Consider the following 42,891-nt stretch of genomic DNA (forward strand, 5'->3'; position numbering starts at 1 on the left):
AGTTCTGGGTAATAAAGCATTACTGTTTCTACTATACCAAGTCATTGAATATGACTATTCTTACTTTTTTGCTACAGGCCCAAAAAGTAAGTAAAAAACCCCGCCGCTGTGTATCTTTTCGGCTAAAATTTATGGCCTCCCGCACACAGGCAAACTCCTTAGTTTTTGGTTTAAATATTTGCCTTGCTTTTTTATTGATTACTTAACCAAAAACTTCGTCATACAGTGCCTGTGCCCTTGCTAATCCCTGCTTAAATTTCTTAACGCCGAAAAGCTACAAGGCGGAAAATATTTTACAAATTGTATTGAACCCTAATCAGTTATATTTAAAATACGTCATTCCGAGACTTTGCAGGGTATTTGCGTCGAGGAAGTCGAAGGAATCTCCAAGGTAATGAGATTGCCACACCCTTTACCTACGCGAAACCTCCCCAAAAAAGGGTTCGCAATGACGGCACTCCAATTTATAACGTTGCCGTTATAAATTGGAGTGCTATGGCCGGGCCACAACTACGAAGCGGTGTTGGACCTAGTGATAGAAGTTTTCTTTAGCTAGATTTTCACCCCATCACAGATCACTTCATCACCCCATCACCCCATCACCAACTCAGATCAAGGCGCATAATAATAATTAAATCGTCCAAGTGGGGCAACATCGCCATGTAACAGAAAGTCCATTATTTCCCCACCTGCCTGCATATTATCTGACCATTTGAATTCAATGTTCACAGTCTCTTTTAATTTCAATACAGCTTTTGGTACTTCTATTTCCATTTTGTTGCCTGACATCTTCCAATTCAACTCGCCTGCTTTTTCCCAGTTCCATCCTCCTGTATTCTTCTCAATGGTAGCTTTATCTCCGGGGATTGATCGGTTTATTATAAAATCATAACCTTCCCAACCCGTTTCTCTAATTCGATCTGTGTCAATAAATAACCTCATCCAGGCTGGATTATCTGCCGAGCTCAGCGGATTTGCAGTTTCTACATAGAAATAGAGATTCTCATGGTCACTAGTAACTTTGCTTGCCACTATATCATTTCTACCTGAGGTATTTTTATACACCAAATCTCCCCAGCCAGGACTATTTCTTTCAAGGGTATTTCCCTTATGGGATTTGAATTCCGGCGATACATCTTCCCAATCTCCAAACTGACCATCAATGCTGATGCTTTGATTTTTGGTAAACTTAGGCGGCTTGGCTACCCCTTTAAACTTTCGAATATTGGCTACCATCTGGTAATAATAGTTGTCACCATGTCCGCCCTTCATGGGTTCAATGTCCCGGCTATTCTCCTGATTGTATTGGTCCGGAAAAGCGTTGTGCTGCTGTTGCCATTCTTCAAATCTACCAGCAATCCACTCATTCCATCCTGTAATAAAAACAAACTCCGGATCAAGCTCAAAAGCCCTTTCCCATTGCTCCTGAAAATTCAATCCGTAATTGACTGCTTTTGAATCCTTCGAATGACCATTTGCATCCGTATAACTTCTGCCAAAAGATCCCGGGGCATTCATGGCTGTAAGGCCCCTATCTTTGGACCAATTCTGGGAGACTCCCACCGTTACCTGCTCAAATCCCCCCTTATTGTCTGGGACAAAACCATGTTGAGGAGCTATTTCTAACCAACCCCAATGATCTTCTCGCATAGGCCCTTTATGGTATACCGGCTGTCCAGGTCTAAATGTAAAAAACGCTCTGATTTCCTCATGCAATTTACTGGTTTCAGGATCTCCTTCAATAGCTGTAAAACGATCAGGGTATCCCATTATTAATGGTTTCCCTTTCCAATAAAACCATAGGTCCTGGTACAATCCCGGTGCATAAAGCTCTTCGTACAATTCCTTGATCGCCTCGAGGCTACCATCTGTAGGCCAAAAGGCCATCATGAAAGCAATCTGAGGGGTTTTAATGCCATTTTTCCGTGCCTCCGTGAAAACTTCAGCAAGTGCCATATAAGATTCCTTCCAGGTGAAGGAGCCATTGGTACAATCAAACATGACCATGTCAACACCTGCGTCAGCCAACATCTCAGCATGTTTGTACAATACCCACCTGTCTGTATCCAAGTAGTATCCATAGAGTGGCTCCGACCAAAAGAAAGCGCCTGCTTCTTTTTGAGTTGGCCATATCGGGTCATTGTAATCGTTGATCGCTTCAGGCTTTTTTGCCAGAATCTCACTGGCATTAAATGCTTTGACACTATTGTTGGATTGTTGGGTATGCCAAGTCCAATAGAATATACCCACAAATTTATCCTTTTTAAGGGGGCCCACTTCTTCATAACCCGGAAGTGAACGACCTAAATTATCTGTAGCAGGAAGGTGCGAACTATAATTCATCAATTCATGCTGTGCTTCAACCTTGGTAAAAAAACCGATATTAAAAGCAAGTAACCCAATGATGGTGAATAATTCAGATGTTTTCATTTTATTTTCTTTGTATGTCTTACCTCATCCCAAGATGAAATTCCAATTATATTTTTTGCAAAGCTTATTGATTCAAGCTCACGATCTGTTCCCAGATCTCTGTATACATACCACACTGGTTTCTTACCTGCAGGATCCTCTTTATCGTCTGGGAATTTTCTAAGGCCTATTCTTAAACCACCTTCAGACCTGTTGTCCAACCAATTGTGAAACTGGAAAGCGTCAATCCCATCCAAAACTTCCATCTTTTTCCACAAATAAGCAATACTGGCTGCCTGTTCATTCAAATGTTTGGGCGTATAATCTCTGGAATTAGGCCCCTGTTCTGAGAGAAAAACGGTGCGCTTGGTTCTATTCTTAAATTTGACATAGGGCTGTTTTACCCATGCATCCAAAACTTCAATATTTTTGAAGGTAATCAAAGGTGTATCAAAACTGAAGGTTGCTTTTTCGTCCAACCAACTTTTGGGTTCAAAAAGAGATTCCGGGTAAGGGTGGTGGGCAATCCCCCAATCAAAGTCTCCTTCAAGATCACTGTATTTGATAAGAATTTCCAGCAAGTCCCTGGACAAATAAAAATGTTTATCCACCGTCCAGTTCCAATAGTGAGTAAGGGTAATAAAAGCTTTAGAATGTGCATTGTACTGCTTGCCTATATTATTGATTAGTCGAAGAGATTTATGATAGGTATCCATAAATGTAAGGCTATCGGTCTCACCCATATTGGTCCAAACCCATCCTGCATCCACTTCGTTATGCACAATCCAATGGTGTACCCTGCCATGATCTCCCTTGGGATTGCTGTACCTTTTGGCTAAGAAATCCATTGCAGCGGCATATAGATGTACTGACTCCGGATTGGTAAGATTGGCCATGCTATAGATGCCCGAGGGATCACAATCCGGATGTTCCAGAATGTCTCCTATTTTATTATCAGGGGTATTCACCGCTTTATCTATCAAAATTATAGCAGAAGTGATTACACCTCTTTTACTAGCTTCTTTTAATGCTTTGTCATGCTTTTCTACCCACTTCCTATCAGCAAAATATTCCTTCCCATTGTACTTAAAGGTCATGGTTTCAACAGAAGGGGTAGTTCTTAACATTTTGGAAATCCACATATTGGTGGTGATACTACCTACACCCAGTGAATCCAAATCAGTCACAAAATCATTGCTATGGAAGTTACCTAGACCTTTTTTATTTTTCAGCACTGCTTCCTCTAAGTCAAAAACCGGCTCAATTTTATCCATATAGCGAAGATGGGATTGGAGCTCAAAACGATCGTTTTCCTTCTTTAAAATCACCCACCCTGACAATAAGCCATCTTGCTTGAAATCACCCTGGTTTGAATACCTTGGAACATGAACTTCATACTCACCCTGTGATTTTGAAATTGGATACATCAGTTCAAATTCCTTGGCCTTTGTCACCTGTACATGCATTGGAACTTCTGCTATATAATAATTGGGGCTCATTTTAGAAAGGAAGCCACTGATAACTATTACAGAATCCAAGACATTGATTTCTGTAATTGAATTAGGGAAGTTAGTATTCAAATAAGACAGCAATTCAGTCTTGTATGCCTCTTTTTCCTTCAATAAAGCCTCCTTGTCTTGAGCCTTTCGAATTTCACTTGCATTGGGTTCCCTAAAACTAAAATTTCTAAACTGTCCGGTATATCCGGCCCCTCCTCCAAAATCCAAGCGCAATACATCCCCTGGCTTCCCCCAACCTTTCGGTATAGCTTCCCGAACATCTATTGAGTGACTGCTCCACCCTTCTCGTATTCCTAAAGATGAATACAAGCTGTAGTTTTCCTCCACGGGAGGCCCAAAGAAAACCTGAAAATTATTCAGGTATTCTGTGGAAAAATACTCAAATGTGAATATGGTCTCCTCTTCCGAAATTTCAAAGGTCAATGGGACCGTAAATAAATAAGGATCAGGACCTATCGCTGTTATGCTATAACTCCCCTGCTTATCATTTTTAATCTCAATATTGTTTTGGTTTTCATAGGAAATTAGGATTTCACCTTGTTGCCCGAAGGAATTTGATACAGCTAATAAAAAGAATAAAATGGTTTTTAAGCTGTTCATTTTAGCCTGTTATAATATAGTTCAACCTTCCACCTGGGGCAACATCTCCATTGATGTACCAATCCAGTGGGTCTTCTTCGTCCTGCATGTTATCCGACCACTTAAACTCCAGGTTTAACTTCCCTTTTAATCCTTCATCATTAGACCTTGGCAGGGTTATCATCATTTCATTGCCAGAAACCACATGGTCTACTTGTCTTATGGTCTCCCAATTTCCATCCTCATACTTTTGAAGTTTATTCCCTAGAACTATTCGATAGTCATACCCCTTCCAGCCTGTTTCAAAATCCCTGTCGATATCGAGATAAAGCCGCATCCAATTTTCGCTATTGTTTGGAGATATGGGCTTGCTAGTTTGGGCATAAAAAAAGATGGATTGTTTATCTCTAGCTACCTTTAAAGTCTGAAAATCATTTCTACCGGTCAAATTGGTATAAGTAACTTTTGGATCAGATTGGGCGCCTAAATGATTTCTTGGGTCTGTTTCACCAGTATAATCTGTAAATTCTACTTTGACATTTACCCAATCTTCTAATCCTTTGATTGTCTTTTCTTTACCAAAAGTCATAGGTGCTACTCCTCCTTTGTAGCGCCGAACATTTCCAATAAGCTGCATGTAATAATGGTCTTTCAAACCGCCAGTACGGGTAGGTTCAATGTCCCTGCTGTATTCTGGACTGGCCTGATCACAAAACCAAGCGTGTTCAGGATTGTCATCATGGCTTTCAAATTTCGTGGCAATCCATTCATTCCAACCTGTTACGAAAACAATGGGAGGATCTACCTTTAAAACATTGTCCCATTGCTCCTGAAAATTATACCCCATTATAATGTCTTCAACTGGGTTTCCTTTTTTCCCATTTCTAAAGCTTCTGCCCCAGTTGTCCTGGTTTCCATAAAATGCCGATCCTCCCATTCCTGCTGTAGGATTAGGATGCTGGGCCACTGAGACGTTCATGATCTCTACTTCACCTTTATGGTTTTTGTGTAATTTTTGTTGTCTCTGGAACTCAATCCATGGCCAGCTATTCTCTTTATAGGGTTCATTTGGCCATTGGGATTCTCTGATGGTAAAAAAATCACCAGCTTCTTTTCCTTGTAACTCGGAGGAGTGACCAAGGATCATAGGCTTTCCATCGAGATAATACCAAGATTCGGGATGGTAGAATTTTGCCCCTTTCTTATAGAAAGTGTTATATACATCCTCCATGGTTTCTCCAGATTTAGTGTTGGTGTAAAATACAATTTTAGGAGGGGTTTTACCCTGCTTTCTTATCGCCTCCATGGCATTCATCAACACATTGGCCCTATCTGCATAGATCAACCGGTTGGTGGCATCTATCACCAACAAGTCGACACCAGCATCTGTAAGTAATTGGAGGCTTCGCAAATGCACCCAATAGTCATCCGCTCGGTAATAGCCATAAATAGGCTCTCCCCAATAATACATTCCTCCACCTCCCCAGTGTGGATTATCAAAGTCATTCAATACCTCAGGATGCTGTGGGATAATTTTACTTAGGTCAAAATGTCTGGCCGATGTATTGTCGCCATGCCATAGGAAATAAAACATGGCAACCGTTCTTTCTTTTTTATCTCCTATTTCGGCATAAGTAGGCAATGTTCTTCCCAAATCATCCGTACCTCCTGTTTCCTGCGCCTGGGAAATGGCTACAAAGCCTAACCAAAGGCTGACATTAAACAGTACTTTCCTATTGAACTTGATATATATATTTGAAACCATTAATCTAACCATCCTGGATTTTGCCAATTTTCACCTGTTAAACCTACAATTTTATTGACCTCCGATTGATCAATAGGATACCTTAAATATTTATCAGCTGCCGAACCTCTATTTTCAAAACGGAACCGCTGAAAATTGGTACCACCCTCCTCTTTAGTAATGCGCATGCCTGTAACAAACTTGTCTGTTTCATTAAGAATATTCCATCTTCTCACATCAAAAAACCGATGTTCTTCAAAAGCCAACTCTATCCTTCTTTCATTTCTATACTTTTCTTCAAATGCTTCCACACTCATTCCGGAAGGAAAGCTTGGCATTCCAGCCCTTTCTCTTACCGCATTTACAGCATCTCTGGCGCTCATAGATAGACCGTTTACAGAAATGGCTGCATCTGGTCCACTGGATTGATAGGCCGATTCGGCAAAATTGAGGTATAGCTCTGCCAATCGAAACAGGCGGATTGCTCCATCTGCATTGTTGTTTAAGCCTGATTGATGGTTATTAAATTTTCTTAGGTAATATCCTGTTCTGGTATTTCTCCTGTTTGTATTGGAGATTTCTTCTTCGCCACCGACGAAAGTTTCTACCTTTTCACCATCAGGCTGATCAAGGTATCTTACCGCACCATTGTAATAAATGGAGGCATAGAATCTTGGATCTCTGTTGGCATAAGGGTTTTCAGGATCATAGCCAGCATTTGGATTGACAATAGGGTTCAATTTATCCGAATCAGAGTATCCCAATACTGGACTTTCTCCATTGCTCATTTCGTAGCTGTCTACAAGATCCTGCGTGGGGCAAGGCCCTGTTCTTTCCATACCATCATTTGTAGGCAAGCCCGCAAATTTCCAAACTTGCATTTGATCACCCCAATGGTAAATGGTTTCCTTATCCACTGCCCGCTGATCATTGGAACTTGTTATAAAATAGAGGGCATAGGAATTTTGAGCGATATCGGGTGAAGTTGCTACATCAAACAATTCGTAACCATTGCTTAAACATTGGCTGAGTGCCTCCGCATTAATCGCAGCCGCATCCTCCCAAGAATAAGTACCATCCGACCATAAATCACTGGCGGCATAAGTGACGGCCTGGGATTTTATCGCATAAGCAACTGCTCTAGTCATGATTCCGTATTGATTGTCGTAAATATCCCAAGAGAAACCATCTCTTCCAGAAGGAAAAGCCAAGGCAGCGTCACAATCTTCCAGAATGAAAGCCACGACTTCAGCAAAGGATGCTTTAGTATCAGTGGAAAAATCATGTCCAATTTCTAAAGGGGTATCAAAAATAGGAACACCTCCATACCTTTTGACCAACTGAAGATAATACAGGGCCCTTAAGGTGTGGGCCTGTGCTTTCCAGGATGCTTTTTCATCCTCTGTAGCATAAACAGTGGCCGTTTCAATATTTTCAAGAAAAACATTGCACTTTCGTATCCCTTCGTACAACCTATTCCAAGGACTACCATCTGCAGAATAACTGGGGTAGGACGTGGGGGTGACATTTCCTCCATACCAAACCACATAATTTGAGCCTGGAGTGACATCGTCTGCATCCTGGGCTTCGTCTGTATAGGAAGACCTGTCCATATATGGTTTGGGAGCATGGCCATAGCAGGAATTAAGGTAACCCCTTGTTCTGTTATAATCACTGAAAACTTCATCCATCGTTATCCTTCCATCACTGGGAAGGTCTAATTGTTCGTTACAGGCAAGGCCTGAAATGAAAATGAAGGTAATAAATATATATTTTATACAATTCATAGCGCTAATTATCAAAATGTGACACTTAATCCCAGATTATAAACTCGGTAAACAGGAAATCCTGAATAACCTCCCCCTTCAGGGCCAAAGTCTGAAGTTTTCAGCTTATCCCAGGTTAAAAGGTTCTGCCCGCTGAGAAGTACTCTCGTATTATCTGATCTGAAAATTCTAGAAACCGATAGCGGCAACGTATACCCGACCTCCAGGTTTTTAAGTCGAATAAAAGACCTGTCAAAATTCACAAAATCGCTAGGTTCATGATTGACAGATTTAGCCAATGAAAGTGCAGGAAAAGTGATAGGTTGATCATTTGCATAGCGCTCAGCTGTCCATGCATTTTGGTGTAGACTACCAAAAATACCATCAAATTCAGTTTCCAGAATACCTGTTCCACCTAGGAGAGTAGAGTAATTACCTAGCCCTTGAAAAAGAAAGTTTAGATCGAAAGCCTTAAAGGTAAGCCCACCTGACAATGCATAGGTAGTGCGTGGAATACTCCCATTTCCAATGGGAGCATAATCCCTTTCGTCAATATTACCATCACTATTCAAATCCTGATAGATCAAATCTCCTACCCTGGGCACTCCAAATGCATAGCTAAGGTCACTTGCTTCTAGTTCAGCTTCAGAATTGAAATAACCGTTACCATTGGAATAATCTACCAAATAGCCAAACTCCTGTCCGAATGAGTATCCTTCCTCTCGCTGCCTGAAAACATAATCGTCGGTACGTTCAGCTTCATTCCAACTTATGATTTTGTTTTTATTGTAGCCATACATTCCTCCCAAATAAGCAGAAAAGTTTTGGTTAAATACTTTTTTATAATTGGCTAAAATTTCAAAGCCTTTGTTCTCAAATTGTCCACCGTTGATCTGCGGATAATTGGACAATGGTACACCTTGATAGGCAGGAATTGTAGCAAGGGCACTAACGATCATGTTGTCCATGCGCTCTTCAAAAACATCCACGGAAAGTGAAAAGGCATTAAATATGCCCAGGTCAATTCCAATATTAGTTTTAGTGGAGATTTCCGCTGAAATATTTGGATTCCCTACTAGATTTTCATTGACAATGTACTGAAGGTAAGGAATAAGCCCCCCCTGACTTGCTGTCACATTGTCCAGATAGGCATATCTTGCAATACCTGTTATATCATTCGCTGTTTTACCATAAGATGCTCTCCATTTCAGATTGCTCAACCAAGTGGCGGTAGATGTAAATGATTCATTGGAAATTACCCATGCGCCTGCTACTGCAGGTGTGGTCGTGTACCTTACATCTCTGGCATATTGTTCAGATCCAGAATAGCCCACAACCAATTTAAGCAGGTATCGGTCGTCAAAAGAATAATTCCCTTCAATTCCAGAACTTACCCTATTGTAGGGCAATAGACCGGGGGAGGAATTGTCTGCTTTGGTTAAGTTTTGGTAAAACATGTAAGCCATACCCGAAACTTTGCTGGCGCCAAACTGCCGCTGGTAATTTAATGAACTATTGTAAGACAAGTGGTAATAGTATTGGTGGCCTTTGCCATAAGCCAATGGGGTATTCTGTTCTGATCCTTTCTTGACAAATTCCAGTTCATTTAATTCATCCGTTCTTAGCCAACGTTCAAAATCCTGGGTGGTACCCAAGCTACCAACAGAATTAGTCTGGTAAGCAAATACACCAGAGAGGTTCAGCCCATCAGTAAGGAAACCCATGTCTAGGTCTAAGCCAAATTGAGAGGCAATATTAGTCACTGTATGATTGTAATATCCTGATCTGTTAAGCATCCCATAGGTGGGAGACGAAACCCTTTCAGTAGTCACAACCTGACCAGCACCCAGGGAGGGTTCACCGTCAGCTGTCAATTCAGGAATAACCGGCCCAAACATCGTAGGAGGTATTTGAAAAATGCTGCTATAAATGCTCTGATTGCCTATTCCCGAGGTGTGTTCACGTTTAATGTTCCCACTTAATCTCACAAAACCAGAAAGCAGTTCATTGAATTTCATATCAACGTTCGATCGAAAATTCACCCATATATTTTTGGGACTGGGGTCATAATTTGTCTGATCGGTTTTAAATTGCCCACTTTGATGCATAAAGTTGACATTGGAGAAAAATTGAACCTTATCATTACCACCTGTAATATTTACACCCACTCTTTGCATGGTGGAAAAATCCTTAACAAACCTTGAATACCAGTCATTGCTAGGATAATTAGGGTTGTTCCCAAGCTGAAATTGTTCAATTTCACTATTGGTGTACAAGTATTCCTCGCCAAAGCCATCATTAAAGGCTGCTTGATTTCTCATTTGTGCATATTTTCCTGCGGCATAATACATGGGTTGGGTAGTAACCTCCTGTACAGAATGGTCCAATCTCGCTTTGACTTGAAGAGGTCCTTTTCTCCCCCTTTTGGTAGTAATAACGATTACACCATTAGCGCCTTGTATGCCATAAATGGCTTGAGTAGAAGCATCCTTTAGTACAGAAACAGATGCTATTTCATTTGCAGATATATATTCTAAAATCTGGTTGCTATTATAAGAAACAGGTATTCCATCAATCACTACCAGTGGTCCGTTTTTTCTGGCTCCGGATATTCCTCTAACAAATAAATCAGTATTTGCTCTGGATAATTCAGAAAAAGTTTCCTGCGTTGTCAACCCAGCAAATCTTCCAGAAAATGTTTGGCTAAGGTTTGCTACTGGAGATCGTTCCAGTTCTTCACCTGATACAGTGGAAACGGATCCTGTAAGCTCTTTTCTTGACTGAAATCCATAGCCCAAAGCTATGACATCATCTTTCCCATGCCTATCAAATGCCAATTCAAGGTCTATGTTACTTTTATTGTCAATTTGAACTTGCCTATTGGCAAATCCTTTTGCTTCAAAAAGCAGAAAAGTTTCAGATATAGGAAGGCTCAATGTATAGTTACCTTCAGTATCAGTGTAAGTTCCCTGATCGCTGGTTCCTGAATTTATTAATACACCTTGAATGGGTTGCCCGATTTCATTTATTACTTTTCCAGTGATAGTAGTCATCGCGTCCTGAGCCATAGCCTGGCTGCCTTGCAGGTAAACCAGCAGGCACAAGAAACTTAAAGTAAGTTTTATATTTTTTATATATCGTTTCATTTTGAGTTCTTTATAGTCTTTCAGAAAAACTTATAAGGGTGTTTTACCAACCAGGAGTTTGCCAATTAATTCCTGTTATCGATTGAAGTCGATTGGCCTCGTTAAGCGGAATGGGTACATGTAAAAATTTATTGGTATAATTCTTACGCTCAACTTCTCTCACATTCCTTCTTCCATGAGTAAAGGTTCCGTCTTCATTTCTAATAATTTCAGCTCCGGTAATCCATTGGTCTGTTTCCGAAAGATCTCCTTCAGGAGAAGTCCACCTACGCACATCAAAATACCTGTTTTCTTCCATTGCCAATTCTACTCTTCTCTCATTTTTGATTCTAAGAATCAATTCTTCCTGGGTAAGTGATTGTGGCAACTCAGGCATATTTACTCTTGCCCTTATCTCGTTAACAGCAGCAGTAGCTTCCACCAAATGGCCTGCTTGGGCCGCAGCTTCAGCCAGGTTAAGCAGTAGCTCTCCTAATCTGTAATATTTCCAATTGGCTCCCCCTATAGGATTATCACCTCCAGAATTTGGATGCAAAAATTTCCTCTGAAAGTAACCTGTTCTAGTAGCCCTTCTTGTAGTGGGATGAATACCTGTCTGCGGTTCGCCTACATAGGTCGCAATGATTCTCGTTCTATTACCAATACCTGCAGGGTAATTCTCATAAGACTCAGGTGCTTCAGCAAAATTCCATAGTGCTTTTCTTTTAGAACCGTTGTAATAGATTGACGCATAAAATCTTGGATCCCTGTTTTCGTAAGGATTTTGAGGGTCATAGCGTGAGTTATCTGGGTTGTAATTTGGATTTAGGTGCTGGTCATCCAGGTATGGATTTTGTAAATTTAAAATTGGCTCCCCATCAATTGTTTCATAGGAATCTACCAGCTCCTGTGTAGGGCAGGTTCCGGACTTGTATCCATCTTGGGCCCCTATGCCGTCAATATTAAAAATATTGCCTTGACCCTCACGGCTTTGGTATATTGTTTCTTTATCCACAGGATTAGGAGAGTAAGCAGAGGTCTGTGTAAAATATTCATTATACAATGCTGCATAGGGATTATTATTCTCTCCAAAATAGGCTACGTCTGAAAGGTAAGTCTGGGGTAAATTCACCTGATTATACAACTCATAACCATTGTTCTTTAGGTTTTGAACCGCATTAAGGTTTATTTGGTAAGCTTCCTCCCAATGGTTTTGCCCATTATTATAAAGTGGGCTGGCAGCAAATAAAATGGCTGTAGATTTAATGGCCTCAGCCAAAGCTTTGTTTACCCTTCCTGCTTCCCCTCCAGAAGTAATTCTCCAGGGCAGTTCGTCAATAGCGATGGCCGCATTGCAATCTTCAAGTATAAACTGTACTACTTCATAATAACTCGCCTTTTCAACCGTAGAAAAATCATCTGAAAATTCATAGGGCGTCCTTACTATGGGAAGGCCGGTCCCATACCATTTAAGCATTTCCATGTAGTAGAAAGCCCTTAATATATGGGCTTCAGCTTTCCATCTTTCCCTGTCCTCGGGATTGTCTACTGTAGCTTCATCAATTCTCTCCAGAAACATAGCAAGGTTGCGGATAGAACTCCAGTACCGGTCCCAATACGCACCATTATTTTCGTTGCTCCATTGGACCGCTGGATGATTGGCTGCAGAAGCATCACCATTATACATTCTCCCTGAAGTAAGCCAGGATTCTGCTTCAGCATCGGTATCCCAAGATTCATCACTCCAGTTCACTGGACCTCTACTCCAAAAAAAGTACCTGGTTCCCTTTACGGGTAAATTGGTATAACAACTGTTGAGAAATGCTCCGACTTTATCGTTGTCCGAAAATACTTCTTCAAGTGAAATTTTACCATCGGGAGCCATGTCCAGCACATCAGTACAAGAAAATGTCAAAATGACCGATAGCAATATTGCTAGGTTTATTTTTACTAATTTCATCGTTAATTTTGGGTTTAAAAGGTGGCGTTAAAACCAAAGTTCATCATCCTGGTAACTGGGTAACCTATGGAATCATTATTTTCCGGGTCAAGATGTCCCATTCTCAAATTGTCCCAGGTGAGGAGATTTTGCCCACCGAGGTAAACCCTAAGAGAGCTCATCCCTATCACCTGCGTCAGGTTGCTTGGAAGGGTATAGCCTATGTCAATATTTTTCAACCTCACAAAGGACCTGTCCATTATAAAAAAACTGTTTGCTGTATGGTTTGTCGTACTTCTGGTGCTTAGTGCAGGATAAGTAGTTTCTTCTCCAGCAGCGAATCTTTCGGGGGTCCAGGCATTCTTATGGTAATCAAAATAGGTTCCTTGGATTATATTTTCATACACTCCCTGAGAACCATAATTACGAGAATATTTTCCTACTCCTTGAAAGAAAATTGAAAAGTCAAATGCCTTGTACTGAAGGTTAACACCAGCACCATAAGTTACCCTAGGAATGGATGAATAGCCAATTGGAGATAGGTCTTTGTCGTCCACAGTACCATCGTCATTGAGGTCCTTGTATTTAAAATCCCCTACTCTTGGCACACCAAATCCATATTGGGTGTTTTCTTGGTATGCATCCAGCTCTTCCTGAGTATTAAATATGCCATTCCCGTTGTCATAATCGATTTGGTACCCCCAATTTTGACCAATAGCATAACCCGTACTGCGGTACCTATGCACATAGGAATCATCTCTGATTTGCTCATCAATGAATTTGACTACGTTATGGTTATACCCATAATTCCCCCTGACATTGATGTTAAAATCCTCGGAAAGTTGCTTTCTATAGGACAACTCCAGTTCAAAGCCACTGTTATCCACTTCTCCCATATTTACCTTTGGAATATTGCCTAATGGCACCCCTTGAAATGCAGGGACAGTCCCTCTGGAAATTAGAATATTTGTTCGATTTTCAATAAAATAATCAAAGGAAAGGTCTAGTTGATCCATTAATCCTAGGTCGATACCATAGTTTTGCTTGTCTGCTATTTCCCAGGTTATATTAGGATTACCCAATAAACCCTGACGAACTCCTTGTCCTCTTCCTAGGCTAGATAAAGGACCTCCACTCATCGTAATGTCACTTTGGTATAAAAATCTGGAAGAGCCCATTTGATCATTTCCTACCCGTCCATTGGATACCCTGAACTTTAAATTTGTTAGCACAGGATTGTCCAAAAGGAAATTCTCATTGCTTAAAATCCATCCTAAAGAGACGGCAGGAAAAAAACCAAAGCGGTTACCCGGAGCAAATTGTTCTGATCCATTGTAACCAATGTTCACTTCTGCCAGGTACTTGTAATCGTATTCATAGGTAGCCCTAGCCGCGATGCCCAATACATTAAATGGAATTTCTCCACTTGTAGATTCCCAATTGTCCCTTTGGGCCAGAATAAGGCCACTTACCCTATGTTTATCGTTGAAAATTCTGGCATATTGGATCGCAGCTTGCAGGTTAATATTGTACCTGGAATCTGCTCCCTTTGATAAGGAGAGTAGGGACTCATCAGGTCTTTTTACTGCATAACTCAATTCATCAGTATTGGGGTTTACCTCAGCTAAAAATAACCTTTCGGACTTACTCCCTTGCATGGCCGTAGTAGCCCTGGCATCATAGGACATCATACCTCTTACACTTAAGCCTTCAGTAACCATATTGCTCAAGTCCAACTCCATGCCTAAAGATGAGTTCAAGTTTGACCGCACTTCGTTTCTATACCCATATCGATTCATTATTTCAAAAGCAGAGCGGTCCATATATCCTGGATCGACGATTTGCCCTGGGGCAACACCAAACCCATCAATTGTTGTTGGACCTGGTGTTATTGGTAAAATGGTTTGGGCTTGGTAGAATAGGTCTCTCATCATCCAATTGGTATCTCCCCCGCCATAAAGCCAAGCAGAAGGCATATTGACCTGTTCTATATAACTTCCTATATTTAAAAAGGCCTTAAAAGATTCACTTAACTTATAGTCTATATTTGCCCTGAAATTATACCTTTTCATCCAGGAGGAAGGATCATAGCCCAATTGAGATTTAGGCTCAGTATTTAAATTTCCTCCTTGATTAAGAAAGGCTCCATTCACAAAATAGGAGACTTTGTCTGTACCCCCTCTGGCACTAACATTGACTCTGGTCTGAGGTGAATACCTGGAAATAAATTCACGGTAATAATCATGATTGGGGTACATGTATTGACGTACCATTGCTTTTCTCTCATAATCCGGATCATTTGGGTCAAGGCCTAAAAGCGGATTGGCATATTTTGCCATGACATCTTCGCTAAAAAATGGCGTGGTCATTCCATCATTCCTACCTGCCTCATTTCTGAGATTCATGTACTCCAAAGAAGTTAATCTTTCCGGCTCGTAAGTAAAAGAACTTAAGCTTTGGTCAAGGCTAATGTTCAATTCCATTTCACCAGGTTTACCTCTCTTGGTGGTAATTAATATTACCCCATTTGCACCTCGAACACCAAATACAGCAGTAGCTGAAGCATCTTTAAGTACAGTAACAGATTCTACTTCATTGGCATCCAAGGTTCTGATGTTATCCCTTGGCACGCCATCTATTAATATCAATGGGCTTCTACCATTAGTTGTAGCAGCTCCTCTTAGATATAAAGTTGCATCATCCTTTCCTGGCTGGCCTCCTCCAGATTGGATTGAGGTTAGGCCTGGCAATCTTCCAGCAAGGGCATTGGCCAAACTTGGAGAGGAACTTTTCACCAACTCATCGGAGGAAACAGAACTTACAGCTCCTGTCACGGAAAGCTTTCTTTGTTCGGCATACCCCACTACAACGACCTCTTCTAAGGAAGATTCATCTTCTGATAGAATCACGTCTATGGTCGTTTGATTGCCTATATCAAAAGATTGGTTTTCAAATCCTATATAAGAAAATACAAGGGTTTCACCAGCTTCTACTTGAATCGAATACGTCCCATCGATACTCGTTACGGTACCTTTGTTGCTGCCCAAAACAGAAACAGTTGCCCCAGGAAGCGGTTCCCCTGATTGATCCTTGACTGTTCCTGAGATGGTCACAGGATCCATCAATTGATTTTCGGATCGTGTTTTCATCTTCGCAACTTTGACATCAATCGTGTTGTTAAATTGTCTAAAATGCAAATTAGATTGAAGACTAACTTCAATCAAGAATTCTTCAACTGTGCCTTTCTGTTTGTTAAAGGATAAAACAGATGATTTTTTAAGCGTCTTTTTATCATAGGAAAATCTAAAAGATGATTGTCGCTTTACCTCATTGAAAAAGGTGTAAAGGTCCAATTTTTTTCGGGAGAGGTTTACTTCCACCTCATCAATATTTTTATACTGGCCTTTTGCTTGTATAACACTGGTGAAATTAACCACCAACATTTGGAAAATTAAACCGTACAAGAAGCCTCTGGACAACATCATAATTGTCTGAAGTAATATTTTTTTCATATTTTTAAGGGTTTATTGGAATTTATTTCAATACGCATGGTCTATTGGTGGATCCATTCCCCAATGTTCTCCATCATTAGACCTCCCACTGCCGGTTGGATTTATCCAACCGGTTTTATTAAGGTGGTATTTTGGGAATTCTAGTTTTAAAATTTGATTGTGACATTTTTTCCTTTTAATTCATATTCAAAATTCTGTACGTAAGCCATACTCTTCAAAACATTTGCAAGGCTTTGCTTATGGTATTCACCCGAAAATTCCCAAGAGGCATTCGTAGTGTTCTCAACTTCAATTTTTACCCCATACCAATTTTCCAGTATCGCGACCACCTCTTCAAGATTTGATTTCTCAAATAATATGGTCCCCTCTTTCCATGATGAAATAGTATGCGTATCAAACTTCCGTATGCTTTTTTCACCTGTATTGGGATCCCTATGCAATTGTTCTCCAGGACTAAGAAAGAAGCCTTCATTTGTGGAAACATTCTCAATCTTAATTTTACCTGTTACCAATGAAATACTGATTTCTGTTACTCCTTTTTCCTTAATATTGAAGGAAGTACCCAAAGCTGTGGTCACCAATCCCTGAGCCACTACTCTAAATGGTTTAAGGCTATCCTTCTCCACTTCTATAAATGCTTCTCCCTTTAAAATCACCCTTCTCTCTGTAGCTCCAAACTTATCTGGAAAAGAGATTTCACTGTTGCTGTTCAACCAAACCCTTGAGCCATCCGCCAGGGTTAACTGTAATTTTTCGCCTGAAGCAGTCCTCTTATGATGCATCACCACCATTTCAACAGGATTCTCTACTATGTTTTGGTTAAATACGCCAGAGATCCATACCAAGGCAAACCCTATTAAGAATACAGCTGCTAGATTTATTATCCATCGGTAATTCTTCTTTTCTATTGGATGGTCCGCGGGTTTTATGGTTAAAAGCTTTTGCCTAATCTCCTCTTTCATCCCCACCGGAGCCCTGTATTCTCCATAGCTGGTACGCAATAAGAGCTCTCTTGCCAATTTTAATTCGCGAACGCTTTCAGGATTGGCTTGCATCCATTTAGACCAATAATCATTCATCTGATCATTTGGATGCATTACCCAGTTAATAAACTCTGGATCAGTTAAAAAATCCTCTTTGGTTTTCATCGAAATTGTATTGGCTTTATAGGCAAATACAGAGCAGCTCCAAAAGAACACCTAAAAAATTTAATTTATTTCAAAATATTTTAATTTTGAATGGAGAAGGCTTCCGAATTGTACTTCCCTATTGTCCTATTTAAGCTTCTCTCGTAAAAAGTCCAAAGCCTTGTACATTAGATTTCGAGTAGTTTTAACACTTTCTAATCCCATTATTTCCTGAACTTGGACGTAACTGAAACCTTCGTAAAAAAAATAGTAAATGATTTCCTTTTTTCTGGGACTTAGCTTGGCAATAGCATTATTTAACTCCTCAATCTTCTCCATACCCATTTGTTGATCAATCAACTGCTGTTCGTGTGAAATGGTGAAGTCGAAATCCTGACTGGTGTCAAAACTTTCTCTTTTATGTTCCCATTTAGAAAACTGACGCTGGAGTTTCCGCTTAAGACATGTGAGTAAATAAAATTTAATATTGTCCGTAGGTCCTACTTTGTGGCGCAGGCGCTTGAGGTCAAAGAAGACTTCCTGAATCCCATCCTTGGTCTGAGATTCATCCTTAGATAAACGCATGCCATAAGCAAATAGACTATCAAAAAATTGCTCATAAATCTGAATAAAGGCAGCGTCAGCACCTTTTCTGAATTCATCCCATAGCACCTTATCCTCTACAGTATTAGAGGTATCCGGATTTCTTCCATAGGAAATTTCACTTGAATATGAATCAAGTTTATATTGAGGCATTTTTGGGTTTTTTGTTGCTTAATTTCTAAATATAAGGATATTTTGAACAGTCACTATTTTAAATTAAAATTATTGCCTAAAAAATGGCACAATTACATTTTTGAATATTACACCGCAAACCTTCATGTTATGGGGGAATCTGAGAACTTAGCAAAATGGACTTAGATTTCTACTATCATTGCCTTATAAACAATTCTAGAATATGTTGATGAATAAAGAGAAGCATCTATATCTTCCCCCATTTTTTAAAACTCTTTTCTATTATATTCGAAAAACCTGGTGTAGGCTTCTCCATAAAGCCACTTAATGCAGTTCAATCTTTACAATAAAATTCGGGTGAGAATATGCTGCTTTTCCACTTTCATAAATCTGTTGAGAAATTTCTAAGGACTCAAAACCTGTTTCAACTTTTTTATTTTTAAAATATTGAATAGAATAACTTGAACTAATTAATTCTAAATTCTTTGTTTCTGCATAATCTATAAAGTCAGATTCAGAAATAATATTCTCATCAATTTTTGTGAGAACTTCACTTAGTAAAACAAAATAAGAATTTGGGTCTTTCTCATTGGTGTAAAATATAGGTGTAGCTGAATAAATTTCATCGTCTTGATTTAATTCTTTCAAATAATTATTGACTTGCATACAGTCGGTCAAAGGCTCATTGATTCTTAGCCAAACTTGATCGTAATTGATGTACCCTGTTATAGCGCTATTTGTTATGAAGGAATATTTACTCAGTATGGACTCTGCTAACTCTTTTGTAATATTTTCTTGTTCAAACACAATATAAATTTCAGACAATGATTGTTTTCCAAGATAAATTTTTCCCTCTCCCGAGTAATAGAAATTTTCTTTATCATCGCATAATCTCATTTTTGACAGAGAATCATCTTTTTCGCATGAGACTAATAATATTAATCCTATGGTTACGAATAACAGTAATTGAAGTACTCTTTTCATTATTTTTAGTGTCTTTTAACACACATTCCTGTAAAATGCATGTGATGTCTTTCTATTTGCTTTTATAATACCAAACCTTTCAATTTAACATTCTCTTTTTAGTCTGTGCGCCAGTCGCCTCAAATGGGATTCAAATGAGAGACGGTCGGCATTTGGGAACCTACCTTTCCAACCTTCTCCTAGCTTATAAAGCTATTGCATTTTCATATTTACTCAGAAACTCCCGCTTTATCCAAGGTGATGTTAGGCCATTGTGAACACTTTTTTCAATCATATGTTATTTTACCTTTATCCGAATTTAACCTATTCTGGAACAGTATCCATGTTTTTCTGCATATGCCAGTAGAGTAACGCCTGATAGCCTATTTATTAATACCCATAAATATAATAAGAAGAAGTAAACCATCAGTACCCCCTAAATCAAATTGTATCCGGTTAAATACAAGAAAGTTCCCCCTCTTATGGCTTACCGATAGCCTTCTTTATTTGCTTTTCAGATGAATCTACCCAGCTTAGGTATAATCCATCTATAACCACTCCACCCCTATTACTACAGTAAGACCATTGCACTTCCCATTGGATTACCACAGCTTCGTGGCATACCAACGGTTAGTATTTAAAAAGTAGGCGGCTGCAAAATAAGAATGGCATCTGTCCAATCTGGTAATATTAATTCGACTAAATAGGTTAGTTAAAATTGAATTTCAAAAATGGCTAGATAGCCCCTTTGATGACCACAAAAAACCTCCTGAGAATGTACTATCGGAGATTCTATTTCCAAATTTAACCTAAAAACTTTCACAACGGACTCAAAAACCGAAATATTAAATTTGATCTTAAATTAAGACAGCATTTTGCTCAAATTTGTTTATGTTACTTAAAATTTGTTAATTAATAACCATTTTAAAATAAACTATTAATAATTGAATATTAATGCCCGATTTATGCATCTATTCAATAAATATCTGCCCAACACCAGTTCGCCATTTAAGAAAGAGGAGCTTTTTGGATTGCTCAGTGATCCTGATTATAGGGATACTCCAAACCGAAAAATGCAAGAGTCGTGGAATCTCCCTAGTGCTGGTGTAGATCGTAGCTTGCTATCCAGTAGTGATTCGTGTCGAAAAATCAATGAAAGAAAGGCCGCTCATTTAAATGTTTCAAAACCAACTTATATAAATAGGAAGTGGTACTGGGCTGCAGCATTCTTTAATCTCTTTGCTAGCTTGACTCCATTATTTTTTCTTTCAAAAGAAACTGAACAAATCAACCAAAAAGACTTTACACCCTTTTCAGCGGGTATTGGTGAAAGAAAATACATGGATCTTTCGGATAGCAGTGAAATCTTGTTGAACTCCGGTTCGATGATAAGGCTTCCTGAGGATTTTTTAACACGATTAGTAACCCTTTCTAGAGAAGCAATTTTTGAATTGAGACATAACACCCTGAGATTGGGGGGAAGACTTAGATCAGGTCCTTGAAACGTTGACAAAACGCAGCGGTATTTCCTCAAGGGAGGAAAATAACAACAACCATTTTAATTGACCTAAAAATATAAAAACAACACAGCCTATGTAAAATCACAAAAACAAAAAAGCTGCTCCGGTTGCACCCGAAGCAGCGCTGCCTAATGAAAGGCAAAAATTGAGTCATTATCAATTAACCCAAATCAAAGCTATGAAATTACAATTATCTAGGATGAATCGTGTCCTGTTTAAAAACCGTGGACTTTATCCCGTGAATTGTCAATCATTGGCAATTCATTTTAAAACGCTTGGAGTCGGCTTTTTAGTATTTCTTTTTATGATTACTACAACGAAAGCCAACAATCAATTACCGGATCTTGAAGAGGTTTTTGTCAGTATAGAACTAAATGATGAATCACTATTGAGTGCCTTCAAAAAGATTAATGAAAGCACTCCTTACAAGCTCTCTTATCAGTTGGGTCAAATCAAAAAGCATCAAAACCTAACGTTAAGTAAGTCCAGAAGAACCCTCAAGACTACACTGGATCTACTTCTGGCAAATACAGCATTACAATATGTAAGAAGTGAAAACAGTATTGTAATTACCTCGAGAGAAAACCAAGCTCAAAAAGTACAGCAGTCCAGCTCCACCCCTGCCGTCAGGTTTATAACAGTCAGCGGAAAAGTCACCACTGAAACTGATCCGGAGGGTATCCCCGGGGTAAATGTACGCGTTGTTGGCACTCAAAATGGAACTGTCACTGATTTAGAGGGGCGATATGAGATTGATGTAGTCGATGGAAATGCCATACTGGACTTTTCCTTTATAGGGTTCGAATCCGTGCGTGAGACAGTAGGCACTCGAACAATAATCAACATAACCTTGACTGAAGATATCAGCGGGCTCGATGAAGTAGTAGTGATAGGCTATGGTACGCAAAGGAGAAGCGATCTCACAGGCTCTGTTTCCAGTGTATCAACAAAGGAACTCGTGGATAGACCAGTGGTTAATATTGGACAAGCCTTGCAAAACAAAGTTTCAGGTGTTCAAGTAGTTAAGCAAGGGGCTGGGTACCCAGGATCCAATCCAATCATTCGTATCAGAGGTACAAACTCAATTAATTCGAACAGTGATCCACTCTTCGTAGTCGATGGGATCATTGGAGTTAGCAATGCCTTGAGAAATATAAACCCACAGGATATTTTAACAATGGATATTCTGAAAGATGCTTCAGCAACCGCGATCTATGGTACCCGAGGAGCAAATGGCGTGATCATCATCACCACCAAGCGAGGAGAAGTAGGTGAAGTGAAAGTTAATTATAATGGTTCTGCAACTATGGGAACAATGCAGAGACATAATCATACTGTTACTGCAGATCAATTTTTTTACCTCTATGAGCAGGCGTTTACCAACACACCTAAATATGGTACCCTGGATAAGTCAAAGGATTTCAGAGGAGGTAAAGGTACAGGCGCTTCGTGGTCTGAAATGCCGCATTTGTTTGAACAGGTTCCCCAGGGAGGTTACTTTATGGATCTAGTTGGGAATGACGGAAATTATTACAAACCTAGGTATTATTCAAACTGGGAAGATATCGCTTTTGACAATTCCTTTTCACAAGACCATTATATTGATGTAAGTGGTGGGACTGCAAATGCAAAATACTCATTTGCCTTGGGACATACTGACCAGGATGGTCTTTTAATGCAATCTTACTACAAGCGTACAAATGCTCGATTTACAACGGATATCGAATTAAATAAATGGTTAGGTGTAAGTACAAATATTTTGTATTCACGGTCAAAAAACACTAGAGGAGATGACCAACTGAGGACTATTTCAGAGACGTGGCCAATTTTGCCTACCAAGTATCCAGATGATCCTGAATTTGGTATATATTCAGGTACCTGGAGTACTGGCAGAGATTTTCCAGTTGGAGAAAATTGGAGAAATATTGTGTATACAACAGATCAGAGAGAAGGATACTATCTAAACCAACAGTTGACAGGAGGTGTAGTACTTAATGCTCAAATTACTGAAAATTTAAGTTTTAAGGCTAATTTTGCGATAGATAACAGAAGTGAAGACAGTAGATGGTTTAACGGGGACTTCCAAGGAACAAGGAGTTCTGACGCTAGGGGAAGTAATCAACGGTGGTTTTACTGGCAAAATGAAAACTATTTTAATTACGATAAAGTAATTGATAAGCATTCCATTTCTGGTGTACTCGGGCTTTCCTGGCAGGAAACTCAAATAGATTGGCTAGAAGCACAAGCATCTAATTTTCCATCAAATTTTTATGGTTTCAATAATTTAAATGCAGGTGCAAATACACCTCAAGCCCATTCGTCAAATCAAAGAAGTGCACTCAATTCCTACTTTGCGCGTGTCAATTATGCTTATGATAGCAAATACATGTTGACAGCAACTGGGCGTATGGATGGATCTTCAAAGTTCGGGCCCAACAATAAATATACTTTCTTTCCATCTATTGGATTGGGCTGGACAATTTCCAATGAAGCTTTTCTGGAAGATAACAGGGTAATTTCTAACCTAAAAGTTCGAGCCAGTGCTGGTGAGACAGGTAACCAAGAGATTGGAAGTTTTGTAACACAAAGGTATATCAACACAACAAATGTAATGTTTGGTGATGGCTTAAGATCAGGATTCTATCCGGGATCTACAGGTAACCCCGACTTAAAATGGGAAACAACTTTTCAGTGGGATATTGGCATAGACCTGAGCCTTTTCAATGACAGGTTCAATATCGTAGCTGACTATTACCATAAAACAACAAGCGACATGTTGTTTAATCTTCCATTACCACAGTCAAGTGCACCCGGTAGTGCTTTTGTAAACTTAGGAGAAGTGGAAAACAAAGGAGTAGAAATCGGATTGGCAACCACCAATATTCAAAGGCAAAACTTTACATGGGCTTCACGCCTGACCTTGTCTGCCAATCGAAATAAGATTTTGAAACTTGGTCCCACAAACGCCGACGTTTTTGTTGATACCGGTGCAGGTAATGCCACTTCAGTATATAGAGTTGGGGAACCCATAGGTTCTTTCTTTGGCCTTAACCGTATGGGGGTATATGGCACACAGGAAGCTGCTTTGGCTGCACGCTATGGAAGGGTGCCCGGTGACCTGAAGTTTGAAGATGTAAATCAGGATGGAAAAATCGAGTTGATTTCTGATGGTAATATTATTGGTAATTCTTATCCTAGGGTTTACGGTGGATTTATCAATTCATTCACCTATGGGAATTTTGATGCGAACATTACGATACAATTTGTTGGTGGGGTGGACAAAGCCATCGTGCATGAGTCTGCTGAAGACCGTCAATTTGTGTCAGGTATGGTTAACAGGGTTTTAGATGCCTGGCGTCCAGACCATCAGGAGGGAACGATTGTAGCTCAGGTAAGAGCTGGTAATGCCGGTGCACGTTACGATTCGTTTACTGACACCCACGAAATTTATAATGCAGCATTTATCAGAGGACAAGCAGCTTCGATAGGCTACACATTTTCTGAATTGGTAGGCATTAATAATTTGCGGGTTTATTACTCAATGGAAAACTTCTTCCTATTAACTGCAATAGAGATGGAAGGGTACGATCCTGAAGGTAGTTCGCTGGATAAAGGACGATCTAATATTCAGAATATTGATAAATATCAATATCCTAATCCTACAAATTTCATTTTAGGAGTTAATGTTAATTTCTAATCTTAAAAGAGCTAATAATATGAAATACAATAATAATTATATCGTGATAAGACCCGCAATTTATTTATTGGTATTCTTTTTTACCCTAAGTAGTTGTGAGGAATTTTTGGAGGAAGTACCGACTAACCAGCTTACCGCTCAAGGGGATTTGACGGCTAGGGAATTCGGAGAACCTTTAGCAATTGGTGCTTACAGAATGCTATCTTCCTGGACCGGCGGTGCCAGAGATTGGGGAAATATTTTACCCAATACCTTAGAGTTCCCTACAGGTGGGGCATTTACAAGCGAACCACATGCCCAATTCGATAAATATGCTACGAACCAGGTTACAGGTAACCTATTGGATAATTTCAATAATCAGTGGGCGAATTGGTATGCTGGAGTTCAGGATGCTAACCTTGCGCTGGATTTGCTCCCTTCTGTAGACCTACCTCAAGCCTTATTGGCACAATATCAAGGTGAAGTTCGTGCCTTACGCGCCTTCTATTATTTCAATATCGTTCGGTACTGGGGAGATGCAGTGATGATCACCGCACCACTAGACAATGTAATTGAAGCAGCAATGGCTCGAACCAGTCTCAAGCAGATATATGATGAGGTAATTATCCCTGATCTTGAATTTGCACTAAATGCAGTTCCAGCCGGTAAATCAAACAATGGACGTGTAACCCAGGATGTGGTCAGGGCTATTTTAGCGGATGTATACCTTACAGTTTCCGGATATCCCTACCAGGAAGTAGAGACTAATCCTAGTCAAGATTGGTGTGGAGAAGGATCTTGGGCCATGCAAGAATATCCTGTGACCGGTGGTACTGCCCGGGCATTTTTGCAGAAAGCGAAAACTCAGCTTGACGCGCTATACGGTAATTATGTGCTTGGAACTTATGATGATTTGCATGACCCGGCTATGAATAATAATGGAGAGGCGATATTTCAAGTGCAATATTCCACCCAACCCGGTTATAACAATGGCATTTTACAACCTTCCTTACCTTTATTGACTAAAATTTCGAAATCTGATGAAAATGGTTCATTTGTTCCGGCTCAGCATTATCATGATTCCTATGGTGAAAATGATAATCGAGCCATGGAGAGAGCAATGTTTTTTACTTGGGATACTAATATTGATGATGAGACCGACACCATTCGGTTCCCCCCTCACCTGTACAAATACTACGATGCAGCAGCAGTAAAATCAGTAAATGGATCCGGATTGAATTGGTCCCATTACCGATATGCTGATATATTGTTAATGCTCACAGAAGTAAACTGGGCATTGGGTGAAAGTCCTTCAGAGATAGAAAAAGGAATAAATGAAGTAAGGCTAAGAGCAGGTTTAGCTCCTTTAAATGGTGCAACGATTACGCTGAAAGAAATACTTAGTGAACGTGCTTGGGAGTTGGTATTTGAAAACAAAATGCTTTGGGATCAGCGCCGTACGAGAAGATGCATAGTTTACGGGGAGGAAGAAATCACAAGCATTGCAAACTTCGTTGGACACCAACCTAAGATATTCAACTTTGCTTTTACCCCCCAGCATTTATTATCTCCAATACCGGGAGATGAAATGAATAACAATGGGGAAATCCAGCAGAATTTTGGGTATTTACCAACGCAAGCAAATTAGTCTTGAGGAATTCATTTAATCAAAAAGTTGAATAAATATGAAAACTAAAAATATATTATCGATATCATTCGTAGTGTCGTTTTTATTAATGATGAGTTGTACCGAGCAACCCTATTTTGACATCCCTCTAGATGCAAATGGTAACGTGATCTTTACAGGTATTTCTGAAGTCACATCAACTGATGTGACAGCAGCAGATCCTGACTTCACCATAAATGCCTATTTTCCAAATGCAAAACCAGGAGATGTGATGAAAGCAGAGGTTTTAAAAAACCAGGTGCCTTCATGGGATCCAGATGGAGCATTACAGTTATTGCCTTTAGATGGGTCTTTAAAAGAGGTGACGGTTGGTGAAGATTTGACTACAACCGTAACCTACACAAAGGCGGAAGCAGGTTTGAATAGTGTAGGCGATGCCGTTACTATTGTATTTTCAGGAGAAACCGATTCAGGGATCATTTCAATCACGCTTGAACCATAGTTCTTTACAACGATTTATGCTTTAATGAATTGCCTGCGCCCTTTGAAAAACAGGGCCTATAGTCGAAGACATCTTGATGGCGAATTGATCGTCATGTCAGGAAAAAGATGATAAAAGGTGACGTACCAGAGATCCTGCCAAAATATGGCAGGATCTCTTTTTTTCGTACTAGTTCTGCCCTGAAGTGGAGCAACTCAGGAGAAAAGAAATGAACGGATAAATTTTAATTAGGCCTTTACTTTTGCCAAGGGCTTTAATATGTCCATGATGCATTTTGATTTACATTTCTGAATATCTATACCAATTCATATTAAATAACCATTTTTACTTTTTTGCTGCAGGTCTTCCCTGAAGCGAAGCGACTCAGTGGCCTGCCCTTATGCGGAGCAATTCAGTGGTCAAAAATGTAAGCAACCTGTCCTGAAGCGGAGCTAGTCAGGAAAAACCCCGCCGCTATGTATCTTTTCGGCTAAAATTTAAGGCCACCCGCACACAGGCAAACTCCTTAGTTTTTGGTTTTAATATTGGCCTTGTTTATTTAATGATTACTAAACCAAAAACTTCGTCAAACAGTGCCTGTGCCCTTGCCATCGCATCTTAAATTTCTTAATGCCCAAAAGCTACAAGGCGGAAGTTTATATATTCGTCATTCCGAGACTTTGCAGGGGCTTTGTATATATAAAGTCGAGCCTTCTTTTAATAAGCCCTATCCCCTTTGCTACAAAACAATATTTATCTAATCATTACTTCCCAATACTTCGTATGCTTGGATTTACCGGCAGGCCCTTCTACAGTTAAGGTCACCACTTTGTGAATTCCTTTTTCCTTGAATTGATGGATCGGATTTTGTTGATTTGAGTAATTTCCATCTCCAAAATCCCATTCCCATTTCAAAATCTCACCTTGTGATTCATCTCTGAAGGATACACGCTTATTTTCCATATCTATTACTTCAAAAGACCATTCTGCCTTGATCAAATCCTTTAATTCACTTTCTAGTGGCATCAATTTAAACTTGCGCAGGTAGCTCGCGTCTTTCACCATCCGTACATCTTGAGATAAATTGAAATGGCCTTCTCTTTTTCCACCGTCAAAATCCAAAATAGACCAAGAGAGCCCAATGCTATCGCCCTGAATGAGTTCCGATTCTATGGCCTTTTGAGGGCCTTCATAAGGGGCATAATCATAAGGAGTCACCCAGAATTCCAAAACGAGCTTCCCTCCATCTCCAGGTTCAAAGTTGTAATCATAAGCATAATTGGATTGTGGAAAATCACCTATCCAATGTTGATTTCCCCAAATCAAAACCCATGCGTTATTTACAGGTGGCGTATAGATATGGTAATTTTGAGCGTGGACACCACTAAACGTAAAATGGTTTTCTAAATAGGCCTCCGATTTGCTATCCCACTTCAGGTTATCTTTATTATAAATCGGGTTATAAATAAAAGGACCACCCGACATGTCGCCATCAACCACTATTTCGAAAATATCATTGAGGTACCCCTTGTTACTAAACCTCCCGAAATCCCAAAAATCATCCGTAGCTTCATACAAAAAGTATAGCCTATTCAATCCCTTTACCCAACCTACCTTTACGCTTACGTTCAAATCACTGGTATGATCAATGGCGTCCCCAAATCCATCCTCTGTATCTTTCAACATTTCATTACCATATACATACGATTCCGGTACCATATCCCAGTCACCCGATTTTCCATCTATGCGTGGCATCTGATTTTTAGGGAATTGAAAAATTTTGAAAAGCACTTTATTTCCGGAGGTATCATTCGCTGAATCATTTTGTGCCTTCACCGAAGAAGTACAAAAAACAGCCAAAACAGTAAACAGAAAAATTTTCAGTTTAGTCATTGTGGGCCATCTATCAAAAAAACATTTTAAACGCATAAGCATATTCATTTATCTTTTTTTCCAATCATCCAATTTAGAATAGACCGGCTTATATCCTTTTTTAGACCTGTCAATGGTTTTCATTTTTCAGTATTTACTTTTTCTGGAATAGAAGTACCTGAGATCTTTGGCCACAGGCTCTTCGATTGGATTTGAGTTTTTGTTTCTATTCGGCATACCTTACGCTCTTTAAACTGGCCTCAGCATTTGGCTGACAACCACTATTCCCATCCTTCCACAGAAACAAAATCACTTACGATCAAACTTAAAACCTATAATTCCCCTAAATTCATGAGTGGGGAAAAACAACTCTTTTTAAATGAATGTATTCTCCGGGGATTGAGGTTTTACAGGGGTTTCCAATTTAAGTCCTTTCCACTCGATATTCAATATCCCATCAGTTTCAGAGATTTTTACTTCTCTATTCTCCTGACGATCACCCACCGTATTAACTTCAAATATAAATCCCGCAAAGGCTTTGTCGATTTTAGTTAAATCAAATTCCTTCTCAACTCCCGAATAAAAGACAAGATCTATCCAACAATTAGTATCATCACCGCCTTTTTCCCAACTACCGGTAAATTCGTCAAATTGGGCACTGAATAGCTGCATATTTAAATTCAATTGTTCAAGGTTAATTTTGATCAAGTCATTAACTGACTTTGGTAAAACAAGTTTATCCTGGTCATTCATATTACCAAACTCAAAACGTAGCCGAAGATCTTTAGCAATGAACTTCCCGTCTTTTAACCGGTCTATACTAATATGTTTATCTCCCCCGTTGGAAATAAAGTTGATACCTGCAAGAATTTTATTTTGTTCCTGCTCACTATAAAAAGTGGAAGAACTGAAATCATAATTATCATGCAGAAACCTAACCTGTAAGTATTTCGGTTTTTGAACCTGTCCCCAATACAATAAAAATGGACGGCGCTGATTCCAAAGACTTGATCTGTTTGCCGTAGAAAGTGCATATTCATCAGTTAGGTAACATGTACCAATGGTTTGAGGATTTTCTTTCTCGAAGACATCTTTTTCTGTACGCGGGTATTCAGGAGAAAGAAAATAGGGCATCAAATACGGTGGGATTTGATGTTTGATCTTTACATTCTTACGTTTTTGTTCAATTCCTACATCTATTTGTCCATTTGACCCTTCTTTTAATATTGAATAAAAAGTTGGCTGAACCAATGTACTGTATGAACGGCTATGAGGTCCAGCCCATTGACCGGTGGGTTTATGATAATGTCTGGCAATGATATCCCAACCGATGGCATACAATGAGTCAACTTGTTGTCTGGCAGTGGGCTCAATAATGTGTGATTTCATGCGAAACAATTCATCTAGAGCTACAATCGTGTATGCAGGACTGTTGTACTCCGAAAACCCTCCCTTGTCAAGCGTATAATCATAGAATCGTTTCAGTCTTCCACTTGCATATTCACTCATTTCCGGAAGATTAAACAGATTTGAAGTCATATAGGTAACATAAGCCCCCATGATAGCGAATTGGTATAACCAGGGCGCATATTTCGTTTTTGGATTGATTTGGCTGCCAGAATCAGCGCGTCTTTGATTTTGGGTTTTAGGTCGCTTGGAATCCTATCCTGATGACCCATCCAAACGTCAAGAAGACTTACAGCATTGAAATCGGCCCAGTTATAATCAATAGGCGATTTTTTTGTTGAAAGTGGCTCTTCCAGGTAATAGGGCCATACACCAACTGATTTGGAAGTAGTATCCTGATCTTGCAAAGTGATTGTCTTTTCAATAATATTAAAAGCCCGATCCGTGTATTGGTCATCAGCCAAATCCAATAATAAAGCGGCATAATAGAATGAGCCCCGAACTTCATGAAATACGCCACTATCCGCATCGGTATGGTAGTTATATCCGCTCAGCGTCTTTGTGATCATGTTCTCCTCAGGATCGAATTTTTCGTGAAGTTCGTCCAGTTTTTCCTCCACAATCTTTCTCTCCTCGGAATTTAACCGGACACTTTCGTATTTGATATAGCTGTTGTCAATAACCTTATTAGTGCATGATTGGACTATTGGCATTAAAAAGATAATTAGCAAGACAATGGTAATATGCTTCATGATGATTTTTTTATTATGATAAAGCTATTATTCTTTAATTTATTTTAATAAGCTGCTAGTAAGAAAGAACCATAAACCCGAACATATAAAGCAAATAAGGTGGACCTAATCCACCTCATTTGTTTATGAGATCAATATCAGTTCACTAATAATTTACTTCATAGAAGCTGAGGCGGTTGGTATTAGTAACCTTCATTTTGTTTCAGGATATCAGCTCCTACCTTGTCAATCTCCTGCAATGGGATTGGAACATAGTTGTAAGTTTCATTAAAATTATAGACTCCACCCATGGCATTTACATATTCTACAAGCTTATTCTGCCTTTTCAGGTCAGAATACCTATGTCCCTCAAATGCCAGTTCGGCCCTTCTTTCTGCTAAAATAGCTGTAATAAAATCATCAAGCGTAGGGACATCTTCAAGAGTCAGAGGGGCTAAACCTGCTCTGATTCTTGTCTCGTTCATCAGATCCAATGACTGTTGTTGGGTTGAATTTGCATTCATGGAGATAGCTTCAGCATACAGCAGTTGTACATCTGCGAATCTAAGTACAACCAGATCTCCAATAAACCTAAATTCATTTAGGTCAAATCCAAAGTCATATTTCCTATTCTCCTCTTTCAATTGATTAGGGGTAAAACCCAGTGTCTCATCCCTTCTGATATCACCAGTTTCAAATGAATCATAATAACCTGGCTTATATAAGAAGTTACCCTGTAAACCTGGTGTGTTTTCCATATATAAAAACTGCTGCGCCCAGTTGTTGGCTGGAGCAACTGGGCTTAATATTACTGAAAGCATGTATTCCTGAGAACTTTTCTCGGCATCCATTGTCCACAAGTTATTCCAATTGGTCTCAAGTGCAGCCCCACTATTATTGAAAACATCTGCTAAAGCTGTTTCTGCCTGACTCCACTTCTGCTGTTGCATAAGGGCTTTTGCCAGATAGGTTTCAGCATCATACTTATCCACTTTTCCTATTTCAACTGAAGGGTCGAGTAATGAGACAGCCTGAGAGAAGTCAGATTCCACTAAAGCCCAGATTTCAGCTTCAGTAGATCGTCCGAGACTATAGGATTCATCAACACTTAGTGGTTCTGTAACACTTGGTACACCTCCAAACCATAAGTTTAAAGTGTAATAAGCAAATCCCCTAAAGAAGTAGGTCTGACCCTTTATTCTGTCCCTGGCTGCATCATCCATATCTACTTCATCAACTCTGTCCAGTATGACATTGGCAGGATAAACTAATTGCGTATAAAGATCCCAAAACCTACTAGTTGTATTCGGACCGAATTGATTTTCAGCAAGTTCGAGATACCAATATTGAATATTCGTCAAATTATCTCCACGATATTCTTCCAGCATCTGTAATTCAATCATTGCGCCTCTAAATCCGGAATATAAACCTACTACCGCTGTTTCAAAGTCAGCCTGATTGGAATAGAACTGACCCACTGTACCGTTGCTCTGTGGGGGCAGGTCTAGAAATTCCTCACTGCATGCCCCCAAAGAGATTGCAAATAGTAATAGAACTGTCCTATATATCTTATTTAATTTCATCATGGTAAGTAGCATTTAAAATGTGAGATTTAAACCAACTGCAAAAGTTCTTGGTAGTGGCAAGGTTCCGAAATCATAACCCCAACTTCCGCTTGCGCTGGCCTCAGTTTGGTTGGCACCTCTGTTTGCCGCGCCGGGAGCAAACACTCCTTCTGTATTATAACCCACATAATCAGTATTTAAGAAAAGATTATCAGCTGAGACATAAACTCTCAATCGGGAGACCTTTATTTTTGATAATAAGGTTTCTGGTAAATTGTAGCCAAGTGTGATGTTTTTAATTCTCCACCAGTCTGCATCATAAAGCCATGCATCTTGTTCTTCATCTGTCCCATTGGTACCGGTTGTAGAAGAGATTTTTGGCGTGATACCATCACCAGGATTAGCTTCGGAACGCCATCTATCTGCCCATCGGCTCATCAAATTTCCATCAGCAGCACTTGCCCTGTCATAATATCTGGCTTGAGCATTGTAAATTTTATGTCCTCCGGAGCCATTGATAAAAATACTAAAGTCGAAATCTTTGTAAATCAGATTATTGGTCAAACCAAATTGCCACTTGGGCATTGGCTGACCTACGATCTTTCTGTCATCCTCATCGACATCCCCATCACCATCCTGATCCTTGAAGCGTACGTCTCCCACCCCTTCATCCTTAAAAATAGGTCCGGCTTCTACCTCTGCCTCATTTTGAAAAATACCATCTGCTTCCCACATGTAGAAACTTCCAATTGCCTCCCCTACTCCTGTGTAACTGACACGAGAGTACCACTCACCATCTATGATCGGAGCATCATTTTGACCCATTTTCAAGACTTCATTCTTATTAAAAGAATAATTAAAAGTAGTACTCCACTGAAAATCAGAGGTAGTAATATTTCTTGTATTCAATTCTATCTCTATACCCTTATTACTTACATCACCTACATTTAATATAGTGGATGAAAATCCTGTTGTTAGTGGTAGCGGGGTTGATAAAAGGAGATCATCAGTTAGCGCTTCATAGGCATCAATAGATAAATTAATCCTATCGCTGAGAAATCCAAGGTCAATCCCAATATTAGTTGTTGCTGTTCTTTCCCAGGTTAAATCTCTATTTTCAAAACCACCTGGTGTCAAACCGCTGACAAGTACTTCACCTGATCCCAGTACAGCATTGGCATTTGCCAGTGTAGCATAGTGCCGGTAGTTTCCAATTCGGTTATTACCTGTCTTTCCATAGCTTGCTCGTAACTTTAGATTACTAATGATTGAATTATCTCTCAAAAAGGCTTCATTAGAAATATTCCAGGCTGCTGAAACAGATGGGAATAAGCCCCATTTATTATTAGTACCAAACCTCGAACTACCATCTCTTCGGGTGCTCGCAGTGACTAAATAACGAGAGTCATAACCATAAGTAGCCCTTGCAAACATGGAAATAAGGGACCATTCATTGATATTTTCGTTCCAATTCGATATCTCGGTTGCATTATTCAAAGTAAGGGAAAGGTCATTGGGAAAGCCCCTGCCTGATAAGGATGAAAATTCGGAATAGTCTTTCTGACTACTATATCCCAATAACCCTGTAACAGCGTGTTTACCAATTTTTTTGTTGTAGTTGAGTGTTGATTCCAGCGTCCAATTACTCTGATATTCGTTCGAAATTGAAGCAAGTGGATTGCCCCCCCCAAGTATCACATCTCTTCTTTCTGAAAACTTAAGAGAATTGTATCTATAGTATCCTGCCACCTTGAAGACCAAGCCATCAATTAGGTTAAAATCGATGTGCGTATTAATGAGTGCCTGTGGTCTGGTAAATTTCTGTTTTAGATTGTTAAGCTCATAGACACTTTTTGAAGAATTACCTAGCCCATACTCGAAGGAATAATCATTTCTGAATAAAAAACCATTATCCAAAAAATAATAATCTGAGGCGTCTACAAGAGCACCATTCCTCAATGAAACATTTATATTTCTATCTTTTCCTTCAGAATTGGCGTCAATCTGAGTGGAAGTGCTTCCTGCCATATTTAACCCAATAGTGATAAGATCTGTCACTCTTGATTCAATGTTGGTCCTTAACGAGAACCTTTCAAAAGAGGTCCCGACAGCAATACCTTCCTGATCCATGTAATCTAATGACATGAAATAAGTCGTATTGTCAGAACAGCCTGAAAGGGAAACATTGTGGTTTTGAATAGTGGCAGTCTGGAATAGAAGATCCTGGATATTATGATCAGGAACATCCCCTGTCAGCCAGTTGGGGTCAATCCTCATATTGGCCGGTCTACTTGCATTTGGCAGATTTGGATCACCACCGGTTGATTCCCAACGCCATGACCTCCATTCTGCCAGAATCTCAGCTTGTTCAGGCCCTGAAACAAAATCAACTAATTTTTCAGGTTCCTGTATACCATATCTCATGTTATAGGAAATATTTGGTTTGCCAGACTTGCCTTTTTTAGTAGTGATTATAACCACACCATTAGATGCCCGAGAACCATAAATGGCAGCTGCTGCGGCATCTTTGAGTACCTCCACACTCTCGGCATCACTCATGTTAATATTAGCAATTATATTGGCATCTTCGATGGGCATGCCATCAACCACCCATAGCGGTTGGTTACCCTCGGTAATTGAGCTGGTGCCACGAATCCTTATAACAGGCGCTGCTCCGGGTAAGCCACTGGTTTGCTGGACAGATACCCCAGCAAGTTTGCCCTGAAGGGCCTCGTCAATTCTTGAAGTGAAACGGTTTTCAATATCCTTGCCACTTACCTGTGAAATAGCTGAGGTTAAATCCCTTTTATTAACCGTGCCATAGCCTACTACCACCACTTCGTCCAATGAAGAAATATCAGCTTGTAAACTAACGTCAATATTAGACCTGTTATCCACCGAGACCCGCATCGCCTCAAACCCTATATAAGAAAAAATTAATGTCCCTCCATCTGGAACATTAATGCTATAATTGCCATCCAAATCTGTCACAGTACCGGTGGCTGTTCCAGCTACAGTAACAGATGCCCCCGGCAATGGCTCACCATTTTCATCGGTTACCGTACCGCTAACCGGACCCCAGGCCGCCTCCTCAAGGATCTTAACCTCTGGTGGTTCATTCAGGGCCAAATGAATGGGGTGGTTCATTTGCCGAAAACTCATGCCTAATTGCCGACCCATCTCTTTTAGCCGGTATTCATCACTTCCTGTTTTGTATTTAAATTGGATGATCTGAGATTTATCCAACTCTTTGTTTTCGTATGAAAACTTAAAAGGGGTTTCGCTTTCAACCTCGTTGAAAAATGGTTGCACACTCAGCTCAGAAGCTGATAAACGAATGGATACTTCTTCTATCCGCTTGTCTACAACCTTTGCCTGGATGATACTGGCAAAGTTAACCAGCATCATTGGTAATAGTAAGCCGTACAAAAAGCCTTTTGACAATATGAGAATTGCCTTTAGTAATTTATTTTTCATAATTTTGGGGTTTATTGGAAATTAATTTCAATAGGTCTGGGCTATGGATGGCCTCATCCCTAAATGTTCACCATCTTTAGACCAGTCCTTTGCTGGTTGGTTTTTACCAGGATGCTTTTTTAGGGGTCATATAAGTATACCATAGATTTAAAATTTTAATTGAAACATCTTTTCATGTATGCTTTATTTTAATTCCTCAATATATGCTATGCTTGATACTACCTGCTATAGGGTCTTCTCCTGAAATCTGCCAGACCAGATAATTTCGTCTTCAACCAGGCGCGGTATTGTGCCTATAAAACGTTAGACAGCCACGAGGCCAAACGAAAGGTAGAGAATGGCGGCAATGCGGTAAAATAGCCCCATGGATCGCCAATTGAAAAGAAGGTACTTTTTCAATCTTCTTTTTCTGTTCTGATTACCAAAGCTGTTGCTGCAGGATATCCATCCGGATGACTTTAAGTACCTGGTACTACTTGTACCGAACCCTAAGCAAAATTTCTCTGGCCTTTTTAAACTCCCTTACCTACTCTGGATAGGCTACCATCCAATTGGTCCAATAGCTATCCAACTACTGTTTATGGGGCATTGTAAATTCTAAATCCTTACTGGTTTCAAGGCTTTCCCTTATGTGTTCCAATTTGGAATAATGCCGCTGAAGTTTCCGTTTAAGGCATTTCAGTAAATAAAACTTAATATTGTCAGTAGGGCCTATTTTATGCCCTAGGCCCCGGAGATCAAAGAAGACTTCCTTATTCCTGTCTTTGGTCTGGGGTTCATATTGAGATAAGCGATTGTCACAAGCATATAGATTACCAAAAAATTGCTCAGAAATTTGAATGGATGCAGCTTCAGCACCATTTCTGAAATTATCCCATATACTAGTATCCTTTAACAACTTGGAAGACTCCAAATTATTAATATCAGGCATTTCACTTGAGAAAGGATCAAGTTTATATTGAGGCATTTTTGGGCTTATTGTTGCTTAATTTCTAAATATAAGGATTTTTTAAATAGTCCCTATTTTAAATTAAAATTATTATATATTATATGGTACAATTTCATTTTCATGTAATATGGCGCATAATTTAGAAATATTAGAACCTTGAGAAGCGAACAGAATGAACTTAGCTTTCCACTACCATTACCTTATGTAGCCTCAACTCAACAATGGTAATAAAAGCAAAAATATCAGGTTTAAAGCTCAAGTGAAAGTCGACGACTTAATCACCTAAAAAACGCAATATAACATCCTAACTATTTATTCTATATGTGATAATTAAAAAACAAAAAAGGGAAAGATTTTCCCCCTAGTAAGTCTAATTCCCAACATGATGACTTGACCAATTTGGCCCCTGAGCATGGTTCTGAGAATAATAATTAGGGTCTGCTGAAAAACTCAATAAACTGATGATTACAGCACCAATCAGTACCCGTGGATGATGAGCATGTCCCCCTCTTTGTTTCGGCGGAATACGTTTATTTAATATCACTTCAAGATCATCCCAAGGCATCTGCGTTAGTTACTTCTATACTTAAAATCTACCTATTTCCGAATCCTTAATGCTTATGAATTATTGTTTATTAAGAATCATCAGCATCTTTATAACAGTTGCCAAAGACTTAAATATTCCAATACCGAGTATAAGTTCTCTAATGTATCGCCACTGAAGGGTAAGGTGGGAGTGTTTATAACAGCTTATCAAAATGTATGGGAAGCTTGTTCTCTCGCTTACCAGTAGCGTGGTAAATAGCATTGGCAATGGCCGGAGCCATCGAAACCAGACCAATTTCTCCAATGCCCTTAACACCAAGCTCATTTATGATATCGTCTTTTTCATCTACAAAAATCACCTCAAGGTCGTGAATGTCTGCGTGCACCGGAATGTGATACTCACCTAGATTGGGGTTCATGTATTTACCCAGGTTATGATCCATTAAAGTTTCTTCACGCAGGGCTTTGCTTATTCCCCAAACCATACCGCCGAGTATTTGACTTCGAGCCGTTTTAGGGTTGATAATTCTTCCTGCGGCTACGGCAGTTACTGCTCTTGTAACATTGACCATACCCAATTGCTCATCTACTTCAACTTCTACAAAGGCAGCACTGTGGGCAGCACGTGTGTATTGTTTCAGTTTAAAAACATTGGGAATATTACTTTTAGATGCTTTTAATGGGTCACCACCATTCTGCGCAATGACTTGTTTAAAGGTTACCGATTTACTGGAATCACCCTTAAGATAAATCGCACCCTCTTTAAATTCTACATCCTCAATAGCTGCAGATGAAAAAGGTGAGTTTTCCATCTTTCTTGCTTTTTTATAGATTTTTTTCTTCAGTGCTTGGCAAGCTCCGTGCACAGCGGCGCCTACCACACCGGTCGTATAGGAGCCACCTTGAATAGGTGACATAGGATGTTTACTGTCACCATATTTAAAGGTCACATCATTGATGTCCATTCCCAAAGCATCGGCGGCAATCTGCGTCATTACGGTTAGCGTTCCTGTTCCTATATCTGTTACGGCACTTTTAACGATCAGCTTCCCCTTCTTGTCCAGCTTTGCTTTCGCTTTAGCGGGAATACAAATAACATCCCACATACCAGAACTCATGCCACTACCTACTAAACGGTTGCCACGCTTGGTGGCACGCGTTTCAGGATTGCGGTCTGACCAACCAAATTTTTCTGCACCCTGACGGTAACATTCCTTCAACTCCTTACTTGAAAATGGTTTGTCTGAACTCACATCCCTTTCGGCATAGTTAATCAACCTAAACTCCAACGGATCAATATTCAATTTATAGGCGAGTTCGTCCATTGTTGCCTCAATGGCATGCAAGCCAGTACTTCCACCGGGCGCACGCATATCTATAGGAGTATAAACATCTAAGTTTACAAGTTTATATTCTAACTTGGTATTCTTTGCCGGGTAAAGCATATTGGCCCAATTGACCACCACTTCGGTATAATCTTCTATTTGCGAAGTTTCTGCGATAGCAGTATGATTAATGGCTGTAACCTTACCATCTGCCGAGGCTCCAAAATTTGTTTTTTGTACGGTCTGTGGTCTATGCCCAAAGGTGAACATCTGTGCCCTATCCAACGTTACGCGCACATTACGCTTAAGTTCTAGCGCCGCCATTACACTCATAAATAATTGGTACTGTGGTCGCAACCCGGAACCAAAGCCGCCTCCCACAAAAGGAGAAACCACCCGAACATCCCCAAAACTGAGACCAAAAATGTTGGCTATATAAATTTGACAATTGTTAGTGCCCTGCGTTTTATCATAAACCGTAATCTTGCCATCTCCCTCATAAACCGTGGTGCTGGCAAAAAGTTCTAATGGGTTATGGTGTTCTGTACCGTGGATAAACTCCCCACTATACGTCGCATCTGCTTGGTCAAAAGCTTTCTCAAAATTACCGTTAGGGCTTGGAGGCAGTGGTTTTAAAAAGGTCGCCATCCCTTTTTTCGGTTTGCGAGCTTCCGCTAAGTTTGCGGCCAATTGGGTAACAAATGGTTCTTCTTCATAAGTTACTTGAATCAGGGAAGCAGCATAACGGGCCGTCTCAAAGTCTTCGGCAATGACGCAAGCAATGGGTTGCCCATTATATATTATCTTCTCATCAAGTAGCGGTTTAAACGGACTTCCAGGCGGTACGTCCATGTCCATAAACATAAAATCAAACCAAGGTAATTTTGGACGGTTGTTATGTGAAAAGATTTCGATTACTCCCGGCACTTGCCTAGCGGTGGTTTCATCCAGTTTTATTATCTTTCCTTTGGTTATCGTACTGTTGACAGGATATCCTTGCAGCAGGTCAGCTACATTATATTCCCCAGCATATTTGGCAGCACCCGTAACTTTAAGTTCGCCTTCTAGCCTACTTGTAGGTTTGCCTATTTGTGATGATGATTTCATACTATATATTATAGAGAGGGTTGCGCCCCTGGGCGTTGTGATTCTGGATTCAATGCCATCATTCCATTACGGACTATGGCTCGTTTTGCCAGGTCTATTTTAAAGTCATTATCACCAAAACCTTTGGCTCCTTTTAAAATAATTTCTGCCGCTGCCATGAAGTTGTCTACATTTGCTTCTTTATCAATAAGAAAATCTTCAGCTTCGGTAACTCGCCAAGGTTTATGGGCTATACCGCCGAGCACGATCCTTATCTTTTCAATTTTACCATCTTTCAGTTTTATTCCAGTGGCTACACTTACCAAAGCAAAGGCATACGAATTTCTATCGCGAAGTTTGAGATACGAATAGTTTTCTGCGAAGCCTTCCTTCGGTAAGGAGATGCTTGTGATCAATTCGTTTTTAGCTAAGTTATTGTCTATATGTGGCGTATTACCAGGAAGACGATGAAAATCCTCAAACGGGATTTTGCGCTCACCTTCTGGCCCATTAACGTTGACTACAGCTTCTAAAGCTGCCAATGCCACACACATATCTGAGGGAAAGACCGCAATACAATCTTCACTGTATCCTACAATGGCGTGCATACGGTTTAAACCCTCTTTTGCTGGGCATCCAGTTCCTGGTTCACGTTTGTTACAGGGTGAAGCAGCATCGTAAAAATAATAGCAACGGGTTTTTTGAAGTAGATTACCACCGTTGGTAGCACTGTTTCTAATCTGCGCCGAAGCTCCTGCTAAGATTGCCTTAGAAAGTAAGGGGTACTTCTCAACAATGTGCTCGTTATAGGCAGTTGCCGAGTTGGTGACTAGCGCACCTAAGAGCAGACCACCATCTTCCGTTTTATTAATACTTTTATAATCTCTAAGCCCATTAATATCAATAAGGTTTTCTGGGTGTACGAGATTGTACTTCCACAAATCAATCAAGTTTGTACCTCCAGCTATAAAACTTGATGCTGTACCTTGGGCTACTTTATGCAGGGCATCACTGGTATCTGCGGCTTTTTGATAAGCAAAATTATTCATGATTTGCGTTTTCTTTAATTTCCATAATAGCATCTATAATATTGCTGTTAGCTCCACACCTGCATAGATTACCACTCATTAATTCCTTGACTTCTTCACGGGTGTTGGCATGGCCTTCATCTAGCATTCCTATAGCGCTGCATATCTGCCCAGGCGTACAATAACCGCATTGAAAAGCATCGTGCTCAATAAATGCTTTTTGAAGCGCATGCAGTTCTTTGCCATTTGCGACACCTTCTATGGTAGTGATTTTAGATCCGTCTTTCATCACCGCCAGCGATAGACAGCTTAGGATACGCTCTCCATCACATATCACGGTGCACGCGCCACATTGCCCATGATCACAACCCTTTTTAGTCCCCGTAAGGTCACAATGGTCTCGAATAGCATCAAGAAGGCTAACCCAAGGTTGCAACTTTAGTTTAACATTCTGATTGTTTAAACTGAGGTTGACATTGATTTTATTTACGGCTACGCCCTTAGCTCTATCGGTACTCTTCATAAGATGCTGTCTTTTAGACTAAGTTATGCTTTATCCATTAAAAATACAACTTATAATCAATGAAGTTATATTAATCCAGCTATATATGATTATGGATTTTGATTCTAAGCTATTTATTACATCTAGTTTGGAAATAATCTAAATAAAAGTCTAGAAATTATTTACTTAATTATGTGAGCACGAAAAAAAGTGGTATTGAAATATGGCATTGGAATAAATGTCATTTGTAAAAGATACCTGCAAGAACGTTTAAGTTCGATCTTAAGATCTGTTCAGTTTCCTTTATTGAAAAGGGTGAAGTATGAAGACGAGAGGATCAATTTAAAACTGTTTTTTCAAACAGTACTTTGACTCCGGTAGTTTACTACAAATCAAATGACTGTTGATCTGCAGCAGGACAGGATTATCCCGATAAATTGAGAACAAAACCGTCCCCAAATCTATGGGTCACAGAACGCTAGTAGTAGTTTTACTTCTTTCCATATTCCTTGAATAATTCAGGAAGCATTGAAGCCAAATGTGTAAACTCAATTTGGTCATGCATTACTTGTTCATACGCCATTTGTATTCCGGAACTATTGCTGTGTAATATTTTTTTCTTCAGAAATTTAGGTAACTCAATTTCCTTGCTTCCAATTAATGCCGCCATATTTTCGCCAACGTAATACCTACTAATCAGTTCTCCGCCCTCTTTAGTTTGTTTGAATAAGTGAATCATTTCACAAATTTTTGCTTTGGGTTTCTGAGAATAAACATAGCCGCATGCACTTGCTGTTATGCCTGCATTTTCAAGAATTTCTTTTTCAAACCCAAATTCTTCGGGTGGAACAAATTCTATTTCAATATCATTTTTAGTGTCATTTAAGTATTCGGTTATAATATGAGTATTACCAATGTACTTTTCTCTATGACTAAGTTTTGAGTCCTCAAGTATTTCTTTATTTTTTGCCTCAATACTTACGTGACAGTACGATACCATAAGGCATAGCGTTCAGACTCTCCAGAATGCCACCAAAACCACCATTCAAACATTTCAGCAGTGCAATTGGGCAATTCCGTATGACTTGCACTATATAAAGTACCATTTTCTAACACACTATATCCTGTTGTTTTCCACAAATCCCCTTTTAGCATTTCGTTAAAATCACCTGGATTGGGATGAGTTATTTTGTCATGAGGTAATTCGCCGGATTGAACATGCTTTATTATTTCATTATTTAAGTACATGTCTTTTTGAAAAAATGATTTGTATGGTTTGGATTCCAATCGCTTTAGATTTTCAAAATAGATTTGTTGGTTTAAGGCGGTGATGTTATTGACCATTGATTTCATTTTTTTTTATTTTTTAATTCTGACTAACGTTACAAAAAAACCTTCAAATTGGCTCAATTTCGAGCCCAAGGTCCTCATTAGTCAGACCGAATTTATCGATTTGTTTCTTTATCCGTTTAACTAAACCCAATTTTCTTTTCTGATCTAGGAAGAGATAGCCTTCCGGATTAATATAGGGAACTCCCTTCACCACTATCCCGAAAATACGGGACAAGTTATTCCAGATGATAACCGCCAGCTTACGGGCGGTGGCACTTATTGCCGAAACCCTTCCTTTTCTAAAGCTTATTCTATGGAAGAAGTCTCGTAGTGGTGTAGAATCCTTCA

The 42,891-nt window shown here is 39.6% G+C and carries 26 protein-coding genes and 1 pseudogene; 4 read left to right on the forward strand and 23 right to left on the reverse strand.

Annotated features, from left to right (window positions below):
• Nucleotides 1-612: 612 nt before the first annotated feature.
• The 10 genes from AAC073_RS23785 to AAC073_RS23830 form a co-directional block, all read right to left on the reverse strand.
• Complete coding sequence (locus AAC073_RS23785; protein WP_339926286.1) at nt 613-2,430, reverse strand: hypothetical protein; 1,818 nt, start codon at nt 2,428-2,430, stop codon at nt 613-615.
• On the reverse strand, nt 2,427-4,529 hold the full coding sequence (locus AAC073_RS23790; RefSeq protein WP_339926287.1) for a DUF5722 domain-containing protein: 2,103 nt from the start codon (nt 4,527-4,529) through the stop codon (nt 2,427-2,429). Before AAC073_RS23790 ends, AAC073_RS23785 begins: the two co-directional genes overlap by 4 nt.
• Nucleotide 4,530: 1 nt before the next feature.
• Nucleotides 4,531-6,300, reverse strand: a complete 1,770-nt coding sequence (locus AAC073_RS23795) for a hypothetical protein (RefSeq protein WP_339926288.1) — start codon at nt 6,298-6,300, stop codon at nt 4,531-4,533.
• Nucleotides 6,273-8,039: a RagB/SusD family nutrient uptake outer membrane protein gene (locus AAC073_RS23800; RefSeq protein ID WP_339926289.1), complete on the reverse strand. Its 1,767-nt coding sequence runs from the start codon at nt 8,037-8,039 to the stop codon at nt 6,273-6,275. Before AAC073_RS23800 ends, AAC073_RS23795 begins: the two co-directional genes overlap by 28 nt.
• An 11-nt stretch (nt 8,040-8,050) precedes the next feature.
• Nucleotides 8,051-11,164: a SusC/RagA family TonB-linked outer membrane protein gene (locus AAC073_RS23805; protein ID WP_339926290.1), complete on the reverse strand. Its 3,114-nt coding sequence runs from the start codon at nt 11,162-11,164 to the stop codon at nt 8,051-8,053.
• A gap of 43 nt (nt 11,165-11,207) precedes the next feature.
• Complete coding sequence (locus AAC073_RS23810) at nt 11,208-13,103, reverse strand: RagB/SusD family nutrient uptake outer membrane protein (RefSeq protein WP_339926291.1); 1,896 nt, start codon at nt 13,101-13,103, stop codon at nt 11,208-11,210.
• A gap of 14 nt (nt 13,104-13,117) precedes the next feature.
• Nucleotides 13,118-16,594: a TonB-dependent receptor gene (locus tag AAC073_RS23815; RefSeq protein WP_339926292.1), complete on the reverse strand. Its 3,477-nt coding sequence runs from the start codon at nt 16,592-16,594 to the stop codon at nt 13,118-13,120.
• A gap of 146 nt (nt 16,595-16,740) precedes the next feature.
• On the reverse strand, nt 16,741-17,742 hold the full coding sequence (locus AAC073_RS23820; RefSeq protein ID WP_339926293.1) for a FecR domain-containing protein: 1,002 nt from the start codon (nt 17,740-17,742) through the stop codon (nt 16,741-16,743).
• 126 nt (nt 17,743-17,868) lie between these two features.
• Nucleotides 17,869-18,477 carry a sigma-70 family RNA polymerase sigma factor gene (locus AAC073_RS23825; protein ID WP_339926294.1) on the reverse strand — a complete coding sequence of 203 codons (609 nt, stop codon included), beginning with the start codon at nt 18,475-18,477 and terminating at the stop codon, nt 17,869-17,871.
• A 303-nt stretch (nt 18,478-18,780) separates the two neighbouring features.
• Nucleotides 18,781-19,440, reverse strand: coding sequence for a hypothetical protein (locus AAC073_RS23830; protein ID WP_339926295.1), 660 nt, complete (start codon nt 19,438-19,440; stop codon nt 18,781-18,783).
• Between the two features lie 944 nt (nt 19,441-20,384).
• Here AAC073_RS23830 and AAC073_RS23835 point away from each other — a divergent pair.
• From AAC073_RS23835 to AAC073_RS23850, 4 genes are all read left to right on the forward strand, one after another.
• Nucleotides 20,385-20,921 carry a hypothetical protein gene (locus AAC073_RS23835; protein ID WP_339926296.1) on the forward strand — a complete coding sequence of 179 codons (537 nt, stop codon included), beginning with the start codon at nt 20,385-20,387 and terminating at the stop codon, nt 20,919-20,921.
• A 322-nt stretch (nt 20,922-21,243) separates the two neighbouring features.
• Complete coding sequence (locus tag AAC073_RS23840; protein ID WP_339926297.1) at nt 21,244-24,636, forward strand: TonB-dependent receptor; 3,393 nt, start codon at nt 21,244-21,246, stop codon at nt 24,634-24,636.
• A gap of 19 nt (nt 24,637-24,655) precedes the next feature.
• The gene (locus AAC073_RS23845; protein ID WP_339926298.1) at nt 24,656-26,263 is read left to right on the forward strand and encodes a RagB/SusD family nutrient uptake outer membrane protein; all 1,608 of its coding nucleotides are present in this window, start codon (nt 24,656-24,658) and stop codon (nt 26,261-26,263) included.
• 37 nt (nt 26,264-26,300) lie between these two features.
• A complete protein-coding gene (locus tag AAC073_RS23850) occupies nt 26,301-26,744 on the forward strand; it encodes a hypothetical protein (protein WP_339926299.1) in 444 nt (147 codons plus the stop codon).
• Between the two features lie 732 nt (nt 26,745-27,476).
• Here the strand turns inward: AAC073_RS23850 and AAC073_RS23855 are convergent.
• From AAC073_RS23855 to AAC073_RS23915, 13 genes and pseudogenes are all read right to left on the reverse strand, one after another.
• Entirely contained in the window at nt 27,477-28,616 is a 1,140-nt protein-coding gene (locus tag AAC073_RS23855) for a PKD domain-containing protein (protein WP_339926300.1), read from the reverse strand.
• 354 nt (nt 28,617-28,970) lie between these two features.
• On the reverse strand, nt 28,971-30,104 hold the full coding sequence (locus tag AAC073_RS23860) for a hypothetical protein (RefSeq protein WP_339926301.1): 1,134 nt from the start codon (nt 30,102-30,104) through the stop codon (nt 28,971-28,973).
• A 26-nt stretch (nt 30,105-30,130) separates the two neighbouring features.
• A complete protein-coding gene (locus AAC073_RS23865; RefSeq protein ID WP_339926302.1) occupies nt 30,131-30,754 on the reverse strand; it encodes a hypothetical protein in 624 nt (207 codons plus the stop codon).
• A gap of 182 nt (nt 30,755-30,936) precedes the next feature.
• Nucleotides 30,937-32,319 carry a RagB/SusD family nutrient uptake outer membrane protein gene (locus tag AAC073_RS23870; protein WP_339926303.1) on the reverse strand — a complete coding sequence of 461 codons (1,383 nt, stop codon included), beginning with the start codon at nt 32,317-32,319 and terminating at the stop codon, nt 30,937-30,939.
• A gap of 12 nt (nt 32,320-32,331) precedes the next feature.
• Nucleotides 32,332-35,775: a TonB-dependent receptor gene (locus AAC073_RS23875; protein WP_339926304.1), complete on the reverse strand. Its 3,444-nt coding sequence runs from the start codon at nt 35,773-35,775 to the stop codon at nt 32,332-32,334.
• A 571-nt stretch (nt 35,776-36,346) separates the two neighbouring features.
• Nucleotides 36,347-36,742 (reverse strand): hypothetical protein, encoded by a 396-nt coding sequence (locus AAC073_RS23880; RefSeq protein WP_339926305.1) that lies wholly within the window; start codon nt 36,740-36,742, stop codon nt 36,347-36,349.
• A 352-nt stretch (nt 36,743-37,094) separates the two neighbouring features.
• Complete coding sequence (locus AAC073_RS23885; protein ID WP_339926306.1) at nt 37,095-37,289, reverse strand: hypothetical protein; 195 nt, start codon at nt 37,287-37,289, stop codon at nt 37,095-37,097.
• Nucleotides 37,290-37,464: 175 nt separating this feature from the next.
• On the reverse strand, nt 37,465-39,702 hold the full coding sequence (locus AAC073_RS23890; RefSeq protein ID WP_339926307.1) for a xanthine dehydrogenase family protein molybdopterin-binding subunit: 2,238 nt from the start codon (nt 39,700-39,702) through the stop codon (nt 37,465-37,467).
• 8 nt (nt 39,703-39,710) lie between these two features.
• On the reverse strand, nt 39,711-40,730 hold the full coding sequence (locus AAC073_RS23895) for a xanthine dehydrogenase family protein subunit M (protein WP_339926308.1): 1,020 nt from the start codon (nt 40,728-40,730) through the stop codon (nt 39,711-39,713).
• Nucleotides 40,723-41,232 carry a 2Fe-2S iron-sulfur cluster-binding protein gene (locus tag AAC073_RS23900; RefSeq protein ID WP_339926309.1) on the reverse strand — a complete coding sequence of 170 codons (510 nt, stop codon included), beginning with the start codon at nt 41,230-41,232 and terminating at the stop codon, nt 40,723-40,725. Before AAC073_RS23900 ends, AAC073_RS23895 begins: the two co-directional genes overlap by 8 nt.
• A gap of 469 nt (nt 41,233-41,701) precedes the next feature.
• Nucleotides 41,702-42,211, reverse strand: a complete 510-nt coding sequence (locus tag AAC073_RS23905; RefSeq protein ID WP_339926310.1) for a hypothetical protein — start codon at nt 42,209-42,211, stop codon at nt 41,702-41,704.
• On the reverse strand, nt 42,190-42,564 hold the full coding sequence (locus tag AAC073_RS23910; RefSeq protein ID WP_339926311.1) for a hypothetical protein: 375 nt from the start codon (nt 42,562-42,564) through the stop codon (nt 42,190-42,192). Before AAC073_RS23910 ends, AAC073_RS23905 begins: the two co-directional genes overlap by 22 nt.
• A 43-nt stretch (nt 42,565-42,607) precedes the next feature.
• Nucleotides 42,608-42,891 (reverse strand): annotated as a pseudogene (locus AAC073_RS23915) (IS110 family transposase); the annotation flags it as partial.

This window comes from uncultured Cyclobacterium sp., from assembly GCF_963977555.1.
Taxonomy (GTDB): domain Bacteria; phylum Bacteroidota; class Bacteroidia; order Cytophagales; family Cyclobacteriaceae; genus Cyclobacterium.

Coding starts and splice junctions, on each gene's coding strand:
- AAC073_RS23785 (WP_339926286.1), bottom strand. CDS start 2,430: ATGAAAACATCTGAATTATTCACCATCATTGGGTTACTTGCTTTTAAT.
- AAC073_RS23790 (WP_339926287.1), bottom strand. CDS start 4,529: ATGAACAGCTTAAAAACCATTTTATTCTTTTTATTAGCTGTATCAAAT.
- AAC073_RS23800 (WP_339926289.1), bottom strand. CDS start 8,039: ATGAATTGTATAAAATATATATTTATTACCTTCATTTTCATTTCAGGC.
- AAC073_RS23805 (WP_339926290.1), bottom strand. CDS start 11,164: ATGAAACGATATATAAAAAATATAAAACTTACTTTAAGTTTCTTGTGC.
- AAC073_RS23810 (WP_339926291.1), bottom strand. CDS start 13,103: ATGAAATTAGTAAAAATAAACCTAGCAATATTGCTATCGGTCATTTTG.
- AAC073_RS23815 (WP_339926292.1), bottom strand. CDS start 16,594: ATGAAAAAAATATTACTTCAGACAATTATGATGTTGTCCAGAGGCTTC.
- AAC073_RS23820 (WP_339926293.1), bottom strand. CDS start 17,742: ATGAAAACCAAAGAGGATTTTTTAACTGATCCAGAGTTTATTAACTGG.
- AAC073_RS23825 (WP_339926294.1), bottom strand. CDS start 18,477: ATGCCTCAATATAAACTTGATTCATATTCAAGTGAAATTTCCTATGGA.
- AAC073_RS23830 (WP_339926295.1), bottom strand. CDS start 19,440: ATGAAAAGAGTACTTCAATTACTGTTATTCGTAACCATAGGATTAATA.
- AAC073_RS23835 (WP_339926296.1), top strand. CDS start 20,385: ATGCATCTATTCAATAAATATCTGCCCAACACCAGTTCGCCATTTAAG.
- AAC073_RS23840 (WP_339926297.1), top strand. CDS start 21,244: ATGATTACTACAACGAAAGCCAACAATCAATTACCGGATCTTGAAGAG.
- AAC073_RS23845 (WP_339926298.1), top strand. CDS start 24,656: ATGAAATACAATAATAATTATATCGTGATAAGACCCGCAATTTATTTA.
- AAC073_RS23850 (WP_339926299.1), top strand. CDS start 26,301: ATGAAAACTAAAAATATATTATCGATATCATTCGTAGTGTCGTTTTTA.
- AAC073_RS23855 (WP_339926300.1), bottom strand. CDS start 28,616: ATGACTAAACTGAAAATTTTTCTGTTTACTGTTTTGGCTGTTTTTTGT.
- AAC073_RS23860 (WP_339926301.1), bottom strand. CDS start 30,104: ATGAGTGAATATGCAAGTGGAAGACTGAAACGATTCTATGATTATACG.
- AAC073_RS23865 (WP_339926302.1), bottom strand. CDS start 30,754: ATGAAGCATATTACCATTGTCTTGCTAATTATCTTTTTAATGCCAATA.
- AAC073_RS23870 (WP_339926303.1), bottom strand. CDS start 32,319: ATGATGAAATTAAATAAGATATATAGGACAGTTCTATTACTATTTGCA.
- AAC073_RS23875 (WP_339926304.1), bottom strand. CDS start 35,775: ATGAAAAATAAATTACTAAAGGCAATTCTCATATTGTCAAAAGGCTTT.
- AAC073_RS23880 (WP_339926305.1), bottom strand. CDS start 36,742: ATGCCTCAATATAAACTTGATCCTTTCTCAAGTGAAATGCCTGATATT.
- AAC073_RS23885 (WP_339926306.1), bottom strand. CDS start 37,289: ATGCCTTGGGATGATCTTGAAGTGATATTAAATAAACGTATTCCGCCG.
- AAC073_RS23890 (WP_339926307.1), bottom strand. CDS start 39,702: ATGAAATCATCATCACAAATAGGCAAACCTACAAGTAGGCTAGAAGGC.
- AAC073_RS23895 (WP_339926308.1), bottom strand. CDS start 40,730: ATGAATAATTTTGCTTATCAAAAAGCCGCAGATACCAGTGATGCCCTG.
- AAC073_RS23900 (WP_339926309.1), bottom strand. CDS start 41,232: ATGAAGAGTACCGATAGAGCTAAGGGCGTAGCCGTAAATAAAATCAAT.
- AAC073_RS23905 (WP_339926310.1), bottom strand. CDS start 42,211: ATGGTATCGTACTGTCACGTAAGTATTGAGGCAAAAAATAAAGAAATA.
- AAC073_RS23910 (WP_339926311.1), bottom strand. CDS start 42,564: ATGAAATCAATGGTCAATAACATCACCGCCTTAAACCAACAAATCTAT.